Annotated in this window: 56 protein-coding genes and 1 pseudogene (1 of these 57 cut by a window edge); 36 read left to right on the forward strand and 21 right to left on the reverse strand. The window is 65.7% G+C overall.

Annotated elements, in window-relative coordinates; all coding sequences use genetic code 11:
* From QM712_RS21215 to QM712_RS21270, 12 genes and pseudogenes are all read left to right on the forward strand, one after another.
* Positions 1-234 (forward strand): annotated as a pseudogene (locus QM712_RS21215) (ABC transporter ATP-binding protein); the annotation flags it as partial.
* A 37-nt stretch (positions 235-271) separates the two neighbouring features.
* Positions 272-1102 carry an urease accessory protein UreD gene (locus QM712_RS21220; protein WP_415025096.1) on the forward strand — a complete coding sequence of 277 codons (831 nt, stop codon included), beginning with the start codon at positions 272-274 and terminating at the stop codon, positions 1100-1102.
* Between the two features lie 25 nt (positions 1103-1127).
* Positions 1128-1430 carry an urease subunit gamma gene (locus QM712_RS21225; RefSeq protein WP_007605424.1) on the forward strand — a complete coding sequence of 101 codons (303 nt, stop codon included), beginning with the start codon at positions 1128-1130 and terminating at the stop codon, positions 1428-1430.
* A gap of 9 nt (positions 1431-1439) precedes the next feature.
* Entirely contained in the window at positions 1440-1745 is a 306-nt protein-coding gene (locus QM712_RS21230) for an urease subunit beta (RefSeq protein ID WP_415025097.1), read from the forward strand.
* A 3-nt stretch (positions 1746-1748) separates the two neighbouring features.
* Complete coding sequence (locus tag QM712_RS21235; protein WP_415025098.1) at positions 1749-2288, forward strand: HD domain-containing protein; 540 nt, start codon at positions 1749-1751, stop codon at positions 2286-2288.
* 37 nt (positions 2289-2325) lie between these two features.
* A complete protein-coding gene (gene ureC / locus QM712_RS21240; RefSeq protein WP_415025099.1) occupies positions 2326-4041 on the forward strand; it encodes an urease subunit alpha in 1716 nt (571 codons plus the stop codon).
* A gap of 127 nt (positions 4042-4168) precedes the next feature.
* On the forward strand, positions 4169-4468 hold the full coding sequence (locus tag QM712_RS21245) for a putative quinol monooxygenase (RefSeq protein WP_415025100.1): 300 nt from the start codon (positions 4169-4171) through the stop codon (positions 4466-4468).
* 24 nt (positions 4469-4492) lie between these two features.
* Entirely contained in the window at positions 4493-4792 is a 300-nt protein-coding gene (locus QM712_RS21250; protein WP_415025101.1) for a putative quinol monooxygenase, read from the forward strand.
* A 12-nt stretch (positions 4793-4804) separates the two neighbouring features.
* Positions 4805-5410 (forward strand): urease accessory protein UreE, encoded by a 606-nt coding sequence (locus QM712_RS21255; RefSeq protein ID WP_415025102.1) that lies wholly within the window; start codon positions 4805-4807, stop codon positions 5408-5410.
* Positions 5391-6119, forward strand: a complete 729-nt coding sequence (locus QM712_RS21260; protein ID WP_415025159.1) for an urease accessory protein UreF — start codon at positions 5391-5393, stop codon at positions 6117-6119. The genes QM712_RS21255 and QM712_RS21260 overlap by 20 nt, the downstream gene beginning before the upstream one ends.
* A 169-nt stretch (positions 6120-6288) precedes the next feature.
* Positions 6289-6912, forward strand: coding sequence for an urease accessory protein UreG (gene ureG, locus QM712_RS21265; protein WP_415025103.1), 624 nt, complete (start codon positions 6289-6291; stop codon positions 6910-6912).
* Between the two features lie 303 nt (positions 6913-7215).
* Positions 7216-8874, forward strand: a complete 1659-nt coding sequence (locus tag QM712_RS21270; RefSeq protein ID WP_415025104.1) for an HWE histidine kinase domain-containing protein — start codon at positions 7216-7218, stop codon at positions 8872-8874.
* Positions 8875-8889: 15 nt separating this feature from the next.
* Here QM712_RS21270 and QM712_RS21275 read toward each other — a convergent pair whose 3' ends face one another.
* The 4 genes from QM712_RS21275 to QM712_RS21290 all read right to left on the reverse strand — a co-directional run bounded on the left by QM712_RS21275 (position 8890) and on the right by QM712_RS21290 (position 12363).
* The gene (locus QM712_RS21275; protein ID WP_415025105.1) at positions 8890-10032 is read right to left on the reverse strand and encodes an OpgC domain-containing protein; all 1143 of its coding nucleotides are present in this window, start codon (positions 10030-10032) and stop codon (positions 8890-8892) included.
* A 233-nt stretch (positions 10033-10265) separates the two neighbouring features.
* Positions 10266-10721, reverse strand: coding sequence for a hypothetical protein (locus QM712_RS21280; RefSeq protein WP_415025106.1), 456 nt, complete (start codon positions 10719-10721; stop codon positions 10266-10268).
* Positions 10722-10800: 79 nt separating this feature from the next.
* Positions 10801-11172 carry a DUF883 family protein gene (locus tag QM712_RS21285; protein ID WP_415025160.1) on the reverse strand — a complete coding sequence of 124 codons (372 nt, stop codon included), beginning with the start codon at positions 11170-11172 and terminating at the stop codon, positions 10801-10803.
* Between the two features lie 78 nt (positions 11173-11250).
* Complete coding sequence (locus QM712_RS21290) at positions 11251-12363, reverse strand: AI-2E family transporter (RefSeq protein ID WP_415025107.1); 1113 nt, start codon at positions 12361-12363, stop codon at positions 11251-11253.
* 211 nt (positions 12364-12574) lie between these two features.
* Here QM712_RS21290 and QM712_RS21295 point away from each other — a divergent pair, with 211 nt between their 5' ends.
* Entirely contained in the window at positions 12575-13363 is a 789-nt protein-coding gene (locus tag QM712_RS21295) for a L,D-transpeptidase (protein WP_415025108.1), read from the forward strand.
* A gap of 6 nt (positions 13364-13369) precedes the next feature.
* Positions 13370-14023, forward strand: a complete 654-nt coding sequence (locus QM712_RS21300; RefSeq protein WP_415025109.1) for a DUF2865 domain-containing protein — start codon at positions 13370-13372, stop codon at positions 14021-14023.
* A 14-nt stretch (positions 14024-14037) separates the two neighbouring features.
* Here QM712_RS21300 and QM712_RS21305 read toward each other — a convergent pair whose 3' ends face one another.
* Positions 14038-16134 carry a methyl-accepting chemotaxis protein gene (locus QM712_RS21305; protein WP_415025110.1) on the reverse strand — a complete coding sequence of 699 codons (2097 nt, stop codon included), beginning with the start codon at positions 16132-16134 and terminating at the stop codon, positions 14038-14040.
* 278 nt (positions 16135-16412) lie between these two features.
* Here QM712_RS21305 and QM712_RS21310 point away from each other — a divergent pair, with 278 nt between their 5' ends.
* Positions 16413-16568 (forward strand): Thivi_2564 family membrane protein, encoded by a 156-nt coding sequence (locus QM712_RS21310; RefSeq protein WP_011084288.1) that lies wholly within the window; start codon positions 16413-16415, stop codon positions 16566-16568.
* Positions 16569-16652: 84 nt separating this feature from the next.
* Here the strand turns inward: QM712_RS21310 and QM712_RS21315 are convergent, their stop codons facing one another.
* The 4 genes from QM712_RS21315 to cysD all read right to left on the reverse strand — a co-directional run bounded on the left by QM712_RS21315 (position 16653) and on the right by cysD (position 22294).
* Complete coding sequence (locus tag QM712_RS21315) at positions 16653-16853, reverse strand: CsbD family protein (RefSeq protein ID WP_027553924.1); 201 nt, start codon at positions 16851-16853, stop codon at positions 16653-16655.
* Between the two features lie 129 nt (positions 16854-16982).
* Positions 16983-19148, reverse strand: a complete 2166-nt coding sequence (locus QM712_RS21320; RefSeq protein WP_415025111.1) for a malate synthase G — start codon at positions 19146-19148, stop codon at positions 16983-16985.
* A 399-nt stretch (positions 19149-19547) separates the two neighbouring features.
* Entirely contained in the window at positions 19548-21479 is a 1932-nt protein-coding gene (gene cysC, locus QM712_RS21325) for an adenylyl-sulfate kinase (protein ID WP_415025112.1), read from the reverse strand.
* Between the two features lie 20 nt (positions 21480-21499).
* On the reverse strand, positions 21500-22294 hold the full coding sequence (cysD, locus tag QM712_RS21330) for a sulfate adenylyltransferase subunit CysD (protein WP_415025113.1): 795 nt from the start codon (positions 22292-22294) through the stop codon (positions 21500-21502).
* A 236-nt stretch (positions 22295-22530) separates the two neighbouring features.
* Between cysD and cysG the strand changes: the two genes are divergently transcribed.
* The 12 genes from cysG (at position 22531) to QM712_RS21390 (ending at position 33839) form a co-directional block, all read left to right on the forward strand.
* A complete protein-coding gene (gene cysG / locus QM712_RS21335; protein WP_415025114.1) occupies positions 22531-23958 on the forward strand; it encodes a siroheme synthase CysG in 1428 nt (475 codons plus the stop codon).
* Positions 23955-24263 carry a DUF2849 domain-containing protein gene (locus QM712_RS21340; RefSeq protein ID WP_415025115.1) on the forward strand — a complete coding sequence of 103 codons (309 nt, stop codon included), beginning with the start codon at positions 23955-23957 and terminating at the stop codon, positions 24261-24263. The genes cysG and QM712_RS21340 overlap by 4 nt, the downstream gene beginning before the upstream one ends.
* 28 nt (positions 24264-24291) lie before the next feature.
* On the forward strand, positions 24292-25947 hold the full coding sequence (locus tag QM712_RS21345; protein WP_415025116.1) for a nitrite/sulfite reductase: 1656 nt from the start codon (positions 24292-24294) through the stop codon (positions 25945-25947).
* Entirely contained in the window at positions 25934-26449 is a 516-nt protein-coding gene (locus QM712_RS21350; protein ID WP_415025117.1) for a DUF934 domain-containing protein, read from the forward strand. Before QM712_RS21345 ends, QM712_RS21350 begins: the two co-directional genes overlap by 14 nt.
* The gene (locus QM712_RS21355; RefSeq protein WP_415025118.1) at positions 26446-27177 is read left to right on the forward strand and encodes a phosphoadenylyl-sulfate reductase; all 732 of its coding nucleotides are present in this window, start codon (positions 26446-26448) and stop codon (positions 27175-27177) included. Before QM712_RS21350 ends, QM712_RS21355 begins: the two co-directional genes overlap by 4 nt.
* Before the next feature lie 112 nt (positions 27178-27289).
* Positions 27290-28291 carry a sulfate ABC transporter substrate-binding protein gene (locus QM712_RS21360; RefSeq protein ID WP_415025119.1) on the forward strand — a complete coding sequence of 334 codons (1002 nt, stop codon included), beginning with the start codon at positions 27290-27292 and terminating at the stop codon, positions 28289-28291.
* A gap of 89 nt (positions 28292-28380) precedes the next feature.
* Positions 28381-29166, forward strand: coding sequence for a sulfate ABC transporter permease subunit CysT (gene cysT / locus QM712_RS21365; protein WP_415025161.1), 786 nt, complete (start codon positions 28381-28383; stop codon positions 29164-29166).
* A 10-nt stretch (positions 29167-29176) separates the two neighbouring features.
* Positions 29177-30088, forward strand: coding sequence for a sulfate ABC transporter permease subunit CysW (gene cysW, locus QM712_RS21370; protein ID WP_415025120.1), 912 nt, complete (start codon positions 29177-29179; stop codon positions 30086-30088).
* A complete protein-coding gene (locus QM712_RS21375) occupies positions 30078-31112 on the forward strand; it encodes a sulfate/molybdate ABC transporter ATP-binding protein (RefSeq protein WP_415025121.1) in 1035 nt (344 codons plus the stop codon). The genes cysW and QM712_RS21375 overlap by 11 nt, the downstream gene beginning before the upstream one ends.
* Before the next feature lie 180 nt (positions 31113-31292).
* Positions 31293-31796, forward strand: coding sequence for a CAP domain-containing protein (locus tag QM712_RS21380; protein WP_415025122.1), 504 nt, complete (start codon positions 31293-31295; stop codon positions 31794-31796).
* A 77-nt stretch (positions 31797-31873) separates the two neighbouring features.
* Positions 31874-33049, forward strand: coding sequence for a DUF3734 domain-containing protein (locus QM712_RS21385; RefSeq protein WP_415025123.1), 1176 nt, complete (start codon positions 31874-31876; stop codon positions 33047-33049).
* Between the two features lies 1 nt (position 33050).
* Positions 33051-33839, forward strand: a complete 789-nt coding sequence (locus QM712_RS21390; protein WP_415025124.1) for a 3-hydroxybutyrate dehydrogenase — start codon at positions 33051-33053, stop codon at positions 33837-33839.
* Positions 33840-34001: 162 nt separating this feature from the next.
* Here the strand turns inward: QM712_RS21390 and QM712_RS21395 are convergent, their stop codons facing one another.
* The 3 genes from QM712_RS21395 to QM712_RS21405 all read right to left on the reverse strand — a co-directional run bounded on the left by QM712_RS21395 (position 34002) and on the right by QM712_RS21405 (position 37422).
* Positions 34002-34826 (reverse strand): sulfite exporter TauE/SafE family protein, encoded by an 825-nt coding sequence (locus QM712_RS21395; RefSeq protein ID WP_415025125.1) that lies wholly within the window; start codon positions 34824-34826, stop codon positions 34002-34004.
* A 194-nt stretch (positions 34827-35020) separates the two neighbouring features.
* A complete protein-coding gene (locus QM712_RS21400; protein WP_415025126.1) occupies positions 35021-36388 on the reverse strand; it encodes an oligosaccharide flippase family protein in 1368 nt (455 codons plus the stop codon).
* Positions 36389-36582: 194 nt separating this feature from the next.
* Positions 36583-37422: a protein-disulfide reductase DsbD domain-containing protein gene (locus QM712_RS21405; RefSeq protein WP_415025127.1), complete on the reverse strand. Its 840-nt coding sequence runs from the start codon at positions 37420-37422 to the stop codon at positions 36583-36585.
* A 142-nt stretch (positions 37423-37564) separates the two neighbouring features.
* On the opposite strand from QM712_RS21405, the gene QM712_RS21410 reads away from it, so the two are divergent.
* On the forward strand, positions 37565-38209 hold the full coding sequence (locus QM712_RS21410; RefSeq protein ID WP_415025128.1) for a YqgE/AlgH family protein: 645 nt from the start codon (positions 37565-37567) through the stop codon (positions 38207-38209).
* 231 nt (positions 38210-38440) lie between these two features.
* On the opposite strand, the gene QM712_RS21415 is transcribed toward QM712_RS21410, so the two are convergent.
* Both QM712_RS21415 and QM712_RS21420 read right to left on the reverse strand, forming a co-directional pair.
* Entirely contained in the window at positions 38441-39328 is an 888-nt protein-coding gene (locus QM712_RS21415) for a TauD/TfdA dioxygenase family protein (protein WP_415025129.1), read from the reverse strand.
* 97 nt (positions 39329-39425) lie between these two features.
* Positions 39426-40205, reverse strand: a complete 780-nt coding sequence (locus QM712_RS21420) for an SDR family NAD(P)-dependent oxidoreductase (RefSeq protein WP_415025130.1) — start codon at positions 40203-40205, stop codon at positions 39426-39428.
* A 99-nt stretch (positions 40206-40304) separates the two neighbouring features.
* Here QM712_RS21420 and QM712_RS21425 point away from each other — a divergent pair, with 99 nt between their 5' ends.
* Positions 40305-41042, forward strand: a complete 738-nt coding sequence (locus tag QM712_RS21425) for an SDR family NAD(P)-dependent oxidoreductase (RefSeq protein WP_415025131.1) — start codon at positions 40305-40307, stop codon at positions 41040-41042.
* 60 nt (positions 41043-41102) lie between these two features.
* The gene (locus QM712_RS21430) at positions 41103-41471 is read left to right on the forward strand and encodes a CsbD family protein (protein WP_415025132.1); all 369 of its coding nucleotides are present in this window, start codon (positions 41103-41105) and stop codon (positions 41469-41471) included.
* 177 nt (positions 41472-41648) lie between these two features.
* Here the strand turns inward: QM712_RS21430 and QM712_RS21435 are convergent, their stop codons facing one another.
* Together QM712_RS21435 and QM712_RS21440 are read right to left on the reverse strand one after the other, a co-directional pair.
* On the reverse strand, positions 41649-43361 hold the full coding sequence (locus QM712_RS21435; RefSeq protein ID WP_415025133.1) for an SGNH family hydrolase: 1713 nt from the start codon (positions 43359-43361) through the stop codon (positions 41649-41651).
* A 170-nt stretch (positions 43362-43531) separates the two neighbouring features.
* Positions 43532-44893 carry a lytic murein transglycosylase gene (locus tag QM712_RS21440; RefSeq protein ID WP_415025134.1) on the reverse strand — a complete coding sequence of 454 codons (1362 nt, stop codon included), beginning with the start codon at positions 44891-44893 and terminating at the stop codon, positions 43532-43534.
* Positions 44894-45118: 225 nt separating this feature from the next.
* On the opposite strand from QM712_RS21440, the gene galU reads away from it, so the two are divergent.
* Positions 45119-45994, forward strand: a complete 876-nt coding sequence (galU, locus tag QM712_RS21445; RefSeq protein ID WP_415025135.1) for a UTP--glucose-1-phosphate uridylyltransferase GalU — start codon at positions 45119-45121, stop codon at positions 45992-45994.
* 126 nt (positions 45995-46120) lie between these two features.
* On the opposite strand, the gene QM712_RS21450 is transcribed toward galU, so the two are convergent.
* Positions 46121-47617 carry a diguanylate cyclase gene (locus QM712_RS21450; protein ID WP_415025136.1) on the reverse strand — a complete coding sequence of 499 codons (1497 nt, stop codon included), beginning with the start codon at positions 47615-47617 and terminating at the stop codon, positions 46121-46123.
* 155 nt (positions 47618-47772) lie between these two features.
* Between QM712_RS21450 and QM712_RS21455 the strand changes: the two genes are divergently transcribed.
* Together QM712_RS21455 and QM712_RS21460 are read left to right on the forward strand one after the other, a co-directional pair.
* Positions 47773-48033, forward strand: a complete 261-nt coding sequence (locus QM712_RS21455; RefSeq protein ID WP_415025137.1) for a hypothetical protein — start codon at positions 47773-47775, stop codon at positions 48031-48033.
* A gap of 10 nt (positions 48034-48043) precedes the next feature.
* Positions 48044-48292 carry a hypothetical protein gene (locus tag QM712_RS21460; RefSeq protein ID WP_415025138.1) on the forward strand — a complete coding sequence of 83 codons (249 nt, stop codon included), beginning with the start codon at positions 48044-48046 and terminating at the stop codon, positions 48290-48292.
* Positions 48293-48332: 40 nt separating this feature from the next.
* On the opposite strand, the gene QM712_RS21465 is transcribed toward QM712_RS21460, so the two are convergent.
* Entirely contained in the window at positions 48333-51209 is a 2877-nt protein-coding gene (locus QM712_RS21465) for an EAL domain-containing protein (RefSeq protein WP_415025139.1), read from the reverse strand.
* A gap of 166 nt (positions 51210-51375) precedes the next feature.
* The gene (locus tag QM712_RS21470) at positions 51376-52374 is read right to left on the reverse strand and encodes an NAD(P)H-quinone oxidoreductase (protein WP_415025140.1); all 999 of its coding nucleotides are present in this window, start codon (positions 52372-52374) and stop codon (positions 51376-51378) included.
* Between the two features lie 111 nt (positions 52375-52485).
* On the opposite strand from QM712_RS21470, the gene QM712_RS21475 reads away from it, so the two are divergent.
* Entirely contained in the window at positions 52486-52677 is a 192-nt protein-coding gene (locus QM712_RS21475) for a DUF1192 domain-containing protein (protein WP_415025141.1), read from the forward strand.
* 623 nt (positions 52678-53300) lie between these two features.
* On the forward strand, positions 53301-53810 hold the full coding sequence (locus QM712_RS21480) for a DUF1465 family protein (protein WP_415025142.1): 510 nt from the start codon (positions 53301-53303) through the stop codon (positions 53808-53810).
* A gap of 201 nt (positions 53811-54011) precedes the next feature.
* Here QM712_RS21480 and rpmE read toward each other — a convergent pair whose 3' ends face one another.
* Entirely contained in the window at positions 54012-54239 is a 228-nt protein-coding gene (gene rpmE, locus QM712_RS21485) for a 50S ribosomal protein L31 (RefSeq protein ID WP_097659924.1), read from the reverse strand.
* A gap of 201 nt (positions 54240-54440) precedes the next feature.
* Here rpmE and QM712_RS21490 point away from each other — a divergent pair, with 201 nt between their 5' ends.
* Positions 54441-56267 carry an ABC transporter ATP-binding protein/permease gene (locus tag QM712_RS21490; protein WP_415025143.1) on the forward strand — a complete coding sequence of 609 codons (1827 nt, stop codon included), beginning with the start codon at positions 54441-54443 and terminating at the stop codon, positions 56265-56267.
* Positions 56268-56277: 10 nt separating this feature from the next.
* Here the strand turns inward: QM712_RS21490 and QM712_RS21495 are convergent, their stop codons facing one another.
* On the reverse strand, positions 56278-56389 hold the end of the coding sequence (locus tag QM712_RS21495; RefSeq protein ID WP_415025144.1) for a pyridoxal phosphate-dependent aminotransferase. 1094 nt of this gene lie beyond the right edge of the window; 112 of the gene's 1206 nt are visible here — the last part of the coding sequence; the start codon falls outside the window, past its right edge; its stop codon occupies positions 56278-56280.

The raw sequence follows: 56389 nt of genomic DNA on the forward strand, positions 1-56389 counted from the left end.
CTGCTCGACGAGCCGACCGAGGGCATCCAGCCCTCGATCATCAAGGACATCGGCCGCGCCATCTCCTATCTGCGCAACCTCGGCCACATCGCCATCGTGCTGGTCGAACAATATCTCGACTTTGCCTGCGAACTCGGCGACAGTTTCGCCGTGATGGACCGCGGCGCGGTGAAGTTCACCTGCGACCGCAGCAACCTCGATCCGGGCGAGATCAGCCGCCAGATGGCGTTGTAAGTCGGACATTCTGCCGCGACCGGCCGGGGGGAAACGGATGCGCAGCGAGCTATCGGTCACGTCTTCCGTTTTCCAGGCCAACCGCGCCCGCGGCGCGGTGCGGTTCGACGTGCAGGCGCGTGACGGCGTGACACGGCGCGGCGCCTTGCACGAGTCCGGCTCGCTCCGTGTGCGCTTTCCGTCCCCGGAGAGCGAGGGCCTCTCCGGCGTGTTCGTCAACACGGCCGGCGGCGTTGCCGGCGGCGACCGGTTCGACATCGAGATCGCGGCGACCGATGCCGCGCGGCTGACGCTGACCACGGCCGCCGCGGAAAAGGTCTATCGCGCGCCGGGGCCGGCGGCGCAGCTCAACATCGCTTTGAAGGTCGGCGCGGGCGCGCATCTGTCCTGGTTGCCGCAGGAGACCATCCTGTTCGACCGGGCGCGCGTGCAGCGCCGCTTCGATATCGATCTCGACGAGGCGGCCTCGCTCCTGCTTTGCGAGATCGTGGTGTTCGGACGCACCGCGATGGGCGAACGGATGGAGCAAGGCGAGTTCGTCGACCGCTGGCGGCTGCGCCGGGGCGGCCGCCTGGTCTTTGCCGAGACCGTCAGGCTCGAGGGCGACATCGGCGCGAAACTCGCGCGATCCGCGGTCGCCAAAGGCGGCGCGGCGATCGGTACGGCCCTGATCGCGCCTGGCGATGAGGCGCTGATCGAGCGTGTTCGCGAGGCCTCGGAGTCCTTCGCCGGCGAGGTCGGAATATCCGCCTGGAACGGCTTTGCAATGGCTCGGTTCTGTGCCCAAGATGCGGCCCGGTTGCGCGCCGACATGATGGCCGTGCTGGCGCGAACCGGTGCGGCGCTGTCGCGGCTATGGCTGAATTGATTGATGTGAACGGAAGAGATTTCGCATGAACCTGTCTCCCCGCGAAAAGGACAAGCTTCTGATCTCGATGGCGGCCATCGTGGCGCGGCGCAGGCTGGATCGCGGCGTCAAGCTCAACCATCCCGAAGCGATCGCGATCATTTCCGACTTCATCCTCGAAGGCGCACGCGACGGCCGCACCGTAGCCGAACTGATGCAGTCCGGCGCGCAGGTGCTGACGCGCGACCAGGTGATGCCGGGCATTCCCGAGATGATCCACGACATCCAGGTCGAGGCGACTTTTCCGGACGGCACCAAGCTCGTCACCGTACACGAACCGATCCGATAGGAGCGCGACATGATCCCCGGCGAATTCTTCATCCAGGACGGCGAGATCGAGCTCAATGCGGGCCGCAAGACCGTGACGCTGACGGTCGCCAACACCGGCGATCGCCCGATCCAGGTCGGCTCGCACTACCATTTCTTCGAGACCAACCCTGCGCTGAAATTCGATCGCAAGAAGGCCCGCGGCATGCGTCTCGACATCGCCGCCGGCACCGCGGTCCGCTTCGAGCCCGGCCAGACCCGCGACGTCCAGCTCGTGGCGCTCGCCGGCAAGAAGACCGTCTACGGTTTCCGCGGCGACGTGATGGGGAAGCTGTGACGCATGCTGCCCGCCGTGCGCCTCGTCTCCGAAGCCGCCGAGCTGGCCGCGCGCCGGCATAACGGCATGGCGCGCAAGGGGCGGGGCGATGAGCCCTACATCAATCATCTCGCCGAGGTGGCGAACCTGCTTGCGATGGCAACCGACGGCGCCGATGCCGAATTGGTCGCGGCCGGCTGGCTGCATGATGCGATCGAGGACACGGAGACGACGCGCCAGGAACTCGCGCGGAAATTCTCCGAGCGCGTCGCATCGCTCGTCGTCGAATGCACCGACGACATGAGCCTGCCGAAGGCCGAGCGGCGACGGCGGCAGGTGGTCGACGCGCCGAAGAAATCGGCGGGCGCGAAACTGATCAAGATCGCGGACAAGGTGAGCAACATCGGAGCGCGCATTCACGCTGATCCGACCGCGGAAGAGCACGCGGATCTCGCCGACTACACCGGCTGGGCCGAGCAGGTGGTCGCGGGGTGCCGCGGCGGCAATCCGTGGCTCGATACGACATTCGACGACATGGTGCGGCGGGCGAGGGCTTCGCTGTGAGCGCCGATCGGGAATTCAAACGCAAACGGGGCTTGTGATGTCCGTCAAGATGAAGCGTTCCGTCTACGCCGACATGTTCGGTCCGACCACCGGCGACAAGGTGCGGCTCGCCGATACCGATCTCATCATCGAGGTCGAGAAGGATTTCACGACCTACGGCGAGGAGGTGAAGTTCGGCGGCGGCAAGGTGATCCGCGACGGCATGGGACAGTCGCAGGTCACCAACACGCAGGGCGCGGCCGACACCGTCATCACCAATGCGCTGATCGTCGATCACTGGGGCATCGTGAAAGCCGACGTCGCGATCAAGGAGGGCATGATCTCCGCGATCGGCAAGGCCGGCAATCCCGACATCCAGCCCGGCGTCACCATCGTCATCGGGCCCGGCACCGATGTGATCGCGGGCGAGGGCAAGATCCTCACCGCCGGCGGCTTCGACAGCCACATCCATTTCATCTGTCCGCAGCAGATCGAGCATGCGCTGATGTCCGGCGTCACCTCGATGCTGGGTGGCGGCACCGGCCCGTCGCACGGCACCTTCGCGACCACCTGCACCCCGGGCCCCTGGCACATCGCGCGGATGATCCAGTCGTTCGACGCCTTCCCCGTCAATCTCGGCATTTCCGGCAAGGGAAATGCCTCGCGGCCCGCGGCGCTGGTCGAGATGATCAAGGCCGGCGCCTGCGCGCTGAAGCTGCACGAGGACTGGGGCACCACGCCGGCCGCGATCGATAATTGCCTGTCGGTCGCCGACGATCACGACATCCAGGTGATGATCCACACCGACACGCTGAATGAATCCGGCTTCGTCGAGGATACGATCAAGGCCTTCAAGGGCCGCACCATCCATGCCTTCCACACCGAGGGCGCCGGCGGCGGCCATGCCCCCGATATCATCAAGGTCGCCGGACTGAAGAACGTGCTGCCGTCGTCGACCAATCCGACGCGCCCGTTCACGCGCAACACCATCGACGAGCATCTCGACATGCTGATGGTGTGCCATCACCTCGATCCCTCGATCGCCGAAGACCTGGCCTTCGCCGAGAGTCGCATTCGGAAAGAGACCATCGCCGCGGAGGACATCCTGCACGATCTCGGCGCGCTCTCGATGATGTCGTCGGACTCCCAGGCCATGGGCCGGCTCGGCGAGGTCATCATCCGGACCTGGCAGACCGCGGACAAGATGAAGAAGCAGCGCGGGTCGCTGCCGCAGGACAAGGGGAAGGACAACGATAATTTCCGCGTCAGGCGGTACATCGCCAAATACACGATCAATCCGGCGATCGCCCACGGCGTCTCGAAGCTGATCGGCTCGGTCGAGAAGGGCAAGCTCGCCGATCTCGTGCTGTGGTCGCCGGCCTTCTTCGGCGTCAAGCCGGACTGCATCATCAAGGGCGGCTCGATCGTCGCCGCACCCATGGGCGATCCCAACGCCTCGATCCCGACGCCGCAGCCGGTGCACTACCAGCCGATGTTCGGCGCCTTCGGCAAGGCGCGCACCGCGTCCTCCGTCGTCTTCACCTCGAAAGCCGCGGTCACAGGCGGGCTGGCGCGCAAGCTAGGCATCGACAAGAAGCTCTATGCCGTCCAGAACACCCGCGGCAAGATCTCGAAGAAGAGCATGATCCACAACGACGCGACGCCCGACATCGAGGTCGATCCCGAGACCTACGAGGTCCGTGCCGACGGGGAGCTGCTCACCTGCGCGCCGGCCGAGGTGTTGCCGATGGCGCAGCGATATTTCATGTACTGAAAATAGCGTCTCGACGCATGTCCCCGGAGCAGGTCCGGGGACGGTTTTACGGTTTTGCGTTCGATCCCGCCTGGTCTAATGTCGCGCCCGGTATCTTAGCCTAGAAGAAAAGCCGGGAGGATTTCTCGTGATCTACGTCGTCGCTACCCTGACCATCAAGCCCGAAACGCGCGCCGAATTCATCGCAGCCGCCACCGCCTGCATCAAGGAGACGCGCAAGGAGCCCGGCAATATCGCCTATGACCTGCATGAGAGCGTCACGGATCCCACCAGGATGGTGTTCGTCGAGCAATGGGAAAATGCCGAGGCACTGGTGCCGCACCGGACCCAGGAGCATATGAAGACGTTCGGCCGTGTCGCGGTGAAGTGCTTCACGGCGCCGCCGAAGATCGAGGTGATCACGCCCGAGAAGGTCGACGTCCGCTAACAAGAAGAACAGGGAATAACCCCCATGATCTATGTCATCGCGACCACACCCATGAAGCCGGAGAACAAGGACGACTTCATCAAGGGGCACAAGGCCTGCACCGTCGAGACGCTCAAGGAGAAGGGATGCATCTCCTATGACGGCAACGTCAGCGTCAACAATCCCAATCTGTACGTCGTGGTCGAGCGCTGGGAGACCCGCGACGATCTCAACGCACATGCGCGGGCGCCCCACATGAAGGTGTGGCGCGAATATTCCGCGCAGATGAAGACGGCGCCGACGGTGATCGAGATCATCAGCGACGGCAAGGTCGAGAAGCTCTGAGGACGAACGCGCATGATCCGGGCGACACAGGTACGAGGGCAGCATCGCTTCACGGAAGCGCCGGCGGATACGGTCGTGCTCGATTTCGACGATCGGCACCGCCGCCGCATGGCGATGACGGGGACGCGGGGGCTCGAATTCCTGCTCGACCTGGAAAACGCCGTTGCGCTCCGCGGCGGCGACGCGCTCGTGCTGGAGGACGGCCGGCTGGTCGAAGTGGTGGCGGCGCCTGAGCCGCTTCTGGAGATCCGCGGCCACGATCCGCATCATCTCATCCGCGTCGGCTGGCATCTCGGCAACCGTCATCTGCCGACGCAGATCATGGCCAAGAGCCTGCGGATTCGTCGCGATCATGTCATCGAGGCGATGGTGAAGGGGCTCGGCGCGCGCGTGGTCGAGATCGAGGCGCCGTTCGACCCCGAAGGCGGCGCCTATGCCGAAGCCGCTCATGCGCATGATCACGACGACCATGCGCATCACGACCACGGCCATCATCATCACGATCATGGCCACCACCATGATCACCACGGCCACGATCATCACCATCATCATCACGACGAGCATTGCGACCATCCCGACCATCACCACGGCCACGGCCATGCTCATGACCACAAATGAGCCGGTCGAGGCCGGTTGCCTCGCCGCGCATGAGGCGGCGGCGCTGTACCGGCTGATGACCTGGCTCTCGCCGGCCTTTCCGGTCGGCGGCTTCTCCTATTCCAGCGGCATCGAATGGGCGGTCGAAGCGGGCGACATCACCGATGTGGCGACGCTCGCCGGTTGGCTCGACGTGATGCTCGGCGACGGTGCCGGCTTTTGCGATGCCACCTTTCTGGTCCATGCCTATCGTGCTGCCGAGGCCGGCGACGAGGCCGCCCTCCATGACATCGCGGAGCTTGCCGCGGCCTTCGTGCCCTCGCGTGAACGGCAACTCGAGACGAGTTCGCAAGGGCGCGCCTTCATCGATATCGCCCGTGCGGCGTGGAATGCCGAGGGGCTGGATGTCATGGTCGCGTCATGCGGCGCGCCGCCGGTCTATCCGGTGGCGGTCGGCCTGGTCGCCGCGATGCACGGCGTGCCGCTGGCTCCCACGCTGCACGCCTTCCTGCATGCGGTCGTCTCGAACTGGATTTCGGCGGCGAGCCGCCTCGTTCCGCTCGGCCAGACCGACAGCCAGCGGGTCCTGGTGATGCTGGAAGCCGCCGTCGCCGCGACCGCGAATCGTGCGCTGAATGCGACATTGGATGAACTCGGCAGCGCAACCTTCCGCGCCGACCTCGCTAGCCTGCGACACGAAACGCAATATACGCGGCTGTTCAGGTCATGAGCGCAGTATGGCGCTCTCCCGGTGTCGTCCCGGCGAAGGCCGGGACCCATCATCACCGGTGCCGATTGTGGCGAAAGGCGCCGGCGGGAGTGCCTCACCGAAATATCAGCGTGTATGGGGCCCGGCCTTCGCCGGGACGACACTGACAACGAGAACGAGGATCATTTCAATGGCAACGTCTCACGGCCCCCTGCGCGTCGGCGTCGGCGGCCCCGTCGGATCGGGCAAGACCGCGCTGATGGACCTGCTCTGCAAGACCATGCGCGAGCGCTACGACATCGCCGCGATCACCAACGACATCTACACCAAATGGGATGCCGAGTTCCTGGTGCGTTCGGGTTCGCTGACGCCGGACCGGATCGCCGGCGTGGAGACCGGCGGTTGCCCGCACACCGCCATCCGCGAGGACGCCTCGATGAATCTGGCGGCGGTCGCGGACATGCGGGCCAAATTTCCGGGGCTCGACCTCGTGCTGATCGAATCCGGCGGTGACAATCTGGCGGCGACCTTTTCGCCGGAGCTGGCCGACCTGACCATTTACGTCATCGACGTTGCGGCCGGCGACAAAATCCCGTCCAAGGGCGGCCCCGGCATCACCCGCTCCGACCTTCTGGTCATCAACAAGATCGACCTCGCGCCCCATGTCGGGGCGTCCCTGGAGAAGATGCAGACGGATGCCAAGCGGATGCGGGGGGAGCGGCCCTTCGTCATGACCAACCTGAAGAAAAGCGAGGGGCTCGACCGCATCGTCGGTTTCATCGAGGCCAAGGGGGGCTTGAAGGGCGCGGCCTGAAGCGGCGGGCACGAACGCGACCAGATAACGCACCCCGTCGGGCCGTTAACATCTGCGGCAGAGCCGCGGCCCGCGGAACAAATTTGCGGCGCAGCGATTAATTACCTCCGGCGCCCTTAGACCAAGCCGTCCCGGCCGGTCGGGCGGCGTTAAGCCTTTCAGGCAACCCAAGTTGCGTGCGGATGTCTCCTCCTTCATTATCTCCACCACTGGGGTCCACTCTGTTTCGGCACGTGGCCGTTCGAGCGGCGTTGATATGCTCCGTGTTTATTGCCGACCACCTGCTTTCGCCTGAGTAGTCGCGTGGTCAGGCTGGGTTTCATCATCGGCTTCATCGCTCTGCTCGGAGTGCTGCTCTCCGGGCTCGCGGCTTATCGTGTCCACGACCAGGAGCTGGTGCTGGACCGGATCGCGCTGGCGCGCGCGATCGACGTCCACGCAAGCCTCGTTCAGGACCGGCTGACGGAGCGCGAGCTGCTCGCGCGGGTTGCCTCGGGGCTGTTCCGATCGCCGTCGGTGATCAAGCCGAACATTCTGGAGCCGCTTCGCTCGGCCATCTACGCCTTCAAGACCGACTTCGTGGTGGCCGGCTGGATCGCCCGGCTGAAGCCGGATGAGCTGCTCGCGGCGCAGGATGCGATGGCAAAGGCCGGCTTCCCGAATCCGAAGATCCGGGGCTACGACGACAAGCCGATTGATCTGGCGAGCGTGACCCAGCCGATCGACGTGCTGATGGACCTCGAGCCGCGCAGCGACGAGACCCGGATCCTGCCCGGCCGCAGCTACGACCAGGATCAGGTCCGCGGCGCGATGCTGGCGCGGGCCAGGGTCGAGAAGAGCTCGGTGGCCTCCGATCCGGTTCCGTTGCTGCGCGCCAACGGACCGATCGGCATCATCGTGGCTGCTCCCGTTATCCCGGAGGGGGCGACGGAACCGGCTGGCTTCATCACGTTCTCCTACGAGCTCGCCTCGCTGATGCTGACCAACGACGACATGTCGCTGTTCGCCGTCGCGCTGAAGGATCCGCGCAGGGAAGGCGGCGAGCTCGTCGCCAACGACCAGGGCGTGGTGTCGACGCGCATGGTGGGACCGGACGGGCCGGCCCCGTCGGCGACGCGCACGGTGAGCTTTGGCGGCCGCGACTGGCAGCTCGGCTATTACGCGAAGACCAACTCGGCGCGGCGTGCCGAGCAGACCGCCATCATCGTGGCGGCGATCGGCTTCGCCATCACCGCGATGGTGTGCGGCCTGTTCGGCTACGTCGCCTACAACAATCTGAGGCTCAGCCGCGAGATCCAGGTGCGGATCGGTTTCGAGCGCCGCCTGACGGCGGTGATCGACGAGCTCAACCATCGGGTCAAGAACATCCTGGCGGTGATCCAGTCGATCGTCACCCGCACGCTGCGCCACGGCTCGGACATCGACGTCGCGCGCGAACTTTTGATCGGCCGCATTCACGCCATGTCCAACGTGGTCTCGCTGCTCAGCGAAAGCCAGTGGCAGGGCGTCAAGCTGAAGGGACTGTTCGAGGCGCGCGCGATCCCGCATGCGGACCGCATCGCCGTCAGCGGGCCGGACATCGCGGTCAGCGCGCGCGCGGCGCAGAGCCTGTCGCTGCTGTTCTTCGAGCTGGCCTCGCATTCCGACGAGGGGCTGTCGCTGGTCGGCAAGCATCCGCATATCACGGCGAACTGGTCGGTGACGGGCGAGGGGTCCGACGAGACCTTCCACTTCCGCTGGGAGGAGTTCAACACCAGCGAGGCGACGCGGCGCCCCGATTCCGATTTCGGCCTGATCCTGCTCGATCGTGTGGCGCCCGAGGCGCTCGGCGGCACCGCCAAGCGGTACTTCACCGACGTTTCCTACGTCTACGAGCTGACCGCACCGATGGACACGGTCGTCGACATGACCGAGCGTGACCGCACCGAGAAGATCTCGCAGCCGGTGAGGCCGGCGCGGTAGACTAGGCTCGAGGGACTAGGCTTGGTGCCGCAAGGCCGCAGGCAGGTCCTGTCGCTTCGACCAGGCGATGTAATAGGCCACCGCGGTCATCACGGCGATGCCGGCGAGGCTCACCATGATCTGCATCACGATCAGGTTCGGCCCGGTGATCAGGATCAGATGGCCGGCGAACGACAGGAAAACGCCGACGCAGAACACGGCGAGCCATTCCTCGCCGCATGTGATGACCGTCTGAAGCGGCTTCCACCGCAGGCCGGGATGATCGGCCGGAATGAGGTGGGTCGCGAGGAAGGCGAGCGCGAGGAAGTGCACGACGCGATAGGGCGCGAGGTTTTCCTTGTCGGTCGGGGTGATGCTGTCGAGGATGAAGCCCGGCAGATAGGATGACAGCGCCGGCGAATGGCGCATCAGCGTGACGGCCATCGCGAACAGCAGATAGGTGCCGGCGAGCCCGCGAAGCCAGGACATGCCGTGCAGCGCGCGGCCGGGCGCGCCGGTCACCGCGAACCAGCCGCCCAGCACCATCAGCATCTGCCAGCACAGCGGATTGAAGGTCCACTCCTGATCCGGATAGACGCGGAAGCCCCATTCGAACCAGCGCGCCGCGACATACAACGCGACCGATGCGGCCAGCGTCAGGTTCGGCCGTCGCAGCAGGCCCCACAGCGCGAACGGAAAGAACGCCATCAGCGGGATCATCAATTGCAGGAGGTCGAGGTTCAGCGGCTCCTCCTGCAGCACCAGTCCACGCACCAGGATGCGCAGCGGGTGATCGAGAATGCCGGAGATGTTGTATTCGTGGATGATCTCCGGCGCCATCGACTGCGAGGCGACATAGGCGATGGTGTCGATGTAGATCACGAACAGCACGACATAGGCGGCATAGAGCCGCCAGACGCGGCGGAAGATGCGCGTCGCCGCCACCAGGTAGCCGCGGTCCAGCGCCATCTTGCCGTGGATGATGGCGACGCCATAGCCCACCACGAAGACGAACAGATCAGCGGCGCCGCTGAAGCCGAAATTGCGCAGCGTCAGCAGATTGACGACGTTGTTCGGAATGTGGTCGATGAAAACGGACCAGTTGGCGATCCCGAGCGTCAGATAGAGCCGGGCATCTTGATGAAATGCGGCGAGGTTCGCCTTGACGGACGGTTTCATCGCGTGAAGTGACATTTGGAGGCAGGGGCGCCGCTTTTAGCGACAACCGTCGGTCGATCCGAGTAGCGTTTGCGTGAAGGAGGCTGGATTTGCTCTCGTTGACGAAAAATTGCGCAAAGCCTGCCGTCACGTTCGGGCAGATGCGCTTCCTGCGCCTGCAGCGCAACTTTCGGAAGGCGGAACGATTCGAAGCGCCATCGATGGGGACCGGCCCGCATCGGCGGCCCGCCCCGTTACTCGGCCGGTTCGGTCGAAGCCTCATCGGATGCGCCGGCGCGGCTCGCCATGATTCCGAGCGCGACGCCGCCGATCGCCAGGATCGGAAGCAGACGCTTCACTCCGATGGCACGGGCAATCTGCAGTCCCGTCGCGATCAGCATGGGATCGGCGAGCATGCTCTGCGCTGCGGACTTCGCGGCACGCTCGGCAGCGATGCGGGCGCGCTTCTGCATCTCCCGCTTGTAACCCCAATAGGTGCCGGCCGCGGCAAGCGTGAGCAGGAAGAAGATGCCGGCGCCGGCGAGGCAGGCGGGCACCGGTCCATATGTCTGCAGAACCGAAATGAAGGCGGCCGCGCAGAGGAAACAGGTCGCGATGAAAAGAGCGAAGGCGGCACCGGCGGCCAGCGATGTCAGACGAACCGTCGTGCCCGTCGATGCGCTGATGCCATCGATGATGCGCTGAAACATGGCGTTGCTCCTCAGATCCCCACAAGCCAAAAGCGGCGGCGCCGGAGCGCCACCGTAACGTCAGGTTTCGCCGAACGTCCTACCGGCGCCAGGCCACACCGATCAGGAAGCCGATGCCGAGCGCAACTCCGACCGTCGCGAGCGGGCGCGCGGTGATCGCGTCTTCCAGCGTCTCCTCGATCGAGCCATAGGCATCCTGTGCCGCGTCCATCATCGCGCTGCCGCGGTCCGATATGTCGTCCAGCGTCGAATCCATGTTTTCGCGCGCCTGCTTGTAGCCGCGGCGGGCCTGCTTGCTCGCCGAATTCGCAAAAGTGTTGAGCGCGTCGGTGATCTGGTCGGTGAGGGCGGCGATATCGCTTTTCACGGCTGCTACATCCTTTTCAAGACGTTCTCTGGTGGCTTTGTCGGTCCAGTCTCTCATCCCGGCTTCGCCGTTGGTCATTGACATCGCAGGCTCCGAACTGTTGGCGGTGAGACTGCCGGGCAACGCGTCGCGGGAACAGAAGTTCCATTCGCCGAAAATCCCTCATGCCTGCGGGAGTTGCGGCCCGTCCGAGGGCATCAGATGCTCCTTCAGGATGAGCGCGACGATGAGGAGAGGCGAAGACAGGAACGCGCCCATCGGGCCCCACAGCCAGGTCCAGAACGCCAGCGCGATGAAGACCGCGAGCGCATTCAGCGCCAGCCTGCGGCCGATGATGGTCGGCGTGACGAAATGCCCCTCCATGAAGGCGATGCCGCCGAAGGCGGCCGCCGCGATCAATCCCCCGCCGATACTGGGAAAGGCGACGACGCCCACCACGACCAGCACGACGAACGTCGCGATCGGCCCGATGATCGGGATGAAGTTGAGGGTGGCCGCGAGCGCGCCGAGGCCCGCAGGGTTGGGCATGCCAGTGACTGCGCAGACCACGCCGGTGGCGACGCCGACGCCGACATTGATGATGGTCACCGTCAGCAGGTAGTTGCCGAGATGGACCTCGATCTCGTTGAGGATCCGAAGCATGCGCAGCCGCGCGTCGCGATCGCTGAAGTTCATGATCAGGCCGCGCCTGAGGTCGCGCCAGCTCGCGATGAACAGGATCAGCGTGGCGAAGAACAGCAGGAATTCGGTGAAGGTCGGGGACAGGAATTCCAGCGTCGGCTGCACCCATTCGATCTTCGGCAATTGGAAGCTCGGCAGCCCCTCGGATCCGCCGAGCATGGATTGCAGATCGCTCCACAGTGCCAGCGGCCGGTCGAAGACGTGGAGCTTCGCCTTCAATTGTGCGCCGAGCTCCGGCAGGCGTGAACTCCACTCCATCGCCGGCGAGGCGATCAGGGCGAATACGAACGTGACGATCGTGGTCATCGCGACCACGATCAGGACGGCGCCGACGGCGCGCGGCACCCGCTGCCGCTCCAGAAAGCTCGCGGCCGGCGAGAGCATGGTGCCGGCGACGACCGCCATGACCACGGGCAGGAAGAAGGCTTTGGCGATGTAGAGCACCGCGACGACCGCGATCAGGAGCAGGCCCGCGAGCGCGAAGGCGACAAACTCGGTGCGGCGGATGATCGGCGGCAGTTCACTGCGGCTGTCGGGAAGCGGAGCGCCTTCGCTGTTGCCGAGAAGCGGACGTTCGCCGGGAAAGACGCGCACAATACCTCTCCCTGCACGGAAGCCTCTGCCCGCGCGCCCGTTGATGATCGGAAAACGCGATGGAGGCATCAGGGTTCCATCGCGGCTTCGTGAAGATTTGCTCGCTTGACTGTGACGTCGCTGCTTCAGTTGGTGACGGAACTTGAGTCGGTCCGGCTGCGTTTGTTGGGAGCCGCATCACCCAGATGCACACATCCCAACGGGGCAGCACATGACAAGGTTCTCTGCAGTCCATCGCCGGCTCGCGCCGCGCGCACTCACCGCATTCGCCTTTGCGACAGCACTGCTGACAGTGCCGTTCGCGGCTCAGGCCCAGACGCTCGGCTATGCGTCGATGCAGCCGCAAGGCTTCGAGCAGGATCAAGGTTTCCAGCAGGATCAGGGCTACGCGCCGGGTTACACCCGCGATGAACCGCAGGCCACGGACGAGGATGCGCAACTGCCCGACCGGCTGCGTCGCCAGATCGTCAGCTTCGACCGGAACGAACCGGCCGGCACCATCGTCATCGATACCGCCAACACCTATCTTTATTATGTGCTCGGCAACGGCCGGGCCATGCGCTACGGCGTCGGCGTTGGCCGCGAAGGCTTCACCTGGTCTGGCGTGCAGAGCGTCACGCGCAAGGCCGAGTGGCCGGACTGGCATCCGCCGGCCGAGATGATCGCGCGCCAGCCCTATCTGCCGCGCTTCGTCGCCGGCGGTCCGGGCAATCCGCTCGGCGCACGTGCCATGTATCTCGGCTCCAGCGAATATCGCATCCACGGTACCAACGACCCGACCACGATCGGAAAGTTCGTGTCCTCCGGCTGCATCCGGCTGACCAATGAGGATGTCACCGACCTGTTCAACCGCGTCAGTGTCGGCGCCAGGGTCGTGGTGCTGCCGAAGAACGCGCCGCTGATGGCAAGGGGCGGCGACCCCGTCCGCAAGCGCCCGGCGGTCACGACGCTGTCCTCGGGCCGTCAGGCGCTCAACATCCCGATGTCGTCGGTGGACTGATTGGTCATGCGAAATAGTTCGATCGGCAAACTGGCTGGCGGGGCGGCAGCTTTCCTGGTTCTCAGCTCCGCCAGCCTCGTGCTGACGCCGTCGGCGCATGCCGAGGATTTTTTCTCGGCGCTGTTCGGCGGCTTCCGGATGCGACCGCCGCCGGAGATCCGGGTCCCGTTCCCCAACGACGACATGCCGCGCTATGACACCCCGCGCCAGCGCGCGTCTTATGGCGGCGGCACGGCCTATTGCGTGCGCGGCTGCGACGGCCGCTATTTCCCGGCGCAGGGCGCGAATGCCGAGAGCAAGGCGCAATCCTGCAAGAGCTTCTGTCCCGCCGCCGAGACCTCGATGGTTTACGGCAGCAGCATCGACGATGCCACGACCGACACCGGTAAATCCTATTCAGACCTTCCGAATGCCTTCCGCTACCGCAACGAGATCGTCGCGGGCTGCACCTGCAACGGCAAGGATTCGACCGGCCTCGCGGCGGTCAAGATCGAGGACGATCCCACCCTGCGCAAAGGCGACATCGTGGCGGGTGCCGACGGCCTGGTCGTTGCCAATCGCAACGCCAACGATCGCCGCGGCGTCGCGATGAACTTCTCGCCGCTGCCGGAATCGATCCGTGTCAGATTCCGCCAGGTGCCGGTGGTGGCGAAGGAGTAGGGACGGAGCGTAACCTACGCCGCGCGGATCCTGCCCAGGAAGTCGCTGACCTGCGCGTCGAGCCGGCGGCTCTGGGTTTCCAGCAATTCCGAGGCTTGCTTGACGTTTTCGGCCGCGCCCGCCGCGGTGTCGGTGTCGGCCTTCACCCCGGCGATGTTGTCCGAGACGTTCTTGGTGCCCCGCGCGGCATATTGCGTGCTGCGGGTGATCTCCTGGGTCGCCGCACCCTGCTCCTGCACGGCGGCGGCGATCGCCGTCGCGACCTCGTTCACCTCGCCGATGATGCCGCCGATCACCTGGATTGCGCTGATGGCTTCGCCCGCGACCTTCTGGATGTCGGCGATCTGCTCGGAGATGTCCTCGGTCGCCTTCGCGGTCTGGCCCGCTAGCGATTTCACTTCGGACGCCACCACGGCAAAGCCGCGCCCGGCCTCGCCGGCGCGGGCCGCTTCAATCGTGGCGTTGAGCGCCAGCAGGTTGGTCTGCGCCGCAATGGTGTTGATCAGGCCGACCACCTCGCCGATGCGGTTGGCGGAGCTGGCGAGGCTCTGCACGGTGCCGTCGGTGTCACGGGCCTGGCTGACGGCGCGGCTGGCGATGCCTGCGGCATGCGCGGCCTGCTGGCTGATATCGTTGATGGACGCGCTCAGTTGCTCGGCGGCGGCCGCGACGCTGTCCACGCTGCCGGTGGCCTCGCCGGAGGCCTTGCCGGCCATTTGCACCCGCTCGTTGGTCTGGCGTGAGACGGCCGAAAGCCCGGAGGCGGTCTTGCGCATCTCGCTGGAGGCCTGGCTCAATTGCTCCAGCGTTTCGTGCACGACGCCTTCGAATTCGCCGACATAGGTCTCGATCGCGCGCTGGCGCACGGCGGCGCTTGCGTTGTGCTCGCGCTCCTGCGCCTCGATCTTGAGCTTGTCGGTCGCCTGCTGCTTGAAGATCTCGAGTGCCCCGGCGAGCGCGCCGATCTCGTCCTTGCGATCGAGATAGCCGCTGTCGACGGTGAGGTCGCCGCCGGCAACCCGAAGCATGGCGTCGCGGATGTTGTGCAGCGGACGAATGACGCGGCGGGTGACCGCGATCATGGCGCCGGCCGTCAGGAGCGTCGCGACGACCAGCATCGCGATCTGGATGGCGAGTGCGCGGCTCGCTGCGGCATACTGAACCGCCGCATAGTCGCGGGCTTCGTCGAGTGCGCGCTCGGCCACGGTGACCGCGGTGCCCATGCGTTGCGACGTCAGGGGCGTCCACTGATCGGCGGTCATGTCGGTCTTCGAGCCGACCATGATCTGGTCGATCAGCCGGTCGCGCAGCGCGAGATAGTCCGCATTGAAATAGGCGGCCTTGGCGGCGTTCATCGCGTTGAGCAGTTCGGCCGATAGCTTCATGCCCAGCGTCGAGGAATCGAGCCCGCTCCAGGCGTTCTCGATGGCGCCGACCGTTTTGGTGTAGGTCTGCTGCGCCTCCAGCGGCAGGCTGCCGGTCGCCACCAGCCCGGTCGAGACCAGGTCGGAGGCCTCGCCCGCGGTGTTGCGCAGCAGCCAGGCGGCCTGCTTGATCGACAGCAATTGGTCGATCAGCGGATCGTTGTGGTTGACGACCGCGGTCAGGCGCGCGGAAATCGTCTCGAGCGTCGCAAGCAGCGCGCCGGTGTGGTCGGTGTATTCTTTCGAGAGCGCCGCGCGCCGGGCCTTCTTCGGCTTGCGCATCTCGTTCCAGGCTTCGGCCTGGAGTGTCGTCAGCCTGTCGAGCTGCTGGTTCAGGCTGGCGAGCAGGGCCGCCTGCTCCGCGAACGGGATCGACGGCAGCAGCGCGGCGGTAGTCCGGATCGCCGGCATCTCCGCCTCGTGAATGCCGCGCAGGAATTTCTCGATCTCGGGCGATACCGGCGCCTCGCCGTTCAGCACCCGCGGCGTCGAGGAGCGATCGGTACGGAGGTTGTGCATCGCCTTGAAGGCGTTGGCCGAAGCTTCAGCCACCGCCGCGATGTGGCCGGTGGCGCGCAGCCGTTCCCAGGATTGCCAGGCCGTCGTGATCAGAAGGGCAACGACGCAGGTCGCAAGAAGAGCAATGACCGACTGCAGCAGCGCGGAAACGGTGATACGTCGAAGCATGATGGAATCCCCCCGAACCCCGTGGTTTTGTCGCAAAAAGGGATAAACAGAGTTGTAACGCCGGTCCCGCTCGCGCCGGCGAAGCTTGCGGCGAGCGTCGCGATGCCGGATTTGCCAGGCGTTAACGGGTCGTTACCCGCCTGCTTCCCGGTCCGCCTGGTGGCGGGCCTGCGCCATTTGCGGAATTGCCAGAAGTTGTAACGGGTTGCCTCGGTGGAACCGACGCCCCTGATCGGCGTTAGGACAGCACTGGAAACCTAGCTGAAGGGGGCTTCGCGATGCTGGTCGGCGTACTCGTCACCTTTCTTGTCGTCATTCTCGTACTCTACCTCATCAACATGCTGCCGATGGACGGCCGCGCCAAGCAGATCGCGCGCGTCGTCGTCATCATCATCGGCGTGGTGTCGCTGCTGAAATACCTGACGGTGTTCTAGCGAGGCAGGCTGGACCGTCACGGCTGTGACGCTTCCAAACAAAAGCCCCGGCGATCAGCCGGGGCTTCGTCGTTCGCATTACGCCTAGTGCAGTGATTTGAGCCAGTCGTCGACGTCCTGACGAACCTGGTCCTTGGCCTTGCCGTAACGTTCCTGAAGCCGGCCTTCGAGCTGCTCGCGGCGGCCCTCGATCAATTTGAGGTCGTCGTCGGTGAGCTTGCCCCACTTCTCCTTGGCCGAACCCTTGAACTGCTTCCAGTTTCCCTCGATCCGATTCCAGTCCATGGCCATCTCCCGTGGTTGATGGCCGGGACAACGCGGGCGATGCGGCGCCGTTCCTCGCTGCACCGCGGCGCCTTGCCCGACAAAAAAGCCCCGACTTTCGCCGGGGCTTCGGAGGTTCGATGGACCGGCTCAGCCGGCCGCCTTGGCCTCGCGGCGGCGCGCGGTGAGGATGTATTCGGTGTAGCCGTTCGGCTGCTCGCGGCCCTTGAAGACAAGGTCGCAGGCGGCCTTGAAGGCGACGCCGTCGAAGGCGGGCGCCATCGGCTTGTAGATGGAATCGCCCGCGTTCTGCTTGTCGACGACCACCGCCATGCGCTTGAGCGATTCCATCACCTGCGCCTCGGTGATCACGCCCTGGTGCAGCCAGTTGGCAAGGTGCTGGCTGGAGATGCGCAAGGTGGCGCGGTCTTCCATCAGGCCGACGTCGTGGATGTCGGGCACCTTGGAGCAGCCGACGCCCTGGTCGATCCAGCGCACGACATAGCCGAGGATGCCCTGGCAGTTGTTGTCGATCTCCTGCTTGACGTCGTCGGGCGCCCAGTTCGACTTCGACACCGGAATGGTGAGGATGTCGGAGAGTTTGGCGCGCGGGCCACCCTTGGTCAGCTCTTGCTGGCGCGCGATGACGTTGACCTGGTGATAGTGCAGGGCGTGCAGCGTCGCGGCGGTCGGGGAGGGCACCCAGGCGGTGGTGGCGCCGGCCTGCGGATGCGCGATCTTCTGCGCCAGCATGTCCGCCATCTTGTCCGGCGCGGCCCACATGCCCTTGCCGATCTGGGCATGGCCGGGCAGGCCGTCGATCAGGCCCATGTCGACGTTCCAATCCTCATAGGCCTTGATCCAGGCCTGCGCCTTCATCTCGTTCTTGCGGATCATCGGACCCGCTTCCATCGAGGTGTGGATCTCGTCGCCGGTCCGGTCGAGGAAGCCGGTGTTGATGAACATGATGCGCTTGGAGGCGCGCTGGATACAGGCCTTGAGGTTGACGGTAGTGCGCCGTTCCTCGTCCATGATGCCGACCTTGAGCGTGTTCTCGGGCAGGCCGAGCATCTTCTCGACGCGGTCGAACAGCTCGCAGGTCAGCGACACCTCGTCGGGGCCGTGCATCTTCGGCTTGACGATATAGGCCGAGCCGGTGCGGCTGTTCTTGACCTTCGACTGGCCCTTGATGTCGTGAATGGCGAGCAGGCCCGAGACGGCGGCGTCGAGCAGGCCTTCCGGGATCTCCTCGCCCTTCTCGTCGAGCACAGCGTCGGTGAACATGTGGTGGCCGACATTGCGCATCAGCAGCAGGCTGCGGCCGTGCAGCTTCACCTCGCCCTTGCCGTCCGGCGTCTTGTAGCTGCGGTCGGTGTTGAGCGAGCGGGTCAGCGTCTTGCCGCCCTTCTCGAAATCCGCCGACAGCGTGCCGTTCATGAGGCCGAGCGTGTTGCGATAGACCAGCACCTTGTCCTCGGCATCGACAGCGGCGACCGAGTCTTCCATGTCGAGGATGGTGGAGACCGCGGCCTCCATGATCATGTCGGCGACGCCGGCCGGATCGTCCTTGCCGATCGCGCTGCCCCGGTCGATCTTCACCTCGACATGCAGGCCGTTGTTCACGAGCAGCACTGCGCTCGGCGCGGCCGCATCGCCCTGGAAGCCGGCGAACTGCGCGGCGTTCTTCAGCGCGGTCGCATTGCCGCTCTTCAGCTTCACCGCGAGCTGGCCGGCGACCACGCTGTAGGCGGTGACGTCGGTATGGCTGGCGGTCGCGAGCGGCACGGCGGCATCGAGGAAGGCCTTGGCCTTGGCGATCACCTTGTCGCCGCGCGCCTTGTTGTAACCCTTGCCGCCTTCCGAGGGATCGTGCGGGATCGCGTCGGTGCCGTAGAAGGCGTCGTACAGCGAGCCCCAGCGCGCGTTCGCCGCGTTGAGTGCGTAGCGCGCATTGGTGAGGGGCACGACGAGCTGCGGTCCGCAGATCTTGCCGATCTCCTCGTCGACGTTGGCAGTCTCGACCTTCTGCGTCGCGGGTTCGGGGACGAGATAGCCGATCTCCTTCAGGAAGGCGGTGTAGGCGTCGAGATCGAAGGCCTTGCCCTTGCTGGCGCGGTGCCACTCGTCGATCTTGGCCTGCAGCGTGTCGCGGAGTGCGAGCAGCGACCGGTTCTTCGGCCCGAGGTCGCGGACGATCGCGGCCAGCCCGGCCCAGAACGCATCGGGCGTGATCCCGGTCTTCGGGGCCGCTTCCTTGGCGATGAAATCGTGCAGGACGGGAGCGATCTTCAATCCGTGGGCGTCGACGCGTTTCATGATGGGCTTTCTTGTTGGAAATGGCTGTTTTTGGCTGCTTTTGACCCGTCAGCAGCAAAATGCGCCCACCCGGGGCAGCTTTCGGGACCTATTAGCCCCAAAATCGGGGCGGTGAGAAGACCCCCCGGGGTTTGTCAAAATGTCAAGAAGAGGTGTGAGCTTGGCCTGTTTTACAAACGGTCGAGCCGACTTGGTGCCACGCACGCAACTGAACTCCCTCGCCCACGCGGGGGAGTGCGGCGGAGAGGGGTAGCCCAGGCAAAGATATGTGAAAGTTCGGGAAGCCGAGTGATTGATTCCGGAGAGAGACCCCGCGTGGGCGCCTCTCCCCAACTGCCCCCACAAGGGGGAAGGCGCCGCGTGTCAGGCGTGAGCGGGGGCCCTCAGCGAAAGCCCGCCTCAGATGTTCGCGGCGAGGTCCACGACTTCGTCGAACAGCACGCCGGTCGTCTTCAGCATCTGCTCGATCTCGTCCGCGGCGTCCGCGACCGTCCGTGCCGATGTGTCGATCACGAGCTCGGCGGCCTGCGGCGCCTCGTAGTCGTTGCCGATGCCGGTGAACGAGGCGAGCGCGCCGGCGCGGGCCTTCTTGTAGTGGCCCTTGGGATCGCGCTCCTCGCAGATTTGCGCGGGCGTCGCGACGTGGATCTCGCGGAATGCGGTGTCCGCGATCCGGCGCGCCGCGGCGCGGTCCTCGCGCGCGGGAGAGACCGCGGCGACGATCGCGATGTGGCCGTTGCGGGCGAGATGCGTCGCGACCTCCGCGAGGCGGCGGATGTTCTCGCTGCGGTCGGCGGTGGTGAAGCCGAGATCGTTGTTCAGGCCCGCGCGCAGCGTGTCGCCGTCGAGCAGGATCGGCGACCCGCCATTGGTGAACAGCCGGCGCTCGAGCGCCTTGGCCAGCGTCGACTTGCCGGAGGCGGGCAGGCCCGTGAGCCAAACCACCGCGCCGTTGTGACGGTAGCGCGCGGAGCGCTCATCGGGCCGCAGTGCGGATTCCACCGGCACGATGTCGACCGGTACGGCGCGCTGACCGGCATCCACCGACAGCACGAGACCGCCGCCGGCGATGCGCCCGGACACTTCGATCACGAGGCGCCCGGTACGCGGGTTCTCGGTGTAGGGATCCGTGGCGATGGGGCTCGAGAGCGAAATGTCGATCTCGCCCACATGGTTGCGGCCGATCGCCTTGTTCTCGATGCTGGACAGTTCGCCGGGATCGACCGCCTTCTCGATCGCGACCACCGTGGCGCGACTTTCTTTTGGTCCGCAGCGCACCAGCAGCTGGTCGCCCTTGGCGAGCGGCTTGTCGTGCAGCCAGAAGATACGCGCGCGCAGGCGGCGGGTCTCGCGCGGAGCGGCGCTCGCATGCGCGACGATGTCGCCGCGCTCGATGAACAATTCGCGGTCGAGGGTGATGCCGACCGAGCGGCCCGCGCCCTGCCGGCCCGCGACGGGCGTCACCGGCCAGCTCTCGACCGTCTTGATTTTGGCGATCTTGCCGGCCGGCATGATCACGATCTCGTCGCCGGCGATGAGGCTGCCGGATTCGATGCGGCCCGCGACGATGCGGCGGTCGTCGAACTTGTAGATCGCCTGCACCGGCAGCCGCAGCGCCAGCGCTTCCAGCGGCCGCGCCGGCTCGAGCCGGTCGAGTGCCTCGACCACGGTCGGGCCCTGGTACCAGCCGATCCGGCCGGTGCGCTCGGCGACGCCGTCGCCGTCGCGCGCGGAAATCGGGATGACGGCGGTGGGTGTGACGCCGAGGCCATTGAGATGGGCGGAGATTTCGTCGCTGATCGCCTTGAAGCGGTCGGCGGAGAAGTCGACGCGGTCCATCTTGTTGACCACGATCGCGACCTGCTTCACGCCGAGCAGGTGCAGGAGGTAGCCGTGCCGCCGGGTCTGGTCGCGTACGCCTTCGAGCGCATCGATGATCAGCACCGCACCGTCGGCCTGCGAGGCGCCGGTGATCATGTTGCGGAGGAATTCGGCGTGGCCGGGCGCGTCGATCAGCACGATGTCGCGCGAATTGGTGCGGAAGCGGATCTGCGTGGTGTCGATGGTGATGCCCTGGTCGCGCTCGGTCTGCAGCGCGTCGAGCAGGAACGACCATTCGAACGGCATGCCGCGCCGCGCGCTGACGGCCTTGAGCATGTCGAGCTTGCCCTCGGGCAGGCTGCCGGTCTCGTGCAGCAGGCGGCCGACCAGCGTCGACTTGCCGTGGTCGACATGGCCGACGATGACGATGCGGACCTGCGGGCGCGTCGTACCGTTCGGCATCGACGTGGTGGCGGTGGCGGGCGAAGCCGGGGTGACGATCATGTTCATAGCCGCGTTGCGTCCTGAGGTCAGAGATAGCCGGCGACGCGCAGGCGCTCGAAGGCGTCTTCGGTCTCATGGTCGAGCGCGCGGCCCGCGCGCTCCGGCACCTTGGTCTGTTCGAGCTCGATCAGGATCTCGTCGATGTTCGACGCCGTCGAGGCGACCGGATTGGTGATGTCCTGGTCGCCCAGCGAGCGATAGCGCTTGCCGTCCTTGGCGAGATAGAGCGGAATGATCGGGATGTTCTCGCGCTTGGTGTAGGCCCAGATGTCGGCCTCGGTCCAATGCAGGATCGGGTGGATGCGCAGATGCGCGCCTTGCGGCGGCGAGGCGTTGAAATGGTCCCAGAACTCCGGCGGCTGGTCGCGCACGTCCCAATTGCCTTCGAGGCCCCGCGGCGAGAACACGCGTTCCTTGGCGCGGGTCGCTTCCTCGTCGCGGCGGATACCGGCGATCAGGCCGTCGAAGCCGTATTTCGCGAGCGCCATCTTGAGCCCTTCGGTCTTGCGCGCGGCGGAACGGGCGGCCGGCGGCAGCGTTGGGTCTACGGCATCGATGGGCGGGCAGGGCTCGACGCGAAGATCGAGGTCCCATTCCTTTCCGTAGTGATCGCGGAAGCGATACATCTCCGGAAACTTCTTGCCGGTGTCGACGTGGAGCGCCGGGAACGGCATGCGGCCGAAGAACGCCTTGCGTGCCAGCCAGATCATGACGTTGGAGTCTTTGCCGAGCGACCACAGCAGCGCGATCTTCTTCAGGCGGGCGAAAGCCTCGCGGAAAATGTAGATGCTTTGCGCCTCGAGCTGGTCGAGATGGTCCATGCCGGGAGCGGTCAGTTCGACCGGAATTTGCTGAGAAAGGGGAGCTGTGAAGCCCAGCCCATCTGCGCCGGAATCTGTCCTGAGAAGATGCATCTCTGCCACTTTGCGTTTGGAGGCGAAAATTCTATAGTTGCGTCGCGGGAGAGAAGAAAAAATTTTCTCTTTGCGCGCTCGAAACGAGACATATATAGAAAATAATTCCAGTCAACCCCGTATGTGGGGGAAGCGAGTATCGCATGCGGTTCTTGCCGGTGTTCCTCGATCTCAAGGCCGGTCCGGTGGTCCTCATCGGCGCGGGTGAGCTTCTGCGCGCCAAGTTGCGCGTGCTCGCCGCCGCCGGTGCGCGTGTTCGCGTGCATGCGCTCGACGGCAATCGCGACGCCGGCGGACTTGCTGCCGACGCTGCGGGCCGTGTCGCGTTTTCGGATGGCGATCCGCTCGTATCCGATCTCGCCGGCGTCATCGCCATCGTCTGTGCGGGTGCCGGCGATGTCGGCGTCGCGATGTCGGCGCGGGCGAAGGCGCTGGGCCTGCCCGTGAACGTCATGGACGATCTCGAACATTCCAGCTTCATCTTCCCGGCCATCGTCGATCGCGGCGATGTCGTGGTCGCGGTCGGCACCGGCGGCACATCGCCGGTGGTCGCGCGGCGCGTGCGCGAGAAGATCGAGGCATTGCTGCCTGCCCGCATCGGCGAACTCGCCGAGTTCATCGGCGGCGTCCGCAAGTCGATCAACGAGCGCATCGCCGAATTTCCGTTGCGCCGCCGCTTCTGGGAGCGCGTGATCGATGGCCCGATCGGCGCCTCCGTGCTCGCCGGCCGCAGGAGCGAGGCGGAAGCCGCGCTGACGCAGATTTCCGATCCCTCCGCGTTCGCGCGCGCCGACAAGCCGGAAGGCTCCGTCGCGCTGGTCGGTGCCGGCCCCGGCGATCCGGACCTTCTCACCATCAAGGCCCTGCGCGCGCTGCAGGACGCCGACATCGTCTTTCACGACGAACTGGTCTCGCCCGAAATTCTCGACCGCATCCGCCGCGACACGGCGCGCGTCCCGGTCGGCCGCCGCGTCGGCAAGCCCGGCATCGGCCAGGACGCCATCAACAGGCGCATGATCGAGGCGGCGCGCTCCGGCCAGCGCGTGGTGCGGCTGAAGGGCGGCGATCCCTTCGTGTTCGGCCGCGGCGGCGAAGAGGTCGAGGCGCTGCGCGCGGCGGGTATCGCCTATTCAGTCATTCCCGGCATCACCGCCGGGCTCGGTGGCGCAGCCGATTTCGAGGTGCCGCTCACCTATCGCCACGAAGCAACCCGCATTACTTTTCTCACCGCGCATCGGGCGCGCGACGCCGAGACGGCGGACTGGTCGACGCTGACCGACACCAGGATGACCGTCGTCGTCTACATGGGCATGACCGCGGCACCCGCCGTGCGCGCCGGCCTGCTCGCCGCGGGCCGCTCGCCGGAAACGCCGGTCGGCGTGTTCGCGCGCGTCACGCGCCCCGATGCACAGGCCGCGATCGGCACGCTGCGCGACCTGCCCGAACTCGTGAGGCGGACCAGCGGCGGTCCCGCCATTCTCATCATCGGCGACGTGATCCGGCATGCCGGCTCGCTTCGCCGCCAAACGCCCAACCAAATCATCTCTGACCTCCTGGAAGCAGCCGAATGACCTCTCCCCTGCAGCAGAAAATCAAGATCGCCGGGCCCTCCGTCGTGACCGCCAACCGCACCTGGGACGGCATCGTCGTCTACCGCACCGCCGCCAAGGGCTGGTCGGCGGAACTGGCCGACGCGGCCATCGTGCGCAACTCGGACGAGGCGAAGGCGTTGCTGGCCGAGGCCGTTGCCGATGACGTCGGCGCAATCGGTCCCTATATCGCGCCGGTGCAGGTCGACGAGGCCGGCAAGATCCTGCCGGGCAATCTGCGAGAGCAGATCCGCCGCGACGGCGTGACGATCGGCTTGCCGGTCTGACTATCGGCAGAGCTGTAAGGCATTTCTCATGTACGCTTACGACGAAATCGACCGCACGCTGGTCAATGAGCGCGTCTCGGAATTCCGCGACCAGGTGCAGCGGCGCCTGTCCGGCGAACTCACCGAGGACGAGTTCAAGATCCTTCGCCTGCAGAACGGCGTCTATCTGCAGCTGCACGCATATATGTTCCGCGTGGCGATTCCCTACGGCACGCTGGCGTCGAACCAGTTGCGGCAGCTGGCCCATGTCGCGCGCAAATATGATCGCGGCTACGGCCATTTCACGACGCGCCAGAACATCCAGTTCAACTGGATCAAGCTGTCGGACCTGCCGGACGCCCTGGCCGATCTCGCCGAGGTCGGCATCCATGCGATGCAGACCTCCGGCAACAACATGCGCAACGTCACGTCCGACCAGTGGGCCGGCGTCGCGCCGGGCGAGATCGAGGACCCCCGCATCTGGTCGGAGCTGATCCGTCAGCACACCACGCTGCATCCGGAATTCTCGTTCCTGCCGCGCAAGTTCAAGATCGCGATCACCGCGTCGGACCATGACCGCGCCGCGATCAAGGTCCACGACATCGGCCTGAAGCTGATCAAGAACGAGAAGGGCGAGACCGGCTTCGAGGTGCTGGTTGGTGGCGGGCTCGGCCGCACGCCGTTCATCGGCAAGACCATCAAGCACTTCGTCCACGGCCGCGATATCCTCAGCTATATCGAGGCGATCCTGCGCGTCTACAACCAGTACGGCCGCCGCGACAACATCTACAAGGCGCGCATCAAGATCCTCGTGCACGAGCTCGGCATCGAGAAATTCTCGCGCGAGGTCGAGGACGAGTGGCAGCATATCCGCGACTCCTCGCTTCAGATAGACGACGAGGTGATCGAAGACATCCGCTCGCGCTTCACCTATCCGGCCTACGAGAAGTTGCCGCACATGCCCGACGAGCTGCGGCAGGCCGCGGCCGATGCGGATTTCGAGGCCTGGCGTAAGAACTCCGTCGCCCCGCACAAGGTGCAGGGCTACTCCATCGTCACGATCTCGCTGAAGCCGATCGGCGCGCCTCCCGGCGACGCCACGGCCGAGCAGATGGACGCGCTCGCCGATCTCGCCGACAGATATTCCTTCGGGGAGATCCGCGTCGGCCACGAGCAGAACCTGGCGCTGCCGCACGTCGCCAAGCGCGACCTGCCCGCGCTGTGGAAGGCGCTCGACAAGCTTGGCCTCGCCACGCCGAACGTCAATCTGATCACCGACATCATCGCGTGCCCGGGTCTCGATTACTGCTCGCTGGCGAACGCGCGCTCGATCCCGATCGCGCAGGAGCTGACGCGGCGTTTCGCCAACCATGAGCTCGCCAACCTGATCGGCCGGCTGCACATCAACATCTCGGGCTGCATCAACGCCTGCGGCCATCACCATGTCGGCCATATCGGCATTCTCGGCGTCGAGAAGAACGGCGAGGAGGTCTACCAGATCACCATCGGCGGCCGCGCCGACGAGAGCGCCGCGCTCGGCAACCTGATTGGTCCCGGCGTCAAGTTCGACGAGGTGGCCGACGTCGTCGAGGACATCGTGGAGGCCTATCTCGCGCTGCGCGAGCGGCCTGAGGAGCTGTTCATCGACGCGGTGAAGCGCCTCGGTGTCGAACCTTTCAAGGAGCGGGTCTATGCCACTCGTTAATGGCGGAAAGATCGCCGAAGACCACTTCGTCAAGCTCGCCGTCGACACGCCGCTGCCGGACGGCGGCGATATCTTGGTGCCCGCGGAGCGCTTCCTGAGCGATCCCCAGGCTCTGCTCGCGCGCGCAGGCAAGGTCGGCGTGATCTGGCCGAACAATCGCGACATTGACGAGCTGACGCCGTATCTCGGCAAGCTCGCCGCCGTCGCGCTGGTGTTCCCGAGCTTCCGCGACGGCCGCGCCTACAGCCAGGCGCGGCTGCTGCGCGAGCGCTACAATTACCGCGGCGAGTTGCGCGCGACCGGCCAGATCCTGCGCGACCAGTTCGTGTTCATGCTGCGCGCGGGATTCGACTCCTTCGAGGTGAAGAAGCAGGCCGACGCCGAAGCCTTCATGCAGACCGCGAAGCGCTATTCGGTGTTCTACCAGCCGACCGGTGACGGTCGCATCACGGCGCTGCACCGGCGCATGCAGTTGCGCCATTCGGAGGGCGTCGGCACGTGAACGCGCTTGCGCCTCAGGAATCGTCGACGCCGGCCTTTGCGCTGCCCTCCGCGGAAGAGCTCGATCGCGCGTTGCGCGATGCCTCGCCCGCGGAGATCATCGCGGTGGCGCTGAGGACGATCGGGCGCGACAGTCTTGCTCTGGTGTCGTCATTCGGGACGGAATCGGCGACGCTGCTGAAAGTCGCTGCGGATGTCGATCCGGCGATTCCGGTGATCTTCCTCGACACTGGCTGGCTGTTCGAGGAGACGCTTGCCTATCGCGACACGCTGATCGCGACGCTCGGGCTGACGGACGTCCGTTCGATCAAGCCGGCGGAAGAGACGCTGTCGCGCGATGATCCCGACCGCGATCTCTGGTTCTCCGATCCGGACGCCTGCTGCCGTAGCCGCAAGGTGGAGCCGCTGGCGCGCGCACTGAAGCCCTTCTCGGCCTGGATCAACGGCCGCAAGCGGTTCCAGGGCAATGCGCGTGCGGACATACCCGTCGTCGAGAGCGACGGTGTGCGATTGAAGTTCAATCCGCTCGCCAATGTCTCGCGCGAGGAACTCGAGGCGATTTTCGTCCGCGCTAAATTGCCGCGTCATCCCCTGGCGGAGTCCGGTTTCCTGTCGGTCGGGTGTATGCCTTGCACGAGCAGGACGGCCGAAGGCGAGGATGCGCGCGCCGGTCGCTGGCGTGGCCGGGCCAAGACAGAATGCGGCATCCACACGATGAAGATTTCGTAGCACGATCGAGCTGTCCGGCTACGAACAAGAAAATCCGGTTCCGTTGACTTGAGGGTGTTTCGCCACGAGTTTCGCCTGCATGCCTTCGCCGATATTGACGTCGTCGAAGTGAATGGAGATGGACATGTTGCGCCGTATCGTTCCGCTTGCTGCAGTATTGCTCTGGGCAAGCTCGGCTCTCGCCGCTGACATCAATTTGCTGAACGTGTCGTACGATCCGACGCGTGAGCTCTATGTCGACTTCAACAAGGCGTTCGCGAACGCCTATCAGAAGGAAACCGGCAAGAGCGTCGAGATCAAGCAGTCGCACGGCGGCAGCGGCGCGCAGGCCCGCAGCGTGATCGACGGATTGCAGGCCGACGTGGTGACGCTCGCGCTCGCCTACGACATCGACGCCATCGCCGCCAAGGGGCTCACCGCCGCCGACTGGCAGAAGCGGTTGCCGCAGAATTCATCGCCCTACACCTCGACCATCGTGTTCCTGGTCCGCAAGGGCAATCCGAAGGGCATCAAGGACTGGGACGATCTGATCAAGCCCGGCGTCGCCGTGATCACGCCGAACCCGAAGACCTCGGGCGGCGCGCGCTGGAACTATCTCGCGGCCTGGGGCTTCGCGCAGAAGAAATACGGCTCGGCCGACAAGGCCAAGGAGTTCGTCGGCAAGCTCTACCAGCAGGTCCCCGTGCTCGACACCGGCGCGCGCGGCGCCACCGTGACCTTCGTGGAGCGCGGCGTCGGCGACGTGCTGCTGGCCTGGGAGAACGAGGCGTATCTGGCGCTCAAGGAGTTCGGTCCGGAGAAATTCGAGATCGTGGCGCCGCAGCAATCGATCCTGGCCGAGCCGCCGGTCGCGATCGTCGACAAGGTGGCCGACAAGAAGGGCACCCGCAACGTCGCCGATGCCTATCTGCAATATTGGTACACCAAGGAAGGTCAGGAGATCGCGGCGCGCAACTTCTACCGTCCGCGCGATGCCGAGATCGCCAAGAAGTATGAAAACTCCTTCGCAAAGGTCCAGCTGTTCACGATCGACGACGTGTTCGGCGGCTGGACCAAGGCGCAGAAGGAACATTTCGCTGACGGCGGTGTCTTCGATCAGATCTACAAGAACTGATCGGGCGCTGACGTAAAGAGGCTGTCACAGGGGGCTCGGTGAGCGCAATCGCAGCACGACGCCGGACGTTGCCGGGCTTCGGTCTCACGATGGGACTGACGCTGTCCTGGCTGTCCGTCATCATCCTGATTCCGCTCGCCGGGCTTTTCCTGAAATCGCTCGAGCTCAGTCCCGAGCAGTTCTGGGCCATCGTCTCGAGCCGCCGCACCCTCAACGCGCTGCGCGTGTCTTTCGGGCTCGCTTTTGCGGCGGCCTGCGTCAACCTGGTGATGGGCAGCATCATCGTCTGGGCGTTGGTGCGCTACCGCTTTCCCGGACGGCGACTGTTCGATGCCATCGTCGACGTTCCCTTCGCGCTGCCGACCGCGGTCGCCGGCGTCGCGCTGACCTCGCTGTTCGCCGAGAAGGGCTGGCTCGGCGCGCCGCTCGCCGCGCTCGGCATCAAGGTGGCGTTCACGCCGCTCGGCATCTTCGTCGCCATGATCTTCATCGGCATCCCCTTCGTGGTGCGCACCGTGCAGCCGGTGCTCCAGGATCTCGATCCCGAGATCGAGGAGGCGGCCGGCAGCCTCGGTGCCAGCCGCTGGCAGACGATCGTTCGCGTGATCCTGCCGTCGCTCGCCCCGGCGCTGCTGACGGGACTGGCGCTCGCCTTCGCGCGCGCGGTCGGCGAATACGGTTCGGTGATCTTCATCGCCGGCAATCTGCCGAATGTCTCGGAGATCGCGCCGCTCCTCATCGTGATCCGGCTGTCCGAATTCCGCTACGCCGATGCGACCGCGATTGCGGTCGTCATGCTCGTCGTGTCGTTCGTGATCATCTTCGCGGTCAACCGGCTCCAGCGCTGGGCGCAGAGCCGGATTCCGGCGCGATGAGGCCGACGCGATGACGATGCAGATTGCAGATTCCGTCCCGCTGACGCCGTCCGAGGCGCGGGCGCGCGCCAAGGCCGCAGCCGTTCGCGACACCCTGCGTACCGAGCCGCGAGCGGTGCGGATCGTCATCATCTCGCTGGCGCTGCTGTTTCTCTCCGTCTTCGTCGTGCTGCCGCTGGTGCTGGTGTTCGCCGAAGCCTTCTCGAAGGGCGTCTTGGCCTACCTCGCGGCACTGTCCGAGCCGGAGGCGCTCGCCGCGATCCGGCTGACGCTGCTGGTGGCGGCGATCTCGGTCGGCCTCAATCTCGTCTTCGGCCTGGTCGCGGCCTGGGCCATCGCGAAGTTCGAGTTCAAGGGCAAGACCTTCCTGATCACGCTGATCGACCTGCCGTTCTCGGTGAGCCCGGTGATCTCGGGTCTCGTCTTCGTGCTGCTGTTCGGCGTGCAGGGCTATTTCGGCGGATGGCTGCGCGATCACGACATCCAGATCCTGTTCGCGGTGCCCGGCATCGCGCTCGCGACCACCTTCGTGACCTTCCCGTTCGTGGCACGCGCGCTGATCCCCCTGATGCAGGAGCAGGGCACGCAGGAGGAGGAGGCCGCGATCTCGCTCGGCGCCTCGGGCCTGCAGACCTTCTTCCGCGTCACGCTGCCCAACATCAAATGGGGCGTGCTCTACGGCGTCCTGCTCTGCAACGCGCGCGCGATGGGCGAGTTCGGCGCGGTGTCGGTCGTCTCCGGCCACATTCGCGGCGAGACCAACACCATGCCGCTGCTGGTCGAGATTCTCTACAACGAATACCAGTTCGTCGCCGCCTTCGCGATCGCCTCGCTGCTGGCGATGCTGGCGCTGATTACGCTGATCGCCAAGACCATTCTCGAACGTCACCTCGACGAAGGACAAGACGCCCGTGACCATTGAAGTCAGGAATCTCGTCAAGAAGTTCGGCAGCTTCAAAGCGCTCGACGGCGTCGACCTCCGGGTCGACAATGGCGAACTGCTGGCGCTGCTCGGACCGTCCGGCTCCGGCAAGACCACGCTGCTGCGGATCATCGCCGGGCTCGACTGGCCCGATTCCGGCGAAGTCTCCTTCAACGGCGAGGACGCGCTGGCGCAGGGCGCGCGCGAACGCCATGTCGGTTTCGTGTTCCAGCACTACGCCCTGTTCCGCCACATGACGGTGTTCGAGAACGTCGCCTTCGGCCTGCGCGTGCAGCCGCGCGCCATCCGCAAGGACGAGGCGAAGATCCGGGCGCGGGTTAAGGAGCTGCTCGATCTCGTGCAACTCGACTGGCTTGCCGACCGCTATCCGAGCCAACTCTCCGGCGGCCAGCGCCAGCGCATCGCGCTCGCCCGTGCACTGGCGATCGAACCGCGCATCCTGCTGCTCGACGAACCGTTCGGCGCGCTGGATGCGAAGGTGCGAAAGGAGCTGCGCAAATGGCTGCGCTCGCTGCATCACGAGATCAACGTCACCTCGATCTTCGTCACCCATGACCAGGAGGAGGCTCTGGAAGTCGCCAACCGCGTCGTGGTGATGGACAAGGGCAGGATCGAGCAGATCGGCTCGCCCGATGACGTCTATGAGACGCCCGCGACGGCATTCGTCCACGGTTTCATCGGCGAATCCATCGAACTGCCGGTCCAGGTCGAGGGCGGCGTCGTCAGGCTCGGCGACCGGCCGCTTCGCCTCGCGGCGGACGGGCTCGCGCCTGGCGCGTCAAAACTGTTCGTACGGCGACACGACATGCTGGTCGGTCCGCCCGGCAGCGGCGCCTTCGAAGGCGCGGTTCAGCACGTTCGCAATTTCGGCCCCGTGCAGCGGGCCGAGGTCGCGCTGTCCGGCGGTGAAACCATCGAGATTGACGCCCCCCGCGACAGGGAACTTCGGACCGGCGACACGATCGGCCTCGAGCCGCGCCGCTACCGGATCTTTGCCGGATAAAGCGCCTTCATTTCCGGGGCGCACATCGGCGCGAGCCCGGATTTGCGAGATGATTCAGTGAGATTCCGGGAGCGATCCCTGGCATCGCCGTGAAACGACTTTCGCCGATTTTCCTCGAAATTCACCTTTCAGCCACGGTTGGTATGCAACAACGGCCCCTCATTTTGGGGGCTCCGATTCATGCGCGCAGCGGCCGCGATACTCATCACTTTGCTGTTGGCGGGCTGCGCGGGCAATGAGGCGCCCGTCCAGCAGCCGTCCATGTATGCCGACATGGCCGTCCCGGGCTCCAAGCTCGATGCACAGGCGGCCGCGGTGATGATCTCGCAATATCGCCAGAACAACGGGCTCGGCACCGTCGTCATCGATCCCGATCTGATGCGGCTCGCCGAATCCCAGTCCAACGCTATGGCGGCCGCCAACAAGATGGATCACGACGTCCGCGCGCCCCTCGCCAAGCGCCTCAGCGCCGGCGGCTATCCGGCCACGGTGGCGGTCGAGAACATCTCCGCCGGCTATCATACTCTGGCGGAAGCGTTTTCCGGCTGGCGCGACTCGCCTCCGCACCGGGCCAACATGCTCAAGAGCGGTGTCACAAAATTGGGCATAGCGGCGAGCTATGCTCCGGGCACCAAGTACAAGGTGTTCTGGACCATGATTCTGGCCTCGACCGACCCTCGATAAGCCAGTCTTGATCCCGGGATGCATTGACGCCGCGGCGAAGTGTCGCCACGGTGGCTCGCCATTGCTATTGTTCCCGCATGTCTGATCACAGCCCGGAAGCCGCAAGTGTCCCCGCGAAGGCGCAACGTGTCCTGGTTTTGCAGGGCGGCGGTGCGCTCGGTTCCTATCAGGCCGGCGCCTATCAGGCGCTGTGCGGTTACGGCTTCGAGCCGGAATGGGTGGCCGGCATCTCGATCGGCGCGGTCAACGCCGCCATCATCGCCGGCAACGAAGGCCTCACCCGCGTCAAGCGGCTGAAGGAATTCTGGGAGATGGTTTCCGCGCCGGTGCCGTGGAAGCCGGTCGGCAAGAGCGATCACAGTCGCGAACTCTTCAACTCCACGAGTGCCGCACTGATCGCGACCTTCGGCGTGCCCGGCTTCTTCACGCCGCGCATTCCGCCCGCGCCGCTCTGGCCTCCCGGCAGCAAGCAGGCCGAGAGCTATTACGACACCGCGCCGCTGAAGAAGACGCTGGAGCGGCTGGTCGATTTCGACCGGATCAACGATCTGAAGACGCGCCTGTCGGTCGGGGCGGTCGGCGTCACTTCGGGCAATTTCAGGTATTTCGACAATTACGAGTTCAAGAAGCTCGGCAAGAAGATCGGCCCCGAGCACATCATGGCCTCCGGCGCGCTGCCGCCGGGCTTTCCGTCCGTGGCGATCGACGGCGAGCATTATTGGGACGGCGGCATCGCCTCCAACACCCCGCTCGACTACGTGCTCGATGCCGAACTCGATCGCGACATGCTGATCTTCCAGGTCGACCTGTTCAGCGCGCGCGGCGACCTGCCGACGTCGCTGCTGGAGGCCGCCGAGCGCGAGAAGGACATCCGCTACTCCAGCCGGACGCGGATGAACACCGACAAGAACAGGCAGTTGCACAATGCCCGCAGGGCGGTGCGCGACCTCATCAGCAAATTGCCCGACTACCTCAAGAACGATCCCTCGGTCGAATACCTGTCCAAGGCCGCGCGCGAGAGCACGGTGACCGTGGTGCATCTGATCTACCGCAGCAAGAACTACGAATCCTCGTCCAAGGACTACGATTTCTCGCATGTCGCCATGGTCGAGCATTGGGAAGCCGGCGTGCGCGACGTGCATCTGTCGATGCGCCACAAGGATTGGCTCGAGCGGCCGCAGTCCGGCGAGACCATGGTGACTTACGATCTCACGGGGGACGTCACCGAGCCCCCGCCAAAAAGGAGCGAATAACATGGGTAGTCTCTCAGGCAAGAGTGCCGTCGTGACCGGATCGACCAGCGGCATCGGGCTCGCTTATGCGCGCGCCTTCGCCGGCGCCGGTGCCAACGTCGTCATCAACGGCTTCGGCTCGCCGGAGGACATCGAGAAGGAGCGGGCCAAGATCGAGTCCGACTTCAAGGTGAAGGCGATCTATTCGCCCGCAGACATGACCAAGCCCGCCGAGATCGCCGAGATGGTCGCGCTCGGAGAGAAGACTTTCGGTTCGGTCGACGTCCTCGTCAACAATGCCGGCATCCAGTTCGTGTCCCCGATCGAGGAATTCCCGATCGAGAAGTGGGACCAGATCATCGCGATCAACCTGTCCTCCGCCTTCCACGGCATCCGGGCCGTGGTGCCCGGCATGAAGAAGCGCGGCTGGGGTCGCATCATCAACACGGCGTCGGCGCACTCGCTGGTGGCCTCGCCGTTCAAGTCGGCCTACGTCTCGGCCAAGCACGGCATCGCGGGCCTGACCAAGACCGTCGCGCTCGAAGTCGCGACCCACAAGATCACCTGCAACTGCATCAGCCCCGGCTATGTCTGGACGCCGCTGGTTGAAAAGCAGATCCCCGACACGATGAAGGCGCGCAACCTGACGCGCGAGCAGGTCATCAACGACGTGCTGCTCGACGCGCAGCCGACCAAGGAGTTCGTCACCTCCGAGCAGGTCGCCGCGCTGGCGCTGTTCCTGTGCGGCGACGATGCCGCGCAGATCACCGGCACCAACCTCTCGATCGACGGCGGCTGGACCGCCGAGTAAGGGCCCGATGCCGCAGGGTGGGCAACGGCGCGTCGGCGCCGTGCCCACCATCATGGTGCGATCGAGGAGACTTGGGTGGGCACGCTCCGCTGCGCCCACCCTCCGTTCCGGGTCGCCCGGCAAGCCGGACGACGGCGGTACGGGTGACGCGCCGCTTCCCGCTCAATGGCTCCAGGCCAGCGCCGTGACGATCGCGGACGACAGGTTCAATTCCGTGAACATGATCCTGCCGGCGACCACGACGAGGACGCTGGCGAGCGCCAGGCGCAGCACCGTTTCGGGCACGCGCGTCGCGCTGTAGCTGCCGATGACGATGCCGGGCAGCGATCCCATCAGCAGAACGCCCATCAGGCCCCAATCGACCGAGCCGAGCATCCAGTGCCCGGTTCCGGCCACCAGCGTCAGCGGCACTGCATGCGCGATGTCGGAACCGACGATGGTCGCCATCGGCAGGCGAGGGTAGAGCAGCAGCAGCACGGTTACGCCGACCGCGCCGGCGCCGACCGACGAGATCGACACCAGCACGCCGAGCACGATGCCGGTCACGACGGTCGCGATCGCGGTGCTGCGGTCGTCGATCTGCTCCAGGCGCCGGCGATAGCGCTCCATGATCGACCTGCGGAAGATCAGCGAGATGGCCGTCAGCATCAGCGCGAAGCACAGCACGAGGTTGACGAGGTTGCGCTCGGCATCGCTCCTGAGGTCGAGCTTCCACAGCACGAGAAGCGTCAATGCACTTGCCGGAATGCTGCCGCAGGCGAGCCGCAGCACCGCCGGCCAGTGCACGCTGCGCGACCAGCCATGCACCACGCTGCCGCCGGTCTTGGTGGCCGCGGCATAGAGCAGGTCGGTGCCGACGGCGGTCGTCGGGTGGATGCCGAACAGCAGGATCAGCAGCGGCGTCATCAGCGAGCCGCCGCCGACGCCGGTCATCCCGACCAGCAGGCCGACGCCGAAACCGGAGGCAACGTAGAGCGGGTCGATCATGGTCGGCGAATGTTAGGTTCATCTCGTCGAAGGAGCAATACGACGTGGAATAAACTTTCGCCGACGTGCAATTGCACAAAGAGAATAGGAAAAATTGTACTGCCTGGCCGACACGGTCAGGTCTCGTCACTCATTCTCTGGTGCTTTGTAAAAGCCATTCCCGATGAGCGGCGAAGCCGGGCAGGCGGCAGTGCTTATTTTCCAAACGCCAGCACGTGCAGCCCCAGCCGCTGCCGCACGATCCAGAACAGCAGCACAGTCTCGAAGGTGAGCGAGATCGAGGTTGCCGCGGCGGCGCCGTGTCCGCCGAAGCGCGGCACCAGCGCGATGCAGAGCACGACATTCATCGCGAAGGCCAGCGCATAGGCGAGAGCGCAGATCTTCTGCTGGCCCAGCATGTTGAGCAGGCGCTCGACCGGCCCGATCGCGGCGCGCACCACGAGCCCGATCGCGGCGACGAACATGATGTCGTAGCCAATCACGAATTGCGGTCCGAACAGCCACAGCAGCGGCTTGCCGAGCGCGAGCAGCACGACGGTCGCCGCCAGCGACGGCCAGAACGTCCAGTTGATCGCATGCGCGACATAGGCCGACAGCCGCGCCTTGTCGCCGAGCGCGTTGTACTCGGCGAAGCGATGCGCGGTCGTGGCCGACATCGCGTAGTGGATGAAGGACACCAGCGCGAGCGTCTTCACCACGGCAAAGTAGACGCCGACCTCCTCCGAGGGGCGGAATTGCTGGAGCACCAGAACGTCGGTGTAGGAGAGCAGCAGGTAGAAGCTCTCGACCAGCAGGATCGGCAGCGAGACGGCGAGCCAGCCGCCGACATCGTAGGCCGCGGGGCCCGGCTCGATATGGCCGGCGAGCTTGCGGTTCAGCACCACCATCTGTCCCGTCATCGCGATCCAGACCGCGGCTGCGCTCGCGGCCATCGCTGCGACGGCGCCGAGGTGATAGCCGAGCAGGAAGGCGCAGGCGGTGATGCCGATGATCAGCCCCTGGCGGATGATGAATTGCGGCATCAGGCCGAGCTGCATCCAGTCATGCGAGCGCGCGATCCCGTCCTGGGTGTTGGCGACCACGAAGGCGGGCAGCGTCATGCAACCGATATAGAGCGGCAGTTCCTCGGCCGGATCGATCCACGGCGAAAGCAGCCTGACGACGCCGGCGAGCGCGAGCGACACCAGCGTGGAGGCGGCAAATGTCAGCCAGCGGCTACCGGACAGGAAGCCGCGCAGCAGCGCGTGCTCGCCGCTGGCGCGGTATTCCGGAATGATCTTCTGCGCGGAGGCGGAGATGCCGAAATCCATCATGCTGCCGAGCAGCAGCACCCAGGTCCAGACATAGACATAGACGCCGTAATCGGACGTCCCCATCCAGCGCGCCAGCAGGACCTGCGAGACATAAGCGAGGCCTGCGCTGATGACGCGGATGATGAAGATCGTGCCCGCAAGCCGCCGCGTCAGCGACGCTTCGCTCGATCCGCCTGCGAGTTTGCCGCGCAGCCGCGCGATCAGCCCGGCCGGTCCGGTCGTTGCGGGTTCTGCATCCATCACGGCCAATTCGAAGGTCCCCGGGGGCAATCCCGCATGCTGCGGCGGCCTCGGGCTTAGCAACCATTCGTTAAGATTCGGTTGGGTGGCGTCGTGCGCCGACGCCGTCGTTCCCGCGAACGCAGGGACTTATGACGGGTTCCGGGGCGCGTGCTGTGTCGTGTTTTCGGATCGGCAGCGGAATGGAAGGCGCCGGCTCCGGCTCATTCCAGGTTCGTGTTGAACTCGTACGACTTCTCCGGCCCGACCAGCGTGAACTTCAGCGCCGCGCCGTCGGGCTTGGTATTCGGCGGCAGCCCGTCGAGGTCGAAGGAGAAGCGCTTCACGCCCGGCGGGCTGTGTTCGACCGGCGCGGGAATCGGCAGCGACCAGTCCGGCGTCGGGCCTTCCACGAACAGATTGACGTTGCGGCCATCCGGCACGGCGACGTCGACCACCACCTTGCCGGCGCCGTCGCGCTTGACGTCGCGAATGGTCAGGGGATTGGGATCGCCGACATTGGCGGGCTTCGGCACGGTGTCGAGCGCCGCGAACAGATTGCCGTCCTCGGTCGAGGCGACGCTGTTGAAGCCGAGCTCGGTGTTGGCCTCGACAGGGATGCAGAGCTTCTCGCACACGGCGTAGTTGATTTCGGCGCGCAGCGTCACGGGCTTGTCGGCGGCCTTGGCGACGATGCGCAGCGGCAGCACGATCTGGTCGTGGTAGCCGATCGAGTGGCCGCCAGCGCCGTCGTCGAATTTCAGCGGAGCGGGCCACATCACCGTCACCGCTTCGACATTGTCCGATTTGGAGAAGTCGAACCGCGGCGGAACGCCGGAATCACCCGGCGTGCGCCAATAGGTCTTCCATCCGGGCTGGAGCTGGAAGGCGATGCCGCCGAGCAGCACCGCGCCGCTGCGCGACCCCGCGAGCAGCCGCACGGCGGAATGCCCATCGCGCTGCCACGGCGACGCATCGTCGGCACGGACCGTCGTCGCCAGCGACGACGCAAACAGGGTTGTCGCGACGGCAATCGCCGTTTGCAGGGGAACTCTGGTGAACATGGCACGTCTTTACAGGGTCGGTCTGGTGCAAACCATTGAATTGCTTGTGATGGATGCACCGGAATTCCGGCGGCGCAAGCCTTGATTTGACAGCCGCCGGGCCCGACATCAGGATAGGAATTGAAACCGGAGTGCTTCACCAATGGCTCCCGCAGGCAAGAGGACTGGCGACAGCACGCGGCGTGCAGGCTCAGTGCCGCCAAACTCGGCCGGCTATCTCGACGGCCGGCTCCTGATCGCCATGCCCGTGATGGGGGATTCCCGTTTCGAGCGCTCGGTGATCTATCTCTGCGCCCATTCGGCGGAGGGGGCGATGGGCATCATCGTCAACCATCCGGCCGGAAGCATCGATTTTCCCGAGCTGTTGCAGCAGCTCGGCATCGTCAAGAAGGGCGAGCACATCAAGCTGCCGGAGAATGCCGAAAGCATGAAGGTGCTGCGCGGCGGGCCGGTCGATACCGGGCGAGGCTTCGTGCTGCATTCCAGCGACTTCTACATCGAGAATGCGACGCTGCGGATCGACGCCGGCGTCTGCCTCACCGCGACCGTGGACATCCTGCGCGCGATCGCCAACGGCTCCGGCCCCAAGCATGCCATCCTCGCGCTCGGCTATGCCGGTTGGGCGCCGGGCCAGCTCGAGACCGAGATCCAGAGCAACGGCTGGCTCCATTGCGACGCCGACGCGGATCTGATCTTCGGGGACGACGTCGACGACAAATATTCGCGGGCGCTGCGCAAGATCGGCATCGATCCCGGCATGCTGTCGAACGAAGCCGGGCACGCCTAGCTTGCACATGCCTCAGCGGGGCGTGGCAACGCTCTCGCACCGTCATTGCGAGTTCTCAGCCGTCACTGCGAGGAGCAAAGCGACGACGTAGCCCGGCCTTCGTCACGGCGGCAGTCTGGATTGCTTCGTTTCGCTCGCAATGACGGCATTTGTCGAGGCGGTCGCGCTTCGACGTCGTCTTGTCGCATCGGTCCGTTTCGCCCTTTTTGCCTGGGCCAGCAGCGGTGACCCTTACTCCGCCGCCTGCTGTTGCACCGTCGGCTCGGTGCCCGCGACCGTGGCGCGGCGCATGTCGCGCGGCTGCGACTGATCGTAGCGGCGGACCCGGTGCATGGTCTGGCGGTTGTCCCACATCACGAGGTCATGCAGCTTCCATTTGTGGACATAGACGAACTCGGGCTGCGTCGCGTGCTCGTTGAGGTCGCGCAGCAGAAGCCGGCCCTCCGGAACGCTCATGCCTACGACCTTGCCTGCATGCGACGAGAGATACAGCGATCTGCGGCGATGAACCGGGTGGGTCCGCACCAGCCGCTGCAGCACGGGCTTGAACATCTGCTTCTCTTCGTCGCTGTATTCGGTGAAGCCGAGCGAGCCGCGCGAATACATCAGCGAGTGTTCGCAGACGAGATCGTCGATCTCGACCCTGGTCTCGTCGTTGAGCGCGTCATAGGCAGCACGCATGTCGGCGAATTCGGTGTTGCCGCCCTTGGGGTTCACGACGCGCGCCGACAGCAGCGAGAATTTCGCCGGAATCGGGCGGAACGAGCTGTCGGAATGCCACAGGCAGTTGCCGAGGTTGAACAGATGCGTGCGGCTGTCCTTGGCGAGCGGCTTGCCGTCCTTGTCGAGATTGCTGACGTCGTTCAGGCCGGACTGGAGCCGATAGTCGTTGGCTTTCGTGACGGTGCCGCCGCGTGCGTCCTCGCGCTGGCCGAAATTCAGCGCGAAAGCCATCTGCTGGTCGTCGCTGATGTCCTGGCCGTGGAAGACGAGCACGGCATATTTGTCCATCGCGGATTCGATCTCGCGGGCTTCGTCCGGAGTCAGGGGCTTTCGCAGGTCGAGGCCGGAAACCTCGCCGACAAAGTGCTTCTGAAGCTGCCGGATGGCGATCGTCATGGTGTTCCTCCCGCGGATCGCGAGCGGTTGGTCCCGCCCTGCTGCTGAAAAAGCTACTCCCGCATCCGGCGTTGTCAACGCTTGCCGCGCATGGCTCTTACGCGTTGCGGGCCATCAGGCCGCCGTCGACCGGAATCACGGCACCGGTGAGGAAGGAAGCTGCCGGCAGGCAGAGGCTCAGCGTCATGTGCGCGACTTCCTCGGGATCGCCGTAGCGGCCGAGCGCGGTGCGGCGCTTGGCGTAGATCGTCTTGTGCTCCTCCGAGATCCGATCGGTGATCGCGGTGCGGATCGGGCCGGGGCAGATGCAATTGACGGTGATGCCTTCGCGGCCGAGCTCCACGGCAAGCGAGCGCGTCAGGCTCGCGACGCCGCCTTTCGCCGCGGAATACGGGCTGTGCAAGGCAGTGGCGCCGAGCGCCTCGGTCGAGGCGATGTTGACGATGCGCGGGCTCTTCGACTTGCGCAGATGCGGCAGCGCGGCGCGGATGATGCGTGGATGCGCGGTCAGCATCACGGCAATGCCCTTGGCCCAGCCGTCTTCGTACGACTCGTCGTCGATCGCGACACGCACCGAGATGCCGGCATTGTTGACGACGACGTCGAGCCCGCCGAAATGCGCCGCGACATCGCCGACCACGCGCTTGATCTCGCCGCCATCGGCGACGTCGAGCTTCCAGGCCTTCGCCGAACCGCCGCTCGCCGCGATGTCCTTTGCCACCGCCAGCGCGCCCTGTTCGTCGTAATCGGTGACGGCAACGTGCGCGCCTTCAGTGGCGAACACCCGCGCGGTCGCGCGTCCCATGCCGCTGGCCGCGCCGGTGACGAGAACGGTCAGGCCCTTCACGGACCGGCTGAGCTGCTTGAATTCGGACATGCTGTTTCCTCGCGCGATGCTTGCTTCTTGTTATGAGATCGACAAGGCTGGCATCGATCCGCAGACAGGTCAAACAAACAAGATCAAGGGGAGGCCGCGATGGCGAACGAGCTCGATTTCACAGGCAAGCAGGTGCTGGTCGTCGGCGGCTCCAGCGGTATCGGCAACGGCATCGCGCAGACATTTCGCGCCAAGGGCGCGCACGTCGCGGTTTGCGGCACGCGGGCCCAGCCGGCGGATTATTCGCCGCAAGAAGGCTCCGATCTCGCGGGCCTTTCCTATGCGCAACTCGACGTCGGCAGTGCCGGTGCGGTCGAAGCGTTCAAGCCGTCGTTCGAGCGGCTCGACATTCTGGTGCTGGCGCAGGGGGCCGTGCTGTACCGTCGCGGCGAGTTCGAGATGGCGGGTTTCCGCAAGGTGGTCGAGGTCAACCTGATGAGCTTGATGGCCTGCGCGACGCGATTTCATTCCATGTTGCGGGATTCAAAGGGCTCCCTGATCATCGTCTCCTCGACCGCGGCCTATCATTCGACGATGGGCAATCCGGCCTACAACGCATCGAAGACCGGCGCGATGGGATTGACGCGGACGCTGGGCGAGGCCTGGGCCGAGGACGGCATCCGCGTCAACGGCATCGCGCCCGGCCTCGTTGACACCAAGATGACGAAGGTGACGACCGACAATCCGAAGCGGCTCGAGGGCGCGCTCGCGCGCATTCCGCTGCGGCGATTGGGCACGCCGGCCGACATGGCCGGGGCGGCCCTTTTCCTCGCATCCCCGCTGTCGTCCTACATCGTCGGCCAGACGCTGGTTGTCGACGGCGGACTCATTCTCTAGCGCGATGGAACTGCGGTGCTCCTGATCGGTTACTTGGGCAGACCCCCGAGGAGGAGCATCATGGACAAGGATCGGATTGTCGGAACGGCCAAGGAATTCGCTGGACGCGCGGAAGGCGCCGTTGGTGACCTGGCGGGCGACGCGCAGACGCAGGCATCGGGCCGCGCGCGCGAAGCCGCAGGCACCGTGCAGAATCTCTACGGGCAGGCCAAGGACGCCGCACGCGACGCCGGCGAAGCCGCGGCCGGCTATGCCAAGGACGCCTATGCGAACAGCGGCGAGACCCTGCGTGACGGATCGCAGGCGATCTCGCGCAAGGTGCAGGACAATCCGCTCGGCGCACTCTTGATCGCCGGCGGCATCGGCTTCGCGCTCGCTCTGCTGATGTCACGCCCGGTACGCCGTCCGCCGTCACGCTGGCGCTACTAAGGCCAGTCGCTCGGCCACGATCTCCAAGGGCCCCGGACGCAATGCGGCGTGCAGCGCCGCTTTGCTGAGCCGGGGCTTTTTCTCGTCTTGGGAATGCCGCAGATCCCTGATCCCGGCTCTGCGCAGCAGCGTCACAGGATGTAACGCGTCGCGCATACGGGATCTCAGCTCAGCAGTTTATCGGATCACTTCCGCCGATCGGCCGACATTGCCGGGCGGTCGCGGAATCGCGGGATTGGGGTTCGGGTTGCGCGGGCCGGGCTGCGGCGCCAGTTGGCGCGGCGGCGGAGACGGCGAACCGAAGCCGAAGAAATCGCGCAGCGAGGGCGTTGCCTGAGCCGGCTGTTGCGGCGGCGGGGCAGGGCGCTTCGGCGCCGGCGGCTTGGGCGGAGCAATGACCGCGGCGGCATTCGGCGTGCCCGATGCATTCGGGGTTGCAGCGCCGCCGTCGGGCGTCGTGGCGGCCATCGGGGTATCGCCCTTGGCCTGCTCGCGGCCGACCTCGCGGCGCGGCCAGGAATAATCGTCGGCACGGCCTGCGGGCGCCGTCAGCGGCTCGCCCTTCACCAGCGTCTTGGCGGCGAGCGCATCGACGGCGGCGGGACGCGAACCCGGTCCGCCCAGCAGTTGATCGGTCGAGATCGAAGCGGCTACCAGCGGCACGATCGGGCCTGCCAGCGGCCGCGGTGCCGGCTTGCCGGGCTCGGCGCTGGTGTCCGGTGTCGCCGGCTCGCTCGGCAGCGCGATCGGACCCGAGCGTCCTGCGAGCAGGCGGGTGATCTCGCGCTCGACATAGTGCGCGAGCTTGCGCGCACCGGGCTTGGTGAAATAGACGCCGTCATAGCTGCGGAGCTGGCGGATCTGGCCCTCGAAGTCCGGGCCCTTCTGCAGGAAGCGGCCGGCCTCGTCGACGAAGCCGTCCCAGACGTCGACATAGGTGATGCCGGCCTTGCCGGCGCCCTCGCGGTAGAGCGAGTCCAGGAACAGCATGTCCGCGGTGCCCTTCGGCCCGCGGATCGCGGGCAGGCCGACCCAGAGCACCGGCACGCCCTTGCTCTTGAGGACGTTGGTCAGCTCCTCGATCTTCTTGCTGTAGAGATCGACCCAGCGGTCATCGCGGAATTCGTAGAGTCCGTTCGGCGAGCGCGCCGCCTTCTCCGGCGCCGGGGTCGCAGGTGTGTCGGCGTTTTCGGCATCGTCCTGCGGCAGTTCGCTGTCGGCCGGCTTGTCGTCCGGCTTGGCGGCGGCGTCGGTGCCGTTGGGCTTGGCGTCGCCGGGTTTTGCCGGCGGCTTGGCGCGCGCGCCCTTGTCGTTCTTCTTGTCCGTGGCCTTGTCCGACTTGTCGGCCGCAGGCTCGCGGATCGAGCTACGGTCGTTGAGGCCGAGCATGACCACGATGACGTCGGGCTTTTCGGTCTCCAGAATACCCCTCGCCGCCGCTGCCCAGTCGGAAGGCTCGCCGCGTGGCTGGTACTTGATCAGGCCGGACGTCGTCCTGTGCTTGCGGATCACGCCCATGTCGGGCTGCTCGGCGTAGGCATCTTCCAGGCCGTAGGCGAGCCAGTCCGCCATGCCGTCGCCGATCACCAGTACGTTCTTGTCGGCGACCGTGTCGCGCTTGGCCGGCGCGGGTGCGCGCGAGAAATCCTGGCGCGGGGCCTGCTGCGGTTGCTGCTGCTGGAACGGCGCGAAGAAGTCGCTGCCGAACCAGCCGCCACCGCCGCGCGGCGCAGGCGCCGCTCGCTGCGGCGGGCCGCCGAAGCCGGGGAAGTTGAAGAATTGCGCAGAGGCCGGGCCCGCGATCGAGACCAGAAGCGCAAGCGCCGTCCCCAGCGCGATCAACGGGCCGGTCTCGGTCAACGCCTTGAACAGGGACTTTGGCTTCGACATGCGATTTCGGGCACGCGCAATGGTGATCGGAACAGGCTCAACATAATAACGGAATCGGGCCGCAAACGGGCAGATTCTGTTGCGGATTTCGGCTCCATACACCGGGGATCGGCAGTTCCCGTCAAGGTCGGCCGGCAAAATTCCCGTTCAGGGTTACTTTCGGCGCGATTTTACCGTCCGCGCAGCCGCTCCAGCACGTCGGAGGAGGCAAAGCCGTCCGCCGGCACCCCGATCGAGGCCTGGAAATTGCGCAGCGCTTCGCGGGTCTGGCCGCCGAACTGGCCGTCGGGCGTGCCCTTGTAGAAGCCGCGCTGGACCAGGATCTGCTGCAGTTCCAGCCGCTCGGTGCGCGACAATTCCCGTTCCTGCCGGGGCCAGGGCTGCACGAAGGGCTGGCCGCCGCGCAGGCGGTCGGCGAAATGGCCGATCGCCAGCGCATAGGCCTCGGCCGGGTTGTATTTCATGATGACCCGGTAGTTCTGCAGCATCAGGAAGCCGGGTCCCTGCGCGCCGGCGGGCGCCAGCAGATAGGCTTTCTCCGCCGTGCGCGGGAAGGGCTGGTTGGTCGGGCGCTTGATCCCGAGCTTCTCCCATTGCGCGATCGTCATCGCCTTGGCGCGATCGGCCAGCATGTAGTTGAAGCCCTGGGGCACCGCGACCTCATAGCCCCAGGTCTGGCCGGTCTGCCAGCCGTCCTTCTTCAGGTTGTTGGCGGTCGAGGCGATGAGGTCCATCGGATTGTCGACGACGTCGCGGCGGCCGTCGCCGTCCCCGTCCACGGCGAACCGCTTGAAGGCGGTCGGCATGAACTGCGTCGGCCCGAACGCGCCGGCCCACGAGCCGCGCATCTGCTCGGGGCGCAGATCGCCGCGGTTGAGGATTTCCAGCGCCGAGAGGAATTCGTCCTTGAAATAGGCCTGGCGGCGGCCGATGCAGGCGAGCGTCGCGGTCGACTGCAGCACGCTGCGGTCGCCCATCTGCGTCGAGTAATTCGACTCGATGCCCCAGATCGACGCGACGATGTAACGATCGACGCCATAGGCCTTCTCGGCGGCATCGAACTGCGCCTTGTATTTGGCGAGGATCTCGCGGCCCTTGGCGAGGCGGTTGTCGTTCACGAGGATGTCGAGATAGTCCCAGATCGACTTGGTGAACTCCGGCTGCGAATCCATCAGGTCCATGATGCGCAGGTCGGGCGCGAGGCCGGCGGTTAAGCGCTGGAAATTGTCCTGCGTCACGCCGCGCCGTGCGGCATCGGGCCACATCCCCGCGACGCAATTGTTGAAATTGCCGGCCGCCTCGCGGATCGCGGCCGCCGTCATCAGCGGATGGCCGGAGGCACCGTCCTCGCCGCTCCAGGGCTGGGCGCCGCCGGGACCGGGCGCCGGCTGCGAGGGGGCCGGGTCGGAGCCGGAGAAGATGCCGCCGAACAGGTTGGACAGGCCGTTCTGGGCTTGCGCGCGCGCCGGCGGCGGCAACAGGACGGCCGCCACCAGCGTCATGCCGGCCAGAGACCCCACCCATCTCGCCATCCCTGCCATCGATCGCATCATGTTCCACCTGTCCGGCCAAGAAACCGCCTTCAGGAGGCCTCGTGAGGGTTGCCAATATCTTAACAAAGGTGAAATTTTCTGGGCGGCCTTGTCATCAAATTGGAGGGGCGGGAGCCCTACATCCGCCTTTGTTACCGGCTGCAAAACGGCTAGCAAGATGCCATTGCTACTTTCACGCGCGCATCAGGGTCATCGATCAATCACATGAAAATCCGCAAAGCTGTATTCCCCGTCGCCGGCCTCGGCACCCGCGTCCTGCCCGCCACCAAGGCGATGCCGAAGGAAATGCTGACCATCGTCGACAAGCCGCTGATCCAGTACGTCTATGACGAGGCCAAGGAAGCCGGCATCGAGCACTTCGTCTTCGTCACCGGCCGCAACAAGGCCGTCATCGAGGACCATTTCGACCGGATGTTCGAGCTCGACAGCACGCTCGCCGCGCGCGGCAAGAAGGTCGAGCAGGAAGTGCTGGCGCAGAATCAGCCGGAAGCAGGTTCGGTGAGCTTCACCCGGCAGCAGGCGCCGCTCGGCCTCGGCCACGCCGTGTGGTGCGCCCGCGACATCGTGGGCAACGAGCCGTTCGCGGTCGTGCTGCCCGACGAGCTCGTCATGAACGCGCCGGGCTGCCTCAAGCAGATGATCGATGCGGCCAACAAGCTCGGCGAGAAGTCCAACCTGATCGCGGTCGAGCCGGTGCCGGATCATCTCACCCACCAATACGGCATCTGCGGCGTCGGCAAGCGCGACGGCAAGATGTTCGAGGTCGACGGCATGGTGGAGAAGCCGCCGCAGGGCACCGCGCCCTCCAACCTGTCGATCACCGGCCGCTACATCCTGCAGCCGGAAATCTTCGATATCCTCGAAACCCAGGAGCGCGGCGCCGGCGGCGAGATCCAGCTCACCGACGCCATGATCGGCCTCGCCCGGACGCAGAAATTCTACGGCGTCGAGTTCGAGGGCGAGCGCCACGACTGCGGCTCCAAGGCGGGCTTCCTGCGCGCCAACATCGCCTACGGGCTGAGGCGCCCCGAGCTGCGCGACGGGCTCATCTCGGAGATGAAGAAGTATCTGGCGCAGTAGCGCGCTAGGCTTCCGGTGTCGTCCCGGCGAAGGCCGGGACCGATACCACGCGATCCATCGATTGCGCTCGAACGGCGAATCTTGGTCGAACTGCGCTCCGGACGGCGGCGGCGGCGCGGCCGCCGCTCACGCCACCAGCGACAGCTTCGGGACGGCCGCGACCACGGACTGGTTGCGGCCGCCGGCTTTCGCGGCATAGAGCGCCTTATCGGCGGCGGCGATCAGCACGGGCCAGTCCATCCCGGCGGTGGGAACGAGGCTGGCGATGCCGCAGGATACGGTCGAGGTCGCCTCGTCGTCCGACCAGCCCTGCACCTTGCCGCGGATCGTCTCGGCGACCTTGAAGGCGTCGGCGGCCGAAGTATTCGGCAGCAGCACGGCGAATTCCTCGCCGCCATAGCGCGCGGCGCAGTCGCCGGCCCGCTGCACCGAGTCCGAAATGCAGATGGCGATGCCGACCAGCACCTGGTCGCCGGCCTGGTGGCCGAACGTGTCGTTATAGGCCTTGAAGTGATCGGCATCGATCATCAGCAGTGCGATCTGCATCTTCTGGCGCACCGCGCGCCGCCATTCGGTGTCGATGACCTGATCGAATTTGCGGCGGTTGCGCAGGCCGGTGAGCGCGTCCGTCGTCGCCATCTCCTCGAGCTTGCTTTCCGCCTCGGCGCGCCGGTCGATCTCGCGGGCCAGCATGAATGCCGATCCCAGCACGAACAGCGACAGCACCAGCACCACGGTGCCGATGCGGATGGCTTCCTTCTGCCAGAGCGCGAACACCGCGCTCAGCGGTTTGCCCGCCACCACGAACAGCGGGCCGTTTTCGCCGCTGCGCGCGTAGAGCCGCGGCGTGGGGTCGACCGGGCCTTGCCCCGAATAGGAGGTGCCCGCGCGGAGATTGTCGGCGCTCCAGCCCCGGTGCCCGTTCAGGTTCTTGCCGATGATGTCGAGATCGAACGGACGCCGCATCATGATGGTGCGGTCGCGCTTGAGCACGGTGATGGTGTCCGATGGGTCGAGGCTGAGCCGCTCGAACAATTCGTGGAAGTAGCTGAAGCGGATCGAGCCCGCGACGACGCCGAGGAAGCCGCCGTCGGTATCGCTGATGCGCCGGCTCAGCACGATCGAATAGGCGCCGCGGAACAGCATCGGGCGGCTGATGAACAGGTTGCTGTCGGGGCCGTCGCGATGAACCGTGAAATAGTCCTCGTTGCCGCGGTTCTCGGGCGCCGGATCGAGCGTGGACGCGTCGATCACCAGATTGCCCTCGGTGTCGAACACCTGGATCGCGCCGAAATGCTTCGCGGTCGTCGCGTGGTCGAACAGGATGAGCTGGCGGACCGGCTTGGGGACCGTGTTGATCTCGGGCAGCAGCATGTTGCTGGCGACGGCCCTCAGCGACAGGTCGTAGATGTCGATGTTGCGGCTGATGTCGGCCTCGATCGACGTCGCCAGGTTTTCGAGGGTCTGGCGCGCGAGCGCCTCTTCGCCGCGGCGCATGTCCAGCAGGACGTTGACGCAAACGGCGGAAAAGCCGACCACCGTCACGACGGACGATATGATCAGCAGCTTCGCCGAAATCCGCCACGGCCGGCGGGCCCTGACTTCGCGCCATCCAGACAGCATCGATTGCTCCCGATCCTAGTGGATGCGCCCGAAATCTTGCGTAGTGTTTAAGCCGGGACGGCGCTGCCGCAATGAGTTAAGGAATGGTTCATGCGGCTCACGGTTTTGAGCAGACCTGACCTGAATGGATACGGGCTTCGGACGAGAGGACGACGGTGAACGACTACGACGCGTTGCGCGACTATCTGATGCGGCAGAAGCAAATGGAACTCGTGCTGAGCTTCGAGCAGATCGAGGAGATCATCGGCGCGGCGCTGCCGCGCGCGGCGAATCGCGCCTCGTGGTGGGACAGCACGCGCAGCCCCGACATCCAGATGCCGCAGCGCGAGGCCTGCCTCGCCGCGGGCTTCGTGGCGACCAGGATGCCGGACGGCCAGAGCGTGCGGTTCAGGAAGCAGAAGTCGCAGAAGCGGTGAGATCGCCCGCATGATCCTGCGCTGGCTGAGAGCGATCCTTGGCGCAGTCCTGATCGGTCTCGGCGTCCTGTTCGCACTCGCCTTCGAGGCACGCTACTGGCGCTGGCGCGATTGCTTCAACGAGCTCGACCGCTGCTTCGACCCGGTCACGCAGGACGTCTATCTCGCGCAGGCGGGACCGGTCTGGGGCGGCCTTGCGGCGGTGTCGTTGCTGGCGGGGGTCGGACTGATCGCAAGCCTGTGGCGGCGGTGGAGCTAGACGAGCCTCTATCCGGCAAGCGGCAAGGGCGAGCGAGGGATCAGCTCGCCGCTTCCAGCCGCACTTCCGTCAGCAGGCGCATCGCCGCGTCGGCGTCCATCGGCTCGCCGAAGGCGAAGCCCTGCGCGTATTCGCAGCCCATCTGGTAGAGCTCGACCGCGTCCGAATCCGTCTCGGCGCCTTCGGCCACCACGTCCATGCCGAGATCGTGCGCGAGCGCGATGATCGACTTCAGGATCACCGGGCGCGTGCCGCGGCTGGTGGTGCGCACGAAGGACTGGTCGATCTTGATGGTGTCGAACGGGAAGCGCTGCAGATAGGCGAGCGAGGAATGGCCGGTGCCGAAATCGTCGAGCGACAGCCCGGTGCCGAGCTCGCGGATCCGCGTCAGCATCTGCGCCGCGTGCTCCGGATTCTCCATCACCAGCGATTCCGTCAGTTCCAGCTTCAGCGTGCCGCGCGCGACCGACGAGCGCGACAGCACGGTGCGGACGTCGTGGATCAGGTCGTGGCGCAGCAATTGCCGCGACGAGACGTTGACGGAGGCGAAGATCGGCTCGCGCGAGCGCATCGCGCGCTGCCACACCGACAGCTGCTTGGCGGTCTGGTCGAGCACGAACATGCCGAGGTCGACGATCAGCCCGGTCTCTTCCGCGATGGTGATGAATTCCGACGGCGCCATGCGGCCGAGCTTGGGGTGATCCCAGCGCGCCAGCGCCTCGAAGCCGGCGATCGAACGGTCTTCCAGCCGCACGATCGGCTGGTACAGGATCGTGATCTCCTGGCGCTCGATGGCGCGGCGCAGCTCGCTTTCCAGCGTCAGGCGGTCGGTCTTGCGGGCGCGCATCGCCGGCTTGTAGACGTCGATGCGGTCGCCGCCGATGCGCTTGGAATGGTACATCGCAAGCTCGGCATCCTTGATGATCTCGTCCGTGAGCTGGGTCTGCGGATCGGACAGCGCGAGGCCGATCGATGCCGTCAGGAAGATCTCGCGGTCGTTGAAGGCGATCGGCGCGCGGATGGTCTTGCGGATGGTCTCGGCGAAGGCGGTGATGCGGGCGGGATCCTGCTCCGAGAGCAGGATCAGCCCGAACTGGTCGCCGGCGAGCCGCGCCAGCGTGTCCTGCGGCTTCAGGATGCGGGTGAGGCGGCGGGCGAGCGTCAGCAGGATGGAATCGCCGACCGCGATGCCGACGGAATCGTTGACCTGCTTGAAGCGGTCGAGATCGATCACCATCAGCGTCGGCCGCAGCGTCGGCATGGTCTTGGCGAAATGCGCGACCGCACCGAGCCGGTCCATGAACAGCTTGCGGTTGGGCAGGCCGGTGAGGTTGTCGTGTACGGAATCGTGCAGCAGGCGCTCTTCGGCGTTGCGCAGCTCGGTCACGTCCGTGAGGGTGCCGACAACGCGCGAGACTTCGCCGTCGGAGCCGACCACGGGGCGCGCCTTGAGCGCGAACCACATGAAATGGCCGTCCGGCGTGCGCAGGCGGAAGTCCTGCACCAGGCGGCCGCGGCGCTGGTCGAGCACGCTGTCGAGCGCGGCGCGGAAGCGGTCCTGGTCGAGCGGATGCAGGACTTCGAGCCACGACGCCGCCGGGCCTTCCAGCGTGCCGCGCTTGAGGCCGAGCAGGGCCTCGGTCTCCGGGCTGGTGAACACCTTGTCGGCGGACACGTCCCAGTCCCAGATCAGGTCGCCGGAACCGGCCAGCGCCAGCGCGCGCCGCTCGATGTCGGAGACGACGCCGGTGGTGGCGCCGCCGCCGGCGAAGGCGTGCTGCATCACCGTGAAGCCGATCAGCATCACGATCAGCACGAGGCCGCCGAGCAGGGCCGGTCCGACGATGTCGTTGGTGACGGAACCCGCGACCGTCATGCCGGCCGCGACCACCCATACCACCAGCAGGAACCAGGTCGGGATCAGCAGCACCGCGCGATCGAAGCCGTGGGTCGAGAGATAGACGATCAGCGCGAAGCCGGCGAAGGCGATCAGCACCAGCGACATGCGCGCGATCCCGGAAGCCACGGCCGGATCGAACAGAGCGAGCGCGACGAGGGAACCGAGGAAGGCGAGCCAGCCGACCGTGATGTGCGAATAGCGCACGTGCCATCGACTGAGGTTGAGATAGGCGAACAGGAACACCAGCAGCGTCGCCGCCAGGATGGCTTCACCCGCCGCGCGCCAGATGCGCTCGGCGTTGTTCGACATGTCGAGCACCTTGCCCCAGAAGCCGAAATCGACACCGATATAGACCAGCACGGCCCAGGCCAGTGCCGCCGCCGCCGGGAACATGATGCTGCCCTTGACGACGAACAGGATGGTCAGCACCAGCGCGAGCAGGCCCGAGATGCCGATCACAATGCCCTGGTAGAGCGTGAAGGAATTGACCTTGTCCTTGTAGGCCTCGGGCTCCCACAGATAGAGCTGCGGCAGCTTGTCGGTGCGCAATTCGGCGACGAAGGTGACGACGGCGCCGGGATCGAGCGTGATGCGGAACACGTCGGCGGTCGCGCTTTCCTGGCGCTCCGGCCGGTCGCCGATCGACGGCGTGATGGTCGCGATGCGCGACAGCCCGAGATCGGGCCAGAGCAGCCCCGAGGAGACGATGCGGTAATGCGGCGCGACGATCAGGCGGTCGAGCTGGTCGTCGGTGTTGTTGGCGAGCGCGAACACCACCCAGTTCTGGCCGCCTTCGCGGGCGCGCACCTCGATGCGGCGGACGATGCCGTCGGTGCCGGGCGCGGTGGAGACCTGAATGCGGTCGCTATCGCTGCGCTGATGCTCGAGCACGCCAGTGAGGTCGATCGCCGGCGCATCGCTGCGAACGCTGACGGCGTCGAGCGCGCGTGCAGGCGACGCGGCGACGAGAATCATGAGGCCCAGCGCGATGGGCGCGAGGCATCTGATCAGACGCAAGGTCAGTTCTCCGCGTTCGACGCAAACTCTGAGTGCAAGAGTAGCTGTGAGGCTGGCACGTAAAGGCGATTTCAGACCGGACGCAACTGGTTCGGCGCGTCGCGATAGATGCCACGAAAGCGAGGAAAATCAAAGGGTTTCCGCCTCGCTCCTGTGGGCCGCTGGCCTAGGCCTCCAACACAATTTTGCCAATATGTGCGCTGGTCTCCATGCGCCGGTGCGCGTCGGCGGCCTTTTCCAGCGGGAAAGCGCTGTCCATCACCGGTTTGACGCGGCCTTCGCGCAGGAGCGGCATCACCTTGGCCTCGATCGCGGCCACCATCGCGGCCTTGTCCGCATTACTACGGGGCCGAAGCGTCGAGCCGGTATGCGTCAGGCGCTTGACCATGACCTTGGCGATGTTGACGGTCACCTTGGGGCCATTGAGGGTGGCGATCTGCACGATCCGGCCATCGACGGCGGCGGCGTCATAGTTGCGATCGACGTAATCGCCGGCGACCATGTCGAGGATCAGGTTGACGCCGGCGTTGTTCGTGTCCGCCTTGACCGCGGCGACGAAGTCCTCGGTCTTGTAGTTGATGGCGCGGTCGGCGCCCAATTTCAGGCACGCGTCGACCTTGTCCTGCGAGCCGACCGTGACGAACACCTTCGCGCCGAACGCCTTCGCGAGCTGGATCGCCATGGTGCCGATGCCGGAGGAGCCGCCGTGGATCAGCAGCGTTTCGCCCGCCTTCAGGCCGCCGCGTTCGAACACGTTGTGCCAGACCGTCATCAGCGTTTCCGGCAGCGCGCCGGCTTCCTTCATCGACAGCGCCGACGGCACGCTCATCGCCTGGGCATCCTGGGCGATGCAGTATTGCGCATAGCCGCCGCCGGCGACGAGCGACATCACCTTGTCGCCGACCTTGTGCCGCTTCGCATTGCTGCCGACGGCCACGACTTCACCCGCGATCTCGAGGCCTGGCAAATCGCTGGCGCCGGGCGGCGGCGGATAGACGCCGGAACGCTGCGCGACGTCGGGCCGGTTGACGCCGGCGGCCTGCACCTTGACCAGGATCTCGTCGGGGCCGGGTTGCGGCAGCGCCCGCTGTTCCGGCACCAGCACCTCCGGTCCGCCGGGTTTGGAGATGGCGACCACGGTCATTTGCGCGGGCAGCTTGTCCATGATGTGTCCTTGGGCAAAGGTGCGGGATGGAACGAGGCCATTGATTAGCCAGCGCGATCCGCGCTGGCAACCGTCTGGGCCGTGTGCCGTGCGAACGCAGGAGGAACGACGATGCCGACGGAAGAGGACGACCGCCCGCGCAGGAAGATCAGCCATGAAATCGGTCAGGATCTCTCACTCTTGTCGGTGGAGGAACTGACCGAGCGCGTCGCGCTGCTGAAGACCGAAATCGCAAGACTGGAGGAAGCCGCCACCAAGAAGCGCGCCTCGCGCGACGCGGCGAACAGTTTCTTCAAATCGTAGCGCCGGAGGACCGGCTTGAAGCTTGCCGCATCGACAGTCCCTCATCCTGAGGAGAGCGCGCCGCGGCCGTCTCGGAGGATGGCAGCCGGGGGAGAGGAGCCTGCATGGTTCGAGAGGCGCGCAATGCGCGCTCCTCACCATGAGGGTCCGCTTTGCCTGTCGCGCATGAGCGCTCACGGTTCCGCTCACTCGGCCGTTGGCCGACATGGCTAACGAACCCTCAAAATAATCGCTCGTTTACGGTCGATTAAGCTTTCGGGTTTATGACCATACTGTCCTTGTTTGGACACCGAGTGGCTCCTGTCCACTCTGTTTGACGCCTCCCTGTTATCAACTTTCAAAGCCGCCGGTCTCCGGCGGCTCTTTTTTGCGTCGGTATGATCCGGATCCGCGATTGTCGCTTGCGGCAAACGCTGAGTGCGCTTGCACGGAGATCATGCTCAAACGAGATGCCAAAGAGTGCCGGCCGTGCTTTATGGCGCCGGTTGCATTTCGACGGATGACGCGCGGAAACCATATCCGTGCTTGTCGCTGGACTCCGCGCTCCGCGCGCGCAATGATTTGTTCATCATAAACCGGCGCCCAAGCCGGGTGGGTAAACAGTTGCGTAAGGGGCGTTAACCATGGAACGTTTGCAAGCCGACGGCGCTCTCGTTCAACTCAGCGAGCGTTTCACCAATTCTGCGGCGTTCGGCGTCCTGTTCCGCGAGGGCATGGACCTCGTCGAAGAAACCGCGGCCTATCTTGACGGTGCCGGCCGCACCGAAGCCAAGGCGCTCGATCGCGCCGTCAGCCTCACCTACGCGACCGAGAGCATGCGGCTCACCACCCGCCTGATGCAGCTCGCCTCGTGGCTGCTGCTGCACCGTGCGGTGAAGGAAGGCGAGATGACGCTGAGCCAGGCCAATCGCGAAAAGACCAAGGTCAAGCTCACCGCGGCCGATCCCGGCCCCACCGACACGATCGAGAAGCTGCCTTCGCAGCTCCAGGATCTGATCAACCGTTCGATGAACCTTCAGACCCGCGTGCGTCGCCTCGACACCACCATTCACACGCCGCCGGCGGATCATCCCGCGATCGGCAATCCGCTGGTTCCGCACCTCAATGCCCTGAAGGCCGCGTTCGAGCGGTAAGGATCTCGCTTCTCGTCATTGCGAGCGAAGCGAAGCAATCCGGAGAGCTGCCACAGCGGCAGTCGGGATTGCTTGGTCGCGCCCGCGCAGAATGGCTGCGCAATCTTGTCGCGTGCGCCCCGCAATCACGGTGGAGACCCCAAAAACAAAAACGCCCCCGGTGATCCGGGGGCGTTTTTCGTGTCCAGCCGAGGGGCCGGATCAATCCTTCTTGAGGAAGCCCGAAAACTTCTTCTGGAAGCGCGAGACGCGGCCGCCGCGATCCATGAGCTGCTGGCTGCCGCCGGTCCAGGCCGGGTGCGACTTCGGGTCGATGTCGAGGTTCAACGTGTCGCCTTCCTTGCCCCAGGTGGAGCGGGTCAGGTACTCGGTTCCGTCGGTCATGACGACCTTAATCGTATGATAATCCGGATGAATTTCGGCTTTCATGGCAATTCCTAGGGCGCCCGGCGCCCGGCTTGAGTGACTATCGAATGACGGATTTGGCGGGGTCTATACCCCACGGGCCCCTTTAAAACAAGCCATTGTGGGGACTGGAGAACCGGGCCGTCCCCTAAGGGACATCCCGGATTTGCCACCTCCGCTCACCCGGCCTATTTGGAGCGGACTCCTCTCTTTTGGTCGGATCTCATGAGCGCAGTAGAACGGCTTGAAACCGGGCCCGCAGAAGCCCCGTCGATCGAAGCCGAACTGATCGAACAGCCGGCGAAGGGCCGGGCGAAGCTTCGGCCGCTGGTGGCGCTCGCGCCCTACGTGGCGCGCTATCGCGGCCGCGCGGCGCTCGCCTTCGTCGCGTTGACCATCGCTGCGCTGACCACGCTGCTGGTGCCGGTCGCGGTGCGCCGAATGATCGATTTCGGCCTGACGCCGGAAGGCATCGAGCTGATCAACAGCTACTTCTCGGTGATGATCGCCGTCGTGGCCGTGCTCGCGCTCGCGAGCGCCGCGCGCTACTACCTCGTGATGACGATCGGCGAGCGTATCGTCGCCGATCTGCGCCGCGACGTCTTTGCCCATCTGCTCTCGCTCTCGCCCGCCTTCTTCGATTCCGCGCGCAGCGGCGAGCTCGTGTCGCGTCTCACCGCCGACACCACCCAGATCAAGTCCGCCGTCGGCGCATCCGTGTCGATCGCGCTGCGAAACCTGATGATGTTCTTCGGCGCGGCGGCGATGATGGTGATCACGAGCCCGCGGCTGTCGGGCTTCGTGCTGCTCGCCATTCCCCTGATCGTGCTGCCGCTGGTGGCCTTCGGACGCTGGGTGCGGCGGCTGTCGCGCAATGCGCAGGACACGCTCGCGGATGCCTCCGCCTATGCGAGCGAACTGGTCGGTGCGATCCGCACCGTGCAGGCCTACACCAGCGAAGGGCTTGCCGAGAAGCGCTTCGGTGGCGAGGTCGAGCAGGCCTATGAGGCCGCACGCACCTCCACCCAGGCGCGCGCGGTGCTCACCGCCATCATCATCTTCATCGTGTTCGCAAGCGTGGTCGCGATCCTCTGGATCGGTTCGCATGACGTGCTGACCGGCGCGATCACGCCGGGCCGGCTCGGCCAGTTCGTGCTCTACGCCGCCTTCGCGGCCGCGGGCCTCGGCCAGCTCAGCGAGGTCTGGGGCGAGGTCTCGGCGGCCTCGGGCGCTGCCGAGCGCCTGTTCGAGATCCTGCACGTGAAGCCGGAGATCACCGCGCCGGTGTCCCCGCGCGCGCTGCCGGTGCCGGCGCGGGGCGAGGTCGGGTTCGATCGGGTGAGCTTCGCCTATCCGGCGCGGCCCGACGTCAACGTGCTCGACGCGGTGTCGTTCAACGTGCGCCCCGGAGAGAAGATCGCGATCGTCGGCCCGTCCGGTGCCGGCAAGAGCACGATCTTTCATCTCCTGCTCCGCTTCTACGATCCGCGCGGCGGCGCCGTCTCGCTCGACGGCGTGCCGGTCAAGTCGGCCGATCCGCACGCCTTCCGTTCGCGCATCGCGCTGGTGCCGCAGGAATCGAATGTGTTCGCCGCAAGCGCCCGCGAGAACATCCGCTTCGGCCGGCCCGATGCGACCGATGCCGAGGTCGAGCGTGCGGCCGAGCTCGCGCATGCCGCCGAGTTCATCCGCCGGCTGCCCGAAGGTTTCGAGACCCCGCTCGGCGAGCGCGGCGTGACGCTCTCCGGCGGCCAGCGCCAGCGTATCGCGATCGCGCGCGCGATCCTGCGCGACGCGCCGCTGCTGCTGCTCGATGAAGCCACTTCCGCGCTGGATGCCGAAAGCGAGACGCTGGTCCAGACCGCGCTGGAGGAGCTGATGCGCCACCGCACCACGCTGGTGATCGCGCACCGTCTCGCCACCGTGCTCTCCTGCGACCGCATCCTCGTCATGGACCAGGGCAGGATCGTCGAGCAGGGCACCCATGCCGAGCTCGTCGCGGCGAACGGACTCTACGCCCGGCTGGCGAGGCTGCAGTTCGACGGCGCGTGAGGCGGCTGCCTCACGCACGATATCGATGCGTCATCTCGACGATACGGCGGCTCGCGGCCACTGCCGCGGCATGATCCTGCGAGAAATTCAGCCGGATGCTGTTCGGATGGGGACCGAACTCG

It is taken from the genome of Bradyrhizobium sp., assembly GCF_047605465.1.
In the GTDB taxonomy this organism is placed as follows: Bacteria; Pseudomonadota; Alphaproteobacteria; order Rhizobiales; family Xanthobacteraceae; genus Bradyrhizobium.

Bases quoted from the DNA above. Each gene is read 5' to 3' on its own strand.
- QM712_RS21220 (WP_415025096.1), top strand. From the start codon at position 272: ATGCGCAGCGAGCTATCGGTCACGTCTTCCGTTTTCCAGGCCAACCGC.
- QM712_RS21225 (WP_007605424.1), top strand. From the start codon at position 1,128: ATGAACCTGTCTCCCCGCGAAAAGGACAAGCTTCTGATCTCGATGGCG.
- QM712_RS21230 (WP_415025097.1), top strand. From the start codon at position 1,440: ATGATCCCCGGCGAATTCTTCATCCAGGACGGCGAGATCGAGCTCAAT.
- QM712_RS21235 (WP_415025098.1), top strand. From the start codon at position 1,749: ATGCTGCCCGCCGTGCGCCTCGTCTCCGAAGCCGCCGAGCTGGCCGCG.
- ureC (WP_415025099.1), top strand. From the start codon at position 2,326: ATGTCCGTCAAGATGAAGCGTTCCGTCTACGCCGACATGTTCGGTCCG.
- QM712_RS21250 (WP_415025101.1), top strand. From the start codon at position 4,493: ATGATCTATGTCATCGCGACCACACCCATGAAGCCGGAGAACAAGGAC.
- QM712_RS21255 (WP_415025102.1), top strand. From the start codon at position 4,805: ATGATCCGGGCGACACAGGTACGAGGGCAGCATCGCTTCACGGAAGCG.
- QM712_RS21260 (WP_415025159.1), top strand. From the start codon at position 5,391: ATGCTCATGACCACAAATGAGCCGGTCGAGGCCGGTTGCCTCGCCGCG.
- ureG (WP_415025103.1), top strand. From the start codon at position 6,289: ATGGCAACGTCTCACGGCCCCCTGCGCGTCGGCGTCGGCGGCCCCGTC.
- QM712_RS21275 (WP_415025105.1), bottom strand. From the start codon at position 10,032: ATGAAACCGTCCGTCAAGGCGAACCTCGCCGCATTTCATCAAGATGCC.
- QM712_RS21280 (WP_415025106.1), bottom strand. From the start codon at position 10,721: ATGTTTCAGCGCATCATCGATGGCATCAGCGCATCGACGGGCACGACG.
- QM712_RS21285 (WP_415025160.1), bottom strand. From the start codon at position 11,172: ATGTCAATGACCAACGGCGAAGCCGGGATGAGAGACTGGACCGACAAA.
- QM712_RS21295 (WP_415025108.1), top strand. From the start codon at position 12,575: ATGACAAGGTTCTCTGCAGTCCATCGCCGGCTCGCGCCGCGCGCACTC.
- QM712_RS21300 (WP_415025109.1), top strand. From the start codon at position 13,370: ATGCGAAATAGTTCGATCGGCAAACTGGCTGGCGGGGCGGCAGCTTTC.
- QM712_RS21305 (WP_415025110.1), bottom strand. From the start codon at position 16,134: ATGCTTCGACGTATCACCGTTTCCGCGCTGCTGCAGTCGGTCATTGCT.
- QM712_RS21310 (WP_011084288.1), top strand. From the start codon at position 16,413: ATGCTGGTCGGCGTACTCGTCACCTTTCTTGTCGTCATTCTCGTACTC.
- QM712_RS21315 (WP_027553924.1), bottom strand. From the start codon at position 16,853: ATGGACTGGAATCGGATCGAGGGAAACTGGAAGCAGTTCAAGGGTTCG.
- QM712_RS21320 (WP_415025111.1), bottom strand. From the start codon at position 19,148: ATGAAACGCGTCGACGCCCACGGATTGAAGATCGCTCCCGTCCTGCAC.
- cysC (WP_415025112.1), bottom strand. From the start codon at position 21,479: ATGAACATGATCGTCACCCCGGCTTCGCCCGCCACCGCCACCACGTCG.
- cysD (WP_415025113.1), bottom strand. From the start codon at position 22,294: ATGGACCATCTCGACCAGCTCGAGGCGCAAAGCATCTACATTTTCCGC.
- cysG (WP_415025114.1), top strand. From the start codon at position 22,531: ATGCGGTTCTTGCCGGTGTTCCTCGATCTCAAGGCCGGTCCGGTGGTC.
- QM712_RS21340 (WP_415025115.1), top strand. From the start codon at position 23,955: ATGACCTCTCCCCTGCAGCAGAAAATCAAGATCGCCGGGCCCTCCGTC.
- QM712_RS21345 (WP_415025116.1), top strand. From the start codon at position 24,292: ATGTACGCTTACGACGAAATCGACCGCACGCTGGTCAATGAGCGCGTC.
- QM712_RS21350 (WP_415025117.1), top strand. From the start codon at position 25,934: ATGCCACTCGTTAATGGCGGAAAGATCGCCGAAGACCACTTCGTCAAG.
- QM712_RS21360 (WP_415025119.1), top strand. From the start codon at position 27,290: ATGGAGATGGACATGTTGCGCCGTATCGTTCCGCTTGCTGCAGTATTG.
- cysT (WP_415025161.1), top strand. From the start codon at position 28,381: ATGGGACTGACGCTGTCCTGGCTGTCCGTCATCATCCTGATTCCGCTC.
- cysW (WP_415025120.1), top strand. From the start codon at position 29,177: ATGACGATGCAGATTGCAGATTCCGTCCCGCTGACGCCGTCCGAGGCG.
- QM712_RS21380 (WP_415025122.1), top strand. From the start codon at position 31,293: ATGCGCGCAGCGGCCGCGATACTCATCACTTTGCTGTTGGCGGGCTGC.
- QM712_RS21385 (WP_415025123.1), top strand. From the start codon at position 31,874: ATGTCTGATCACAGCCCGGAAGCCGCAAGTGTCCCCGCGAAGGCGCAA.
- QM712_RS21390 (WP_415025124.1), top strand. From the start codon at position 33,051: ATGGGTAGTCTCTCAGGCAAGAGTGCCGTCGTGACCGGATCGACCAGC.
- QM712_RS21395 (WP_415025125.1), bottom strand. From the start codon at position 34,826: ATGATCGACCCGCTCTACGTTGCCTCCGGTTTCGGCGTCGGCCTGCTG.
- QM712_RS21405 (WP_415025127.1), bottom strand. From the start codon at position 37,422: ATGTTCACCAGAGTTCCCCTGCAAACGGCGATTGCCGTCGCGACAACC.
- QM712_RS21410 (WP_415025128.1), top strand. From the start codon at position 37,565: ATGGCTCCCGCAGGCAAGAGGACTGGCGACAGCACGCGGCGTGCAGGC.
- QM712_RS21415 (WP_415025129.1), bottom strand. From the start codon at position 39,328: ATGACGATCGCCATCCGGCAGCTTCAGAAGCACTTTGTCGGCGAGGTT.
- QM712_RS21420 (WP_415025130.1), bottom strand. From the start codon at position 40,205: ATGTCCGAATTCAAGCAGCTCAGCCGGTCCGTGAAGGGCCTGACCGTT.
- QM712_RS21425 (WP_415025131.1), top strand. From the start codon at position 40,305: ATGGCGAACGAGCTCGATTTCACAGGCAAGCAGGTGCTGGTCGTCGGC.
- QM712_RS21430 (WP_415025132.1), top strand. From the start codon at position 41,103: ATGGACAAGGATCGGATTGTCGGAACGGCCAAGGAATTCGCTGGACGC.
- QM712_RS21435 (WP_415025133.1), bottom strand. From the start codon at position 43,361: ATGTCGAAGCCAAAGTCCCTGTTCAAGGCGTTGACCGAGACCGGCCCG.
- QM712_RS21440 (WP_415025134.1), bottom strand. From the start codon at position 44,893: ATGGCGAGATGGGTGGGGTCTCTGGCCGGCATGACGCTGGTGGCGGCC.
- galU (WP_415025135.1), top strand. From the start codon at position 45,119: ATGAAAATCCGCAAAGCTGTATTCCCCGTCGCCGGCCTCGGCACCCGC.
- QM712_RS21450 (WP_415025136.1), bottom strand. From the start codon at position 47,617: ATGCTGTCTGGATGGCGCGAAGTCAGGGCCCGCCGGCCGTGGCGGATT.
- QM712_RS21460 (WP_415025138.1), top strand. From the start codon at position 48,044: ATGATCCTGCGCTGGCTGAGAGCGATCCTTGGCGCAGTCCTGATCGGT.
- QM712_RS21470 (WP_415025140.1), bottom strand. From the start codon at position 52,374: ATGGACAAGCTGCCCGCGCAAATGACCGTGGTCGCCATCTCCAAACCC.
- QM712_RS21475 (WP_415025141.1), top strand. From the start codon at position 52,486: ATGCCGACGGAAGAGGACGACCGCCCGCGCAGGAAGATCAGCCATGAA.
- QM712_RS21480 (WP_415025142.1), top strand. From the start codon at position 53,301: ATGGAACGTTTGCAAGCCGACGGCGCTCTCGTTCAACTCAGCGAGCGT.
- rpmE (WP_097659924.1), bottom strand. From the start codon at position 54,239: ATGAAAGCCGAAATTCATCCGGATTATCATACGATTAAGGTCGTCATG.
- QM712_RS21490 (WP_415025143.1), top strand. From the start codon at position 54,441: ATGAGCGCAGTAGAACGGCTTGAAACCGGGCCCGCAGAAGCCCCGTCG.